This is a genomic window from Pseudomonas sp. GM17 (assembly GCF_000282175.2).
In the GTDB taxonomy this organism is placed as follows: domain Bacteria; phylum Pseudomonadota; class Gammaproteobacteria; order Pseudomonadales; family Pseudomonadaceae; genus Aquipseudomonas; species Aquipseudomonas chlororaphis.
This window is the reverse complement of the sequence record NZ_CP124732.1, coordinates 396,346-450,720: the sequence shown is the minus strand read 5'-3', so window position 1 is coordinate 450,720 and position 54,375 is coordinate 396,346. Positions and strand designations below refer to the sequence as shown.

General features: G+C 63.9%; 53 protein-coding genes and 2 pseudogenes (1 of these 55 only partly in view). 29 read left to right on the top strand and 26 right to left on the bottom strand.

The features are described 5' to 3' along the window. Window positions 1–1,893 carry the 5' portion of a DNA helicase Rep gene (gene rep / locus PMI20_RS02065; RefSeq protein WP_007932416.1) on the bottom strand. The gene continues 117 nt to the left of window position 1, outside the view, so the window shows 1,893 of its 2,010 coding nt (coding positions 1–1,893); it begins with the start codon at window positions 1,891–1,893; its stop codon lies beyond the left edge, outside the window. A gap of 266 nt (window positions 1,894–2,159) precedes the next feature. Here rep and PMI20_RS02060 point away from each other — a divergent pair, with 266 nt between their 5' ends. Further along, a complete protein-coding gene (locus PMI20_RS02060; RefSeq protein ID WP_007932415.1) occupies window positions 2,160–3,833 on the top strand; it encodes a putative bifunctional diguanylate cyclase/phosphodiesterase in 1,674 nt (557 codons plus the stop codon). A gap of 34 nt (window positions 3,834–3,867) precedes the next feature. On the opposite strand, the gene PMI20_RS02055 is transcribed toward PMI20_RS02060, so the two are convergent. Then, window positions 3,868–5,277: a NorM family multidrug efflux MATE transporter gene (locus tag PMI20_RS02055; RefSeq protein ID WP_007926626.1), complete on the bottom strand. Its 1,410-nt coding sequence runs from the start codon at window positions 5,275–5,277 to the stop codon at window positions 3,868–3,870. Between the two features lie 156 nt (window positions 5,278–5,433). Between PMI20_RS02055 and PMI20_RS02050 the strand changes: the two genes are divergently transcribed. The 3 genes from PMI20_RS02050 to PMI20_RS02040 all read left to right on the top strand — a co-directional run bounded on the left by PMI20_RS02050 (window position 5,434) and on the right by PMI20_RS02040 (window position 9,605). Continuing rightward, window positions 5,434–6,354, top strand: coding sequence for a LysR substrate-binding domain-containing protein (locus PMI20_RS02050; RefSeq protein ID WP_007926627.1), 921 nt, complete (start codon window positions 5,434–5,436; stop codon window positions 6,352–6,354). A 189-nt stretch (window positions 6,355–6,543) separates the two neighbouring features. Beyond that, window positions 6,544–8,520, top strand: coding sequence for a methyl-accepting chemotaxis protein (locus PMI20_RS02045; protein WP_007926629.1), 1,977 nt, complete (start codon window positions 6,544–6,546; stop codon window positions 8,518–8,520). 113 nt (window positions 8,521–8,633) lie between these two features. After that, a complete protein-coding gene (locus PMI20_RS02040; RefSeq protein ID WP_007926632.1) occupies window positions 8,634–9,605 on the top strand; it encodes a Ca2+-dependent phosphoinositide-specific phospholipase C in 972 nt (323 codons plus the stop codon). Between the two features lie 4 nt (window positions 9,606–9,609). Here the strand turns inward: PMI20_RS02040 and PMI20_RS02035 are convergent, their stop codons facing one another. Beyond that, window positions 9,610–10,536: an ABC transporter six-transmembrane domain-containing protein gene (locus tag PMI20_RS02035; RefSeq protein ID WP_007926634.1), complete on the bottom strand. Its 927-nt coding sequence runs from the start codon at window positions 10,534–10,536 to the stop codon at window positions 9,610–9,612. Window positions 10,537–10,650: 114 nt separating this feature from the next. On the opposite strand from PMI20_RS02035, the gene PMI20_RS02030 reads away from it, so the two are divergent. After that, window positions 10,651–11,226, top strand: a complete 576-nt coding sequence (locus PMI20_RS02030) for a TetR/AcrR family transcriptional regulator (RefSeq protein WP_007926636.1) — start codon at window positions 10,651–10,653, stop codon at window positions 11,224–11,226. 102 nt (window positions 11,227–11,328) lie between these two features. Then, window positions 11,329–12,543, top strand: coding sequence for an aldose 1-epimerase family protein (locus tag PMI20_RS02025; protein WP_007926638.1), 1,215 nt, complete (start codon window positions 11,329–11,331; stop codon window positions 12,541–12,543). Between the two features lie 6 nt (window positions 12,544–12,549). On the opposite strand, the gene PMI20_RS02020 is transcribed toward PMI20_RS02025, so the two are convergent. From PMI20_RS02020 to PMI20_RS01980, 9 genes are all read right to left on the bottom strand, one after another. Further along, window positions 12,550–14,043 (bottom strand): YifB family Mg chelatase-like AAA ATPase, encoded by a 1,494-nt coding sequence (locus PMI20_RS02020; protein ID WP_007926640.1) that lies wholly within the window; start codon window positions 14,041–14,043, stop codon window positions 12,550–12,552. A gap of 108 nt (window positions 14,044–14,151) precedes the next feature. Further along, entirely contained in the window at window positions 14,152–14,901 is a 750-nt protein-coding gene (locus PMI20_RS02015; RefSeq protein WP_007926641.1) for a phosphocholine cytidylyltransferase family protein, read from the bottom strand. A 6-nt stretch (window positions 14,902–14,907) separates the two neighbouring features. Continuing rightward, entirely contained in the window at window positions 14,908–15,540 is a 633-nt protein-coding gene (locus PMI20_RS02010) for a gamma-glutamyl-gamma-aminobutyrate hydrolase family protein (protein ID WP_007926642.1), read from the bottom strand. Then, window positions 15,537–17,936 (bottom strand): PEP/pyruvate-binding domain-containing protein, encoded by a 2,400-nt coding sequence (locus PMI20_RS02005; protein WP_007926643.1) that lies wholly within the window; start codon window positions 17,934–17,936, stop codon window positions 15,537–15,539. Before PMI20_RS02005 ends, PMI20_RS02010 begins: the two co-directional genes overlap by 4 nt. Beyond that, window positions 17,933–18,661 (bottom strand): formyltransferase family protein, encoded by a 729-nt coding sequence (locus PMI20_RS02000; RefSeq protein WP_007926644.1) that lies wholly within the window; start codon window positions 18,659–18,661, stop codon window positions 17,933–17,935. The genes PMI20_RS02005 and PMI20_RS02000 overlap by 4 nt, the downstream gene beginning before the upstream one ends. Beyond that, window positions 18,658–19,230, bottom strand: a complete 573-nt coding sequence (locus tag PMI20_RS01995; RefSeq protein WP_007926645.1) for a hypothetical protein — start codon at window positions 19,228–19,230, stop codon at window positions 18,658–18,660. The genes PMI20_RS02000 and PMI20_RS01995 overlap by 4 nt, the downstream gene beginning before the upstream one ends. Beyond that, window positions 19,224–19,751: an adenylyl-sulfate kinase gene (locus tag PMI20_RS01990; protein ID WP_007926646.1), complete on the bottom strand. Its 528-nt coding sequence runs from the start codon at window positions 19,749–19,751 to the stop codon at window positions 19,224–19,226. Before PMI20_RS01990 ends, PMI20_RS01995 begins: the two co-directional genes overlap by 7 nt. Window positions 19,752–19,755: 4 nt before the next feature. Further along, window positions 19,756–20,817, bottom strand: coding sequence for a CDP-glycerol glycerophosphotransferase family protein (locus PMI20_RS01985; RefSeq protein ID WP_007926647.1), 1,062 nt, complete (start codon window positions 20,815–20,817; stop codon window positions 19,756–19,758). A gap of 235 nt (window positions 20,818–21,052) precedes the next feature. Continuing rightward, window positions 21,053–21,313 (bottom strand): accessory factor UbiK family protein, encoded by a 261-nt coding sequence (locus PMI20_RS01980; protein WP_007926648.1) that lies wholly within the window; start codon window positions 21,311–21,313, stop codon window positions 21,053–21,055. Window positions 21,314–21,729: 416 nt separating this feature from the next. Here PMI20_RS01980 and glnK point away from each other — a divergent pair, with 416 nt between their 5' ends. From glnK to sutA, 4 genes are all read left to right on the top strand, one after another. Next, window positions 21,730–22,068: a P-II family nitrogen regulator gene (gene glnK / locus PMI20_RS01975; RefSeq protein WP_002555808.1), complete on the top strand. Its 339-nt coding sequence runs from the start codon at window positions 21,730–21,732 to the stop codon at window positions 22,066–22,068. Between the two features lie 35 nt (window positions 22,069–22,103). After that, entirely contained in the window at window positions 22,104–23,441 is a 1,338-nt protein-coding gene (locus PMI20_RS01970; RefSeq protein ID WP_007926649.1) for an ammonium transporter, read from the top strand. A 210-nt stretch (window positions 23,442–23,651) separates the two neighbouring features. Continuing rightward, window positions 23,652–24,077, top strand: coding sequence for a secondary thiamine-phosphate synthase enzyme YjbQ (locus PMI20_RS01965; RefSeq protein ID WP_007926650.1), 426 nt, complete (start codon window positions 23,652–23,654; stop codon window positions 24,075–24,077). 102 nt (window positions 24,078–24,179) lie between these two features. Further along, a complete protein-coding gene (gene sutA, locus PMI20_RS01960; protein WP_007926654.1) occupies window positions 24,180–24,503 on the top strand; it encodes a dormancy-specific transcriptional regulator SutA in 324 nt (107 codons plus the stop codon). A 104-nt stretch (window positions 24,504–24,607) separates the two neighbouring features. On the opposite strand, the gene PMI20_RS01955 is transcribed toward sutA, so the two are convergent. Genes PMI20_RS01955 through lptM form a run of 6 tightly spaced genes read right to left on the bottom strand, consistent with a single transcriptional unit; the run spans window position 24,608 to window position 29,194 of the window. Then, window positions 24,608–25,312, bottom strand: coding sequence for an HAD family hydrolase (locus PMI20_RS01955; RefSeq protein ID WP_007926656.1), 705 nt, complete (start codon window positions 25,310–25,312; stop codon window positions 24,608–24,610). After that, entirely contained in the window at window positions 25,312–26,208 is an 897-nt protein-coding gene (gene xerC / locus PMI20_RS01950) for a tyrosine recombinase XerC (RefSeq protein WP_007926657.1), read from the bottom strand. The genes PMI20_RS01955 and xerC overlap by 1 nt, the downstream gene beginning before the upstream one ends. A 2-nt stretch (window positions 26,209–26,210) precedes the next feature. Then, a complete protein-coding gene (locus tag PMI20_RS01945) occupies window positions 26,211–26,936 on the bottom strand; it encodes a DUF484 family protein (protein WP_007926658.1) in 726 nt (241 codons plus the stop codon). A 13-nt stretch (window positions 26,937–26,949) separates the two neighbouring features. Next, window positions 26,950–27,780, bottom strand: a complete 831-nt coding sequence (gene dapF, locus PMI20_RS01940) for a diaminopimelate epimerase (protein WP_007926659.1) — start codon at window positions 27,778–27,780, stop codon at window positions 26,950–26,952. A gap of 4 nt (window positions 27,781–27,784) precedes the next feature. Continuing rightward, window positions 27,785–29,032 carry a diaminopimelate decarboxylase gene (gene lysA / locus PMI20_RS01935; RefSeq protein ID WP_007926666.1) on the bottom strand — a complete coding sequence of 416 codons (1,248 nt, stop codon included), beginning with the start codon at window positions 29,030–29,032 and terminating at the stop codon, window positions 27,785–27,787. Between the two features lie 9 nt (window positions 29,033–29,041). Continuing rightward, entirely contained in the window at window positions 29,042–29,194 is a 153-nt protein-coding gene (gene lptM, locus PMI20_RS01930; RefSeq protein ID WP_007926668.1) for an LPS translocon maturation chaperone LptM, read from the bottom strand. 239 nt (window positions 29,195–29,433) lie between these two features. On the opposite strand from lptM, the gene cyaY reads away from it, so the two are divergent. The 3 genes from cyaY (at window position 29,434) to rnk (ending at window position 30,565) form a co-directional block, all read left to right on the top strand. Then, window positions 29,434–29,766 carry an iron donor protein CyaY gene (gene cyaY, locus PMI20_RS01925; RefSeq protein ID WP_007926670.1) on the top strand — a complete coding sequence of 111 codons (333 nt, stop codon included), beginning with the start codon at window positions 29,434–29,436 and terminating at the stop codon, window positions 29,764–29,766. Between the two features lie 4 nt (window positions 29,767–29,770). Continuing rightward, window positions 29,771–30,004 (top strand): DUF1289 domain-containing protein, encoded by a 234-nt coding sequence (locus tag PMI20_RS01920; protein ID WP_037034857.1) that lies wholly within the window; start codon window positions 29,771–29,773, stop codon window positions 30,002–30,004. Between the two features lie 147 nt (window positions 30,005–30,151). Beyond that, complete coding sequence (rnk, locus tag PMI20_RS01915) at window positions 30,152–30,565, top strand: nucleoside diphosphate kinase regulator (protein WP_007926672.1); 414 nt, start codon at window positions 30,152–30,154, stop codon at window positions 30,563–30,565. A gap of 17 nt (window positions 30,566–30,582) precedes the next feature. Here rnk and PMI20_RS01910 read toward each other — a convergent pair whose 3' ends face one another. The 3 genes from PMI20_RS01910 to PMI20_RS01900 form a co-directional block, all read right to left on the bottom strand. Further along, a complete protein-coding gene (locus PMI20_RS01910; protein WP_007926674.1) occupies window positions 30,583–33,432 on the bottom strand; it encodes a class I adenylate cyclase in 2,850 nt (949 codons plus the stop codon). Between the two features lie 176 nt (window positions 33,433–33,608). Continuing rightward, the gene (locus tag PMI20_RS01905) at window positions 33,609–33,854 is read right to left on the bottom strand and encodes a TIGR02647 family protein (RefSeq protein ID WP_007926676.1); all 246 of its coding nucleotides are present in this window, start codon (window positions 33,852–33,854) and stop codon (window positions 33,609–33,611) included. Window positions 33,855–34,040: 186 nt separating this feature from the next. Beyond that, window positions 34,041–34,337 carry a hypothetical protein gene (locus PMI20_RS01900; RefSeq protein WP_007926685.1) on the bottom strand — a complete coding sequence of 99 codons (297 nt, stop codon included), beginning with the start codon at window positions 34,335–34,337 and terminating at the stop codon, window positions 34,041–34,043. Between the two features lie 125 nt (window positions 34,338–34,462). Between PMI20_RS01900 and PMI20_RS01895 the strand changes: the two genes are divergently transcribed. Next, a complete protein-coding gene (locus PMI20_RS01895) occupies window positions 34,463–35,119 on the top strand; it encodes a glutathione S-transferase family protein (protein ID WP_037034860.1) in 657 nt (218 codons plus the stop codon). A gap of 70 nt (window positions 35,120–35,189) precedes the next feature. Here PMI20_RS01895 and argH read toward each other — a convergent pair whose 3' ends face one another. Further along, window positions 35,190–36,584 carry an argininosuccinate lyase gene (gene argH, locus PMI20_RS01890; protein WP_007926689.1) on the bottom strand — a complete coding sequence of 465 codons (1,395 nt, stop codon included), beginning with the start codon at window positions 36,582–36,584 and terminating at the stop codon, window positions 35,190–35,192. 191 nt (window positions 36,585–36,775) lie between these two features. Here argH and PMI20_RS30860 point away from each other — a divergent pair. The 8 genes and pseudogenes from PMI20_RS30860 to PMI20_RS01855 form a co-directional block, all read left to right on the top strand. Further along, window positions 36,776–37,180, top strand: a pseudogene (locus tag PMI20_RS30860) (sensor histidine kinase); the annotation flags it as partial. Beyond that, complete coding sequence (locus tag PMI20_RS01885; RefSeq protein WP_007926691.1) at window positions 37,177–37,923, top strand: LytR/AlgR family response regulator transcription factor; 747 nt, start codon at window positions 37,177–37,179, stop codon at window positions 37,921–37,923. The pseudogene PMI20_RS30860 and the gene PMI20_RS01885, both read left to right, overlap by 4 nt. Before the next feature lie 140 nt (window positions 37,924–38,063). After that, window positions 38,064–39,005, top strand: coding sequence for a hydroxymethylbilane synthase (gene hemC / locus PMI20_RS01880; protein WP_007926692.1), 942 nt, complete (start codon window positions 38,064–38,066; stop codon window positions 39,003–39,005). Further along, window positions 39,002–39,769 (top strand): uroporphyrinogen-III synthase, encoded by a 768-nt coding sequence (locus tag PMI20_RS01875; protein WP_007926693.1) that lies wholly within the window; start codon window positions 39,002–39,004, stop codon window positions 39,767–39,769. The genes hemC and PMI20_RS01875 overlap by 4 nt, the downstream gene beginning before the upstream one ends. Window positions 39,770–39,786: 17 nt before the next feature. Then, the gene (locus PMI20_RS01870; protein ID WP_007926694.1) at window positions 39,787–40,926 is read left to right on the top strand and encodes a uroporphyrinogen-III C-methyltransferase; all 1,140 of its coding nucleotides are present in this window, start codon (window positions 39,787–39,789) and stop codon (window positions 40,924–40,926) included. Next, window positions 40,923–42,161 carry a heme biosynthesis protein HemY gene (locus PMI20_RS01865; RefSeq protein ID WP_007926695.1) on the top strand — a complete coding sequence of 413 codons (1,239 nt, stop codon included), beginning with the start codon at window positions 40,923–40,925 and terminating at the stop codon, window positions 42,159–42,161. The genes PMI20_RS01870 and PMI20_RS01865 overlap by 4 nt, the downstream gene beginning before the upstream one ends. A gap of 164 nt (window positions 42,162–42,325) precedes the next feature. Further along, window positions 42,326–42,847 carry a disulfide bond formation protein B gene (locus PMI20_RS01860; protein WP_007926696.1) on the top strand — a complete coding sequence of 174 codons (522 nt, stop codon included), beginning with the start codon at window positions 42,326–42,328 and terminating at the stop codon, window positions 42,845–42,847. Between the two features lie 208 nt (window positions 42,848–43,055). Next, on the top strand, window positions 43,056–43,514 hold the full coding sequence (locus tag PMI20_RS01855) for an Rsd/AlgQ family anti-sigma factor (protein WP_007926697.1): 459 nt from the start codon (window positions 43,056–43,058) through the stop codon (window positions 43,512–43,514). A 62-nt stretch (window positions 43,515–43,576) separates the two neighbouring features. Here the strand turns inward: PMI20_RS01855 and PMI20_RS01850 are convergent, their stop codons facing one another. After that, window positions 43,577–44,242 (bottom strand): FKBP-type peptidyl-prolyl cis-trans isomerase, encoded by a 666-nt coding sequence (locus PMI20_RS01850; RefSeq protein WP_007926698.1) that lies wholly within the window; start codon window positions 44,240–44,242, stop codon window positions 43,577–43,579. Between the two features lie 193 nt (window positions 44,243–44,435). Here PMI20_RS01850 and PMI20_RS01845 point away from each other — a divergent pair, with 193 nt between their 5' ends. Continuing rightward, on the top strand, window positions 44,436–45,617 hold the full coding sequence (locus PMI20_RS01845) for an AlgP family protein (protein ID WP_007926699.1): 1,182 nt from the start codon (window positions 44,436–44,438) through the stop codon (window positions 45,615–45,617). Here the strand turns inward: PMI20_RS01845 and PMI20_RS01840 are convergent. Then, complete coding sequence (locus tag PMI20_RS01840) at window positions 45,614–46,078, bottom strand: TIGR02444 family protein (RefSeq protein WP_007926701.1); 465 nt, start codon at window positions 46,076–46,078, stop codon at window positions 45,614–45,616. The two genes, PMI20_RS01845 and PMI20_RS01840, sit on opposite strands and share 4 nt — an antisense overlap. 50 nt (window positions 46,079–46,128) lie before the next feature. Between PMI20_RS01840 and PMI20_RS01835 the strand changes: the two genes are divergently transcribed. The 5 genes from PMI20_RS01835 (at window position 46,129) to PMI20_RS01815 (ending at window position 52,207) form a co-directional block, all read left to right on the top strand. Further along, entirely contained in the window at window positions 46,129–48,039 is a 1,911-nt protein-coding gene (locus PMI20_RS01835) for an ATP-binding cassette domain-containing protein (RefSeq protein ID WP_007926703.1), read from the top strand. After that, window positions 48,039–48,620, top strand: a complete 582-nt coding sequence (locus PMI20_RS01830) for a mechanosensitive ion channel family protein (protein ID WP_007926705.1) — start codon at window positions 48,039–48,041, stop codon at window positions 48,618–48,620. The genes PMI20_RS01835 and PMI20_RS01830 overlap by 1 nt, the downstream gene beginning before the upstream one ends. Before the next feature lie 238 nt (window positions 48,621–48,858). After that, on the top strand, window positions 48,859–49,491 hold the full coding sequence (locus PMI20_RS01825) for a LysE family transporter (RefSeq protein ID WP_007926706.1): 633 nt from the start codon (window positions 48,859–48,861) through the stop codon (window positions 49,489–49,491). Window positions 49,492–49,750: 259 nt separating this feature from the next. Then, entirely contained in the window at window positions 49,751–51,649 is a 1,899-nt protein-coding gene (locus PMI20_RS01820) for an FTR1 family protein (protein ID WP_007926707.1), read from the top strand. Between the two features lie 102 nt (window positions 51,650–51,751). Further along, complete coding sequence (locus tag PMI20_RS01815) at window positions 51,752–52,207, top strand: YaiI/YqxD family protein (protein WP_007926708.1); 456 nt, start codon at window positions 51,752–51,754, stop codon at window positions 52,205–52,207. Between the two features lie 47 nt (window positions 52,208–52,254). Here the strand turns inward: PMI20_RS01815 and elbB are convergent, their stop codons facing one another. Then, window positions 52,255–52,923 (bottom strand): isoprenoid biosynthesis glyoxalase ElbB, encoded by a 669-nt coding sequence (elbB, locus tag PMI20_RS01810; protein WP_007926709.1) that lies wholly within the window; start codon window positions 52,921–52,923, stop codon window positions 52,255–52,257. A 198-nt stretch (window positions 52,924–53,121) separates the two neighbouring features. On the opposite strand from elbB, the pseudogene PMI20_RS01805 reads away from it, so the two are divergent. Further along, window positions 53,122–53,581, top strand: a pseudogene (locus PMI20_RS01805) (sterol desaturase family protein); the annotation flags it as partial. On the opposite strand, the gene PMI20_RS01800 reads toward PMI20_RS01805, so the two are convergent. Beyond that, window positions 53,562–54,194, bottom strand: a complete 633-nt coding sequence (locus PMI20_RS01800; protein ID WP_007926712.1) for a DedA family protein — start codon at window positions 54,192–54,194, stop codon at window positions 53,562–53,564. The pseudogene PMI20_RS01805 and the gene PMI20_RS01800 overlap by 20 nt on opposite strands. Window positions 54,195–54,375 lie beyond the last annotated feature (181 nt).

The following is a 54,375-nucleotide window of genomic DNA, read 5'->3' as shown; positions in this document are numbered from 1 at the left end:
GAGGAAGCGGCTGGGCGCGCAGTCGATGACTTCACCGTACTGCTTGCGCTTGGCGGCGAAGGTGAAGGCCAGGGTCTGGCGCGCGCGGGTGATGCCCACGTAGGCCAGGCGGCGTTCTTCCTCGATGGTGTCGGCTTCGATACTGGAGCGGTGGGGGAGGATTTCCTCCTCCATGCCCATGATGAACACATAGGGGAATTCCAGGCCCTTGGAGGCATGCAGGGTCATCATCTGCACGCCTTCGGCGCCGTCTTCCTCTTCCTGCTGACGCTCCAGCATGTCGCGCAACACCAGCTTGCCGATGGCGTCTTCGACGGTCATTTCGCCGTCTTCGTCTTTTTCCAGGGTGTTCTTCAGCGCCTCGATCAGGAACCACACGTTACCCATGCGGTAGTCGGCGGCCTTGTCGCTGGAGCTGTTGGTGCGCAGCCAGTTCTCGTAGTCGATGTCCATGACCATGCTGCGCAGGGCGGAAATCGGGTCTTCGCCGGCGCACTGCTCGCGCACCTTGTCCATGAAGCGCTTGAAGCGCGCCAGGCGGTCGGTGAAGCGGCTGTCCAGGTGCTCGCCCAGGCCGATTTCGTCGGTGGCGGCGTACATCGAGATCTTGCGTTCGGTGGCGTAGTTGCCGAGTTTTTCCAGGGTGGTGGAGCCGATTTCCCGGCGCGGCACGTTGATCACCCGCAGGAAGGCGTTGTCGTCGTCCGGGTTCACGATCAGGCGGAAGTAGGCCATCAGATCCTTCACTTCCTGGCGCCCGAAAAAGCTGTTGCCGCCCGACAGGCGATAGGGGATCTGGTGATGCTGCAGCTTCAGCTCGATCAGCTTGGCCTGGTAGTTGCCGCGATAGAGGATCGCGAAATCGCTGTAGGGCCGGTCGGTGCGCAGGTGCAGGCTGAGGATTTCCATGGCCACCCGCTCGGCCTCGGCGTCCTCGTTGCGGCAGCGGATCACGCGGATCTCGTCGCCATGGCCCATCTCGCTCCACAGCTGTTTCTCGAACTCGTGGGGGTTGTTGGAGATCAGCACGTTGGCGCAGCGCAGGATGCGGCTGGTGGAGCGGTAGTTCTGCTCGAGCATCACCACCTTCAAGGACGGGTAGTCTTCCTTGAGCAGCATCAGGTTTTCCGGGCGGGCGCCGCGCCAGGCGTAGATCGACTGGTCGTCGTCGCCCACCACGGTGAACTGGTTGCGCTTGCCGATGAGCATTTTCACCAGCAGGTACTGGCTGGCGTTGGTGTCCTGGTATTCGTCCACCAGCAGGTAGCGCACCTTGTTCTGCCACTTCTCCAGGATGTCGGCGTGTTCCTCGAACAGCTTCACCGGCAGCAGGATCAGGTCGTCGAAGTCTACCGCGTTGAACGCCTTGAGCGTGCGCTGGTAGTGGGTGTAGACGATGGCCGCGGTCTGTTCCTTGGGGTTGCGCGCGTTTTCCAGGGCCTGGGCCGGCAGGATCAGGTCGTTCTTCCAGGCGCCAATCATGTTCTTGATCTCGTCGACGCCGTCGTCGCCCGAGTATTCCTTTTGCATGATGTCGGTCATCAGGGCCTTGACGTCGGTCTCGTCGAAGATCGAGAAGCCCGGCTTGTAGCCCAGCCGCACATGCTCCTTGCGGATGATGTTCAGCCCCAGGTTGTGGAAGGTCGACACGGTCAGGCCGCGGCCCTCGCCACTGCGCAGCAGGGTGCCGACCCGTTCCTTCATCTCCCGCGCGGCCTTGTTGGTGAAGGTCATGGCGACGATGTACTGCGCGCGAATGCCGCAGTTCTGGATCAGGTGGGCGATCTTGCGCGTGATTACACTGGTCTTGCCGGAGCCAGCACCGGCGAGCACCAAAAGAGGGCCGCCGACGTAGTTCACGGCTTCTTGCTGCCGGGGATTGAGTCGGGACATGACGAAAAAAGGGGTCTGTAGCGAAATGGGCGGGCATTTTAACAGGATGGACGGATTCTGCTGCTCTCTCCGACTTGTGACGCAGCACGCTATCTAAATTTGCCGGTTTTGATACTTTCCCTCAGGATGCGCGCTGAATATGCGTCTAATGTTCGAGTTAGAGCGGTACAAGAAATTGCGTTTGATAATCAATATCATTTGTCATTGTTTATCTACGCGTCATAATGCCCGCCGCCAACTTCTATTACAGAGTCTAGGGAGCTAGCTTGTCCAAGCCTGTCGAACCCTTGCGCTTGCTGCTGCTGGCCGAAGAGCCGGCGTGGGCAGCGTTGTTGCGCGAGTGTCTCGCTCCGTTGGGAGACTCGGTGGTGCTGATCAGTGCGCCGACCTGGGAATCTGTCAGCCGTCTGTTCGATGAAGACCGCTCTGCGATTCTGTTAACCGTTCCCCAACTGCAACCGGCTCCCGGTCGTTGCAGCCTGCCCACGGTATTGCTGCTGGAGCAGGAGCCGTTGAACACGCCCGCCGGCGCCAGCGACTGGCTGGTGAATAAAAACCTCACTGCCGATACGGTGCGCCGTTGCCTGCGCCATGTGCGCGAGCGCGGGGTGCTGGAAAACACCCTGTTGCGCCTGGCCGAGCAGGACCCGCTGACCGGCATCGCCAACCGCCAAGGCTTCCAGACCCTGCTGGCGGCGCGCCTGGCGGAAAACGAAGGACGCGGGCTGGCGCTGGGGCACCTGGACCTGGACAACTTCCGCCATGCCAACGATGCGCTGGGCCACCAGGCCGGCGACCGGTTGATCCTGCAAGTGGTCTCGCGGCTCAAGAGCCAGCTTGAGGCCGGCGACCAGCTGGCGCGCCTGGGCAGCGACGAATTCGCTCTGCTGATCGATACCCGCCGGGCGCCGCAACGCGCCGAGTGGATGGCCGAACGCATCGCCGAAGTCATGGCCGAGCCGTACTGGATCGATGGCGAAAGCCTGCTGATCGGCTGCAGCCTGGGCATTGCCCACGCGAGGGCGAATGCCGGTGCCGACCCGCTGATGTGGCACGCGCACATCGCCATGCAGCAGGCCAAAAGTACCCAGGGCTGTACCTTTCACATCTTCAATGAACGCATCAATCGCAATGCCCGCAGCCTCGCCGACCTGGAAAGCGAACTGCGCCGGGCCTTGCGCCGTGACGAGCTGGAGTTGCACTACCAGCCGCGCCTGAACCTGCATGACGGGCAGATCGTCGGCCTGGAGGCCCTGGTGCGCTGGCGTCACGGCGAGCGCGGGCTGTTGCCGCCGAGCGAGTTCGTGCCCCTGGCCGAGCAGAGCGGCCTGATCGTACCGCTGGGCTACTGGGTGATTTCCCGGGCGCTGCGCGACATGCAGGCTCTGCGCGAACGCGGCCTGGCGCCGCTGCACATGGCGGTCAACCTGTCGTTCCGCCAGTTCCAGGACAGCCAGTTGCTGTCGACCCTCAGCCGGCTGATTGCCGAGCGTGGTGTTGAGGCGCAATGGCTGGAGTTCGAGCTGACCGAAACCGCGGTGATGCGCCGCAGCGACCTGGTCAAGCAGACCATGGACGCGCTGGGGCGGCTGGGGGTGCGGTTTTCCCTGGACGATTTCGGCACCGGGTTCTCGTCCTTCGTGCACCTCAACAGCCTGCCGATTGCCTTGTTGAAGATCGACAAGAGCTTCGTCGGCGGCATGGAGCAGCGCGAAGAGAACCGCAAGCTGGTGCACGCCATGATCAACCTGGCCCACAACCTCCATCTCGAGGTGGTGGCCGAAGGCGTGGAAACCCCCGAGCAACTGGCCTTGCTGCGCAGCTTCGGCTGCGACCAGGCGCAGGGCTACCTGATCAGCAAGCCGCTGCCGCTGACGGAACTGGTGGAGTACCTGACCTTCGGCAGGAGTCAGCAGGTCCTGGTCGGCGAGGTCATCTGACGGCACTCTGCCGTAGTGGCAGGAGAACCTGCCGCTACAGGGAATCCCGGGCGGTTTGGAAGTTATCCCGCGCGGCAGGCTCCGCGCTTTCCCGGCGAATCATCCGGCGCATCTTCCATTCGAAAGCCAGGGTCAGGCTGATGGCGGCACACGCCAGCCCCGATGCCAGGCCCCACCACACACCAGTCGCGCCCCAGCCCAGGGTGAATGCCATCAGCCAGGCCGCCGGCGCACCGATCAGCCAATAGCAGCCCAGGCCCACGAGGAAGGTGGTCTTGGCGTCCTTGAGCCCGCGAATCGCGCCCATGGCGATGGTCTGCGTGCCATCGAACAGCTCGAACCAGGCCGCGACCGCCAGCAGGCTGACCGCGAGGTTGATCACGTCGCGAAAGGCTGGGTCGTTATGGTCGAGGAACAGTCCGATCAACTGGTTCGGCAGCAGCCAGAAGACCATGGCGAAACCCAGCATGGCCGCGCCGCCAAAGGCGATCCCGACCCGGCCGGCCATACGCGCGTGCAACAGCTGCCCGGCACCGTAGTGCTGGCCGATGCGCATGGTGATCGCGTAGGAGATCCCGGCCGGCACCATGAAGGCCACGGAAACGATCTGCAGGGCGATCTGGTGCGCCGCCAGCTGGGTGCTGCCCATGGTGCCCATGCACAGCGCGGCGAAGGCGAACAGCCCGACTTCCACCGCGTAGGTGCCGCCGATGGGCAGGCCCAGGCGCCAGAGTTCCCGCAGGTAGTGGCGATTGGGCCGCGCCAGGCCCTGGCGCAGCGGGTAGGCGGCATAGGCCGGGTGGCGCTTGATGTGCCAGGCCAGCGCCAGGGCCATGCAGTTGGCGACGATCGCGGTGACCAGGCCGATCCCGACCAGGCCCAGCTTCGGCAGGCCGAACATGCCGGTGATCAAGGCGTAGTTGAGCAGGAAGTTGGCCACGGTGCCGGCCAGGCTGATGACCATCACCGGCGTGGCGCGGCCGATGGCGCTGGTGAAGCCGCGCAGGGCCATGAAGCTCAGGTAGCCCGGCAGGGCGAACGGCAGGATCAGCAGGAACTGGCCGGCGGACTGCACGTTGGTTTCGGTCTGGCCGAACAGCAGCAACACCGGCTTGAGGTTCCACAGCAGCAGGCCGGCGACCAGCGCCATCAGCCACGCCAGCCAGAGGCCGGCCTGGGTCAGGCGCGCGGCGCCTTCGATGTCGCCGGCGCCCTGGCGAATCGCGACCAGGGTGCCGACCGCCGCGATCACGCCGATGCAGAAGATCGACACGAACGAATAGGTGGCCGCGCCCAGGCCACCGCCGGCCAGGGCTTCCGGGCTAAGGCGGGCCATCATCAGGGTGTCGGTCAGCACCATCAGCATATGCGCCAACTGTGAGGCGATCAGCGGCCCGGCCAGCCGCAGGATGGCCCAGAGTTCGGTGCGTGCTGGATGCTGCATGGTCATCGGTCTCGATAGGGGGGAGGGAGTCAAGAGGGTTGATTCTCGGCGCTCTGGGTGACTTTCACAAAGGGATAAAAACGATTGGTGGCATGATTAAAACTCATGCTTGCGGATTCTGGTAAGTTGGCGCCATTGCGCCTGTGGAGTGCTGCCATGCCCCGTCGTCTTCCGCCCCTGTATGCCTTGCGCGCCTTTGAAGCCGCGGCGCGATACAGCTCGTTCACCCGCGCGGCCGAAGAGCTGTCGATCACCCAGAGTGCGGTCAGCCGGCATATCCGCACCCTGGAAGACCACTTCGCCTGCCGGCTGTTCCAGCGCAGCGGGCGCAACCTGCAACTGACCGAAGCCGCGCGCTTGCTGCTGCCAGGTATTCGCGAGGGCTTCACCGCCCTCGAGCGCGCCTGCGATACCTTGCGCGCCGAAGACGGCATTCTGCGCATGAAGGCGCCCTCGACCCTGACCATGCGCTGGCTGCTGGCGCGCCTGAGCCGGTTCCGCCATCTGCAACCGGGCAACGAAGTGCAACTGACCAGCGCCTGGATGGACGTCGATTCGGTGGACTTCAACCAGGAGCCCTTCGACTGCGCGGTGCTGCTGAGCAACGGCCACTTTCCGCCGGACTGGGAGGCCAGCTACCTGTTTCCGGAACTGCTGATCCCGGTGGGCGCGCCGAACCTGCTCAACGACCAGCCGTGGGATGTAGCGCGGCTGGCGGCCACCGAGCTGCTGCACCCGACCCCGGATCGCCGCGACTGGCGCAACTGGCTGGAGCGCATGGGCCTGTCCGAGCAGGTTTCGCTCAAGGGCGGACAGGTGTTCGACACCCTGGAACTGGGCATGATCGCCGCGGCCCGCGGCTACGGGGTTTCCATGGGCGACCTGCTGATGGTGGCCGAGGATGTGGCCCAGGGACGCCTGAGCCTGCCCTGGCCGACGGCGGTGGCCAGTGGCGAGAATTACTACCTGGTCTGGCCCAAGACCCGGCCTGGAGGTGAACGTTTGCGCCGCCTCAGCGACTTTCTCCAGAACGAGGTCCGCGCCATGCAATTGCCCGACGTAGAGCGTCTCGGCTGAAACGATGAAGGCCCCGTGACAAGGGGCCTGCGCGATACCCGTCCAGCGCGCTCAAGTATTGATCGGCGCCGCCGAATCCTTGGAAGTGGAGCCTTCGCTCTGAAAGGTTCCGACACCTCATTCTTATTAGAACCATTGCCGAGCGTGTGACGCGATCAGGACGATCCGGTCTCTCGGCCAGGAGCTGTCATGCCTCAACCTCGTGCCCGGATCGCCTCGCAGCTTGGTCTCGCACTCGCCGTGGTACTGGCGATCGTGATCAGCGGCAGTACTGTCTTCGCCCTGCGCTCGCTGGACGCCGCCAACCTCGCCACCCGGGAAGAACACCTGGCCAGTGAGGCACGGCTGCTGGCCGACCAGCTCAATACTTTCCACGGCACCCTGCGCGAAAGTACCCAGCGCCTGAGCGGGCTGTTCGAAAAGCGTTTCAGCGGCGGCCTGAGCCTGCACCCGGACCAGCCGGTGACCGTGGCCGGTACCCAGACCCCGGGCCTGCACCTGGGTGATGTTGTGCTGAACAACAACTTCGAGGAAGTCGACGAGTTCAAGCAGATGACCGCCGGCGTGGCGACGGTGTTCGTGCGCAGCGGCGACGACTTCATCCGCGTCAGCACCTCGCTGAGCAAGCAGGACGGCAGCCGCGCCATCGGCACCCTGCTGGACCATGGGCACCCGGCTTACCAGAAACTCATGGCGGGGCAGAGCTATGTCGGCCGCGCGCTGCTTTTCGAGCGCCTGTACATGACCCAATACACGCCGGTGCGGGACAGCGCCGGCCAGGTGATTGCGGTGCTGTTCGTCGGCTTCGACTACACCGACGCGCAGAACGCCCAGTTCGACAACCTCAAGCGCTTCCGCATCGGCCAGACCGGTTCCCTGGCGTTGCTCGACGAACAGCAAAAGTGGCTGGTGCCGCCGGCCGGCGTGCAGGCCCTGGAACCGGCGGGGGCGACCATCGCTGAACTGGCCAGGCAGCCGGGCAAGGGCCACTTCTGGAGCGACAAGAACGAGGACTTCTACAGTGTCGCCGTCCCTTTCGAAGGCGGGCCCTGGTCGGTGGTGGCGAGCATGCCGAAGGCCGAAATCCGTGCGGTGACCTGGAGCGTCGGTCTGCGGCTGGTCATCGGCAGCCTGTTGGCAATGCTGCTGGCGGTGGGCGCCACGGTCTGGCTGCTGCGCAGCAAGCTTGCGCCCCTGGGTGACCTGGTGCGCCAGGCCGATGCCTTGGGTAAAGGCGACCTGAGTGCGCGCCTGAATATCTCCAGTCAGGATGAGATCGGCCAGTTGGCAGGCAGCTTCAACCAGATGGGCCAGGCCCTGTCGACCATGGTCGAGCACATCCGCAAGGCCGCCGCGGAGGTCAATGGCCGGGCCCAGGCGTTGTCCGGGTTGTCGGGCGGGGCGTACGAGGGCATGGAACAGCAGTCGGGCGAGATCAGCAGCATGGCCGGGGCGGTGGAGGAGTTCAGCGCCACCTCGCTGAATATCGCCGACAACATGGGCAACACCGAGCGCCTGGCCCAGGAAAATGCCCAGCAGACCCGGATCGGCCGCACCTCGATGGAGGAAGCCTCGGCGTCGCTGGAGCAGATCGCCGGCGCCTTGAACAGCACGGCCACGGTGATCAATACCCTGGGCCAGCGCTCCGAGGAAATCGGCGGCATCGTTGGGGTGATCACCGCGATTGCCGACCAGACCAACCTGCTGGCGCTGAACGCCGCCATTGAGGCCGCGCGCGCCGGCGAGCAAGGCCGCGGCTTTGCCGTGGTCGCCGACGAGGTACGCAACCTGGCCTCGCGTACCCGCGAAGCCACCGACGAAATCTCGGGGATGATCAACAGCATCCAGCAGGAAACCGGCAACGCCATCGCCACCATGGAGCAGGGCAATGTGCTGATGCAGGAAGGCCTGTCACGCAACGCCAATGTCGCCTCAGCCCTGGCGCGCATCGACGAACAGAGCCGCTCGGCCGGCCAGCAGTTCGCCGCGATCACCACCGCGACCCAGGAGCAGAGCAGCACGGCGACCCTGCTCAGCAGCAACCTGCAGAGCATTGCCCTGGCCAACAGCGAACAGCGCGAAGTGGTGTCGAACCTGGCGATCACCGCCAAGGAGCTGGAGAAGCTGGCGGCGGACTTGCGCCAGGAGGTCGACCGCTTCCGTTGATAGCGGTTGCGTGGCCGTTGGCCACGGCTGGGGAGGCAGATTGCAAATGCGCGGGGCTGGGCTAAACCATAGGGGCGATTTCCCTACAGGATGCCTTCCCGGCAGGAGCTGACATGTCCCGTCTCACTGGTTTTGCCCTCCGTACCGCCGTGCTGCCCCTGGCACTGGCCAGCCAGATGGCGTCCAGCCAGGAGGCCGTGGGATTCATTTCCCCGGCGTCCTGGTACACCGCCTTCAACGCTATCGCCCAGGTGGCATGCCATAACTGCTACGAAAAACAGTACGCCGGCACCTTCACCAGCGTGCTCGATAGCGTGCGCACCCTGGAGCTGGACTTCTGGGACCAACGCGATGCGGTCACCGGAGGTTCGCCCCGCCACTGGTTCGTGCGGCACAACCCCGGCAGCCTGTTCCAGTCCGGCAATGACAACAATTGCACCGGCGACGGCAACGGCACCAACGATCTCGAAGCCTGCCTCAACGACATCAAGCTCTGGAGCGACAGCCATCCCGGGCACTTCCCGATTACCCTGATCCTCGACAAGAAGCAGGGCTGGTCGAAGGAAAGCTCCGGGCGTACGCCGAAAGACTTCGATGACCTGGTCAGCCGGATTTTCCAGGGCAAGCTCTACACCCCGGGCGACCTGGCCCAGCATCTGGGTGTCAGCAGCAGTGCCTTGCAGGGCTCGCTCAAGGGCAAGTCCTGGCCGACCGCCAGCCAACTGCAGGGCAAGGTGCTGCTGGTGCTCAACCACTCGGAGAACCAGAAGCTCTCGCAATACGCCGAGGCCCGCACCACCAGCGCCAAGGTGTTCATTTCCCCGGTCACCAACGGCCAGAACGATGTCAGTGGCGAGGTCAGCGGCATGTCGAGGACGTCGTCCGGCTACGTGGCCATGAACAACATGGGCAAGGGCGACAAGCAGTGGGCCGCGCAAGCCTTTGTCTACAGCCACATCGGTCGGGTGTGGGGTGATGACGGCGTGTCATTCACCCAGCACATCGCCGAGAAGGTCAATCTGTCGGCGTATTACAAATTCGCCGAGGCCAAGGATGGCAACGGCTATCGCATCCGACCGTTCTGAGGTTTCAGCGGGGCTCGGCCGGTTCGGCGAGCCCCGGGTCCACCCGCTTGCCGATATCCCGCAGGCGCGCCAGTTGGTCGACCATGGTCGGCGCTTCATCCAGGCTGCTGACAAAGGTCCACAGGTAGGTCATCACCGCGTACACATGCCCGGCCTTGACCCCCTCGGTCAGGGCCAGCTGGCTGATGGCGATCACGAACAGCAGCGCGGCCGCCGAGCCAAGCAGCAGATAGGCCGCCGCCTCGCGGTCCGACAGCCAGATCCGCAGCCGCGACAGTACCCGGTAGTGCCGTTGCAGGGACGTGGCGCCGACCTTGGCCACCAGGCCGATTTCCTTTTCCAGCCGGTCGTTCAGGCGCTCATGCAGCTCCTGATTGCGCCGGGCGAAGCGCGGCAGCAGGGTGACGCACAGCAGCAAGGCCACCAGGCAGGCCAGGCCGACCCAGGGTTCGATCACCAGCAGCATCACCGCCGCGCCGACAATGGAGACCAGCGCGGTGGCGATGGTCGGAACGTGTTTCTCGAAGAAGTCGACGAACTCCCGGGCCAGCACCACCCGCGCCGCGGCGGTGGAGGTGCTCTGGTTCTGCAGGCGCTGGTTGAGGATCACCGGCACCGCGAGGTCGGCGTAGATCCGCGTGAAGGTGCGGGTATCCACCGCCCGCCGCGCGGCCCCGACCACCCAGAACGCCAGCACCACCAGGGCATAGACCAACGCGCTGCCGGCGTCGCCGCGAATGATCGAGTCCACGGCGAACCCGGCAAACAATGGGTAGGCCAGCAGCAACGCGTTCTCCAGCGCCACCAGCGACAAGGTGCAGAACAGCTTGCCGGGGTAGGCGCGGGCGATGGCTTTCAGGGTCTGGCTGGCGGATTGCTGGCCGATTTTCTTGCTTTCATCGATCAGGATTTGTGGGGTAACGGCTGGCATGAGTGCACCGGAGGGAAGATAAGCGCTATTATTGAGCGACTGCTCAATAGTATTTGAGCGATCGCTCAAAACGCAAGCGCCGTCCATCTACCGGCGCCCAGAGGTAATGCCCGCATGTCCCGTACCGACCGCAAAGACCAGATCATCGCTGCTGCCCTGGAGCTGTTCCACAGCAAGGGTTTCGCCGATGTTTCCACCCGCGACCTGGCGGACCACGCCGGCTTGTCCCGCAGCCACATCTATCACTACTTCAGCGACTGGAAGGAGCTGCGCCGCGAAGCCTTCCTGAGCTTTGCCAACGAGCAGCTTGACGAAGTGCGCGGCTCCCTGGGTGATGCGCCGCCGCTACAGGCCCTGCAGGAGTTCCTGCGTTATTGCCTGCCGGACTCTGCCGACGACGGCTGGGCGCTATGGCTGGATGCCTGGGATGAAGCCATGCATGACAGTGCCATGGCCGAGACCTACCTGGCGGTGAACATGCAGTGGCAGGCCTTGCTCGGCGGCATCATCGAGGCCGGGGTGCAGGCGCAGGTGTTCCATTGCGCGTCGTCCGCTCGCGCGGCCCGGCAGATCTTCGCCCAGACCATGGGGTATGGCGACGACCTGCTGCTGCAACCTTCGGCCGAGGCCGCCGCAGCGGCACTGGATGAGGTGCTGGAAGTGGCGGGGCTATTGCTGAAGATTCGCTGAGTCCCTGAGTGGCGTTGTCCCGGCGTTGGTACGGAAATTAAGTTGCTGAAACGATTCATCAGCGCTATAAAAATCCCACAACTCCAATAAAGGCACACGCCCATGACTCCGCTCCGACTGCTGCTCGCTCTTTCCGCGTTCACCGCTGCTTCCCACGCCATGGCCTGGGACTATGTCCTGCTCGATACCGACAAGGCCGCCCAGGATTTCCATATCACCAGCGCGCAGCTGGGAGTAAAAACCGCCAAGCCTTTTTCCGTGACCCTGCGCACCCTGCATGGCGGGCGGCAGGAGGGGGTGAGCATCGTCGATATCGACAACGGTGCGATGAAGCTCTCGGTAGTGCCGACCCGCGGAATGAATGTGCTGCAGGCCTCCGTCGGCAAGGTGCGCATGGGCTGGGACTCGCCGGTCAAGGAAGTGGTCAACCCGGCGTTCATCGAGCTCAACGGTCGCGGCGGCCTGGGCTGGCTGGAAGGTTTCAACGAACTGGTGACCCGCTGCGGCTATGAGTGGGTCGGGCATCCGGGGATGGATAACGGCGAGCTGCTGACCCTCCACGGTCGCGCGGCGAACATCCCGGCGAACAAGGTCACCCTGCATATCGACGAGAAGCCGCCGTACGCCATCAGCCTGCGCGGCGAGCTCAAGGAACAGGCGTTCAAGAAGGTCGATTTCTCGGTGGCCACCGAGCTGGTGACCGAGCCGGGCAGCGTCAGTTTCGCCCTCAACGACACCCTGACCAACAACGGCGACTATCCGAAGGAATACCAGGCGCTGTATCACAGCAACTTCAGCACGCCGTTCCTCGAAGAGGGGGCGAAGTTCGCCGCTGCGGTGAAGCAGGTGTCGCCGTTCAATGACAAGGCCAAGGCCGACCTTGCCGATTGGCAGACCTACCGCGGCCCGACCCGGGATTACGACGAGACCGTCTACAACGTGGTGCCGTACGCCGATGCCCAGGGCGACACCCTGACGGTGCTGCACAACAAGGCCGGCAGCCTCGGTGTGGCGGTGGGCTTCAATACCCGGCAGTTGCCGGTGTTCTCCCTGTGGAAAAACACCGATACCCAGGGCCAGGGCTACGTGACCGGCCTGGAGCCGGGCACCAGTTTCTCCTACAACCGTCGCTACCAGCGCCCGCTGGGCCTGGTGCCGACCATCGAGGCCGGGCAGAGCAAGCAATTCCAGATCCGCTACAGCCTGCTGGCCGACAAGGCGGCTGTGGATAAGTCCCTGGCCGAGATCAGCCAGATCCAGAACGGTCGGCAGACCGAAGTACGGCCGACGCCACTGGTGGACCTGAGCAAGGAGTGATTCTTCTCAACTCGCGGCCGGCCGGTATTGCAGCGCTTCGGCCAGGTGCTCGCGGCTGATCTGTTCGGCCTGCTCGAGGTCGGCCAGGGTACGGGCGACCTTGAGCAGGCGGTGGGCGGCGCGCAGGGACAGGGTCAGGCGTTCGCAGGCGGTTTCCAGCCAGCGCTCGTCGGTTGTGGATAACTGGCAATGCCGGCGCAGGCCCGGCAGGTCGAGAAAAGCATTGGCGCAACCCTGGCGCCGTTGTTGCCGCTCCCTGGCGCGGGCCACTAGGGCCGCGGCTTGCGCGGTGTTATCCCCAGCCTGGGGCTTGGGGTTGAGGGCGGTGCTTTCCCGGGCCACGGTTAGGTGCAGGTCGATGCGGTCGAGCAGCGGCCCGGAGAGTTTGTTGCGATAACGCTGGATCTGTTCCGGGGTGCAGCGGCAGCGGCCACTGGGCTCGCCAAGATATCCACAGGGACAAGGGTTCATCGCCGCCACCAGCTGGAAACGCGCCGGAAAATGCACCCGGTCGCGAGCTCGGGCGATGACGATCTGCCCAGACTCCAGCGGCTCGCGCAGCACCTCCAATACCTTGCGATCGAATTCCGGCAACTCATCGAGAAACAGCACACCGTGGTGGGCCAGGGTAATTTCCCCGGGTTGTGGTTTCGAGCCTCCTCCCACCAGGGCTGGCCCTGACGCAGAGTGGTGCGGCTGGCGAAACGGCCGCTGCGGCCAATGGCTCAGCGGAGTGTGGCTGGTGACCGACTGGATGGCGGCCACTTCCAGGGCTTCCTGCTCCTCCAGCGGCGGCAACAGGCCGGGCAGGCGGCTGGCCAGCAAGGTCTTGCCGGTGCCCGGCGGACCACTGAACAGCAGGTTGTGCGCGCCGGCGGCGGCTACCAGCAGCGCGCGTTTGGCGGCCAGCTGGCCCTGTACTTCATTCAGGTCGGGGTAGGGCCGGTTCTGGTAGAGCAGGCCATCCGAAACATAGGGTTCGATCGGTGTATGGCCGTTGAAATGCGCAACGGCTTCCAGCAAGTGCTCGACCGCGATCACCTTCAGTCCCGACGCCAGGCAGGCTTCCTCGGCATTCGCGCGCGGCACCATCAGCGTACGTCCAGCCTGGCGCGCGGCCAGGGCTGCCGGCAGCACGCCGCGCACCGGTCGAACCGCGCCGGAAAGCGCCAGCTCGCCCAGGCATTCGACTTCCTCCAGGGCCAGGGTCGGCACCTGCACGCTGGCGGCGAGAATGCCCAGGGCAATGGCCAAATCGAAGCGCCCGCCGTCCTTGGGCAGGTCGGCCGGGGCGAGGTTGAGGGTGATGCGCCGGGCCGGAAAATCGAAGCCGGCATTGAGAATGGCGCTGCGCACCCGGTCCTTGCTTTCCTTGACCGCCGCTTCGGGCAGGCCCACCAGGGTCAGGGCCGGCAGGCCGTTGGCCAGATGGACTTCGACCGACACAGCCGGCGCTTGCACGCCGGTCTGGGCACGACTGTGGACAATGGCCAGAGACATGACTCGTTCCTTGAGGCTGGGAAACCGCGTCCTGCGGTTGTGCAAGCCTAGCCCCGGCCGGAGCATCATCGCGCCGGAAAATCGGCTCAGGATGTTGCGGCGGGTGGCTCAGCCGCGCCAGTCGTGGGACCAGCCTGGTTGGGCGATGCGCTGTTCGTACAGGGCGATGTCCGACTGATTGTCGACTTCCACCCAGCCGCCGCGAATGGCCACGGTGGCGATGGCGGTGCCGGCCTGGAGCAGGGCGCGCAGCAGGCTGGTCATGTCCAGTTTGTCGATCTGCTGTTCGCTCATGCCGGCCAGCAGCGCCTGGACCTGGCTCCAGCCTGCGGGGGTGAATTTCAGCAGGCCCATGTACTGGCCTTCGATTTCCTCGTGGCTAGTGACCCTTTCACCGATATCCAGCAGTTGGCCGGCCTGTTGGCGGAAGCTTTCGGCATCGCTGAGGGGGTCGTCGAAGCGCGTCGACCACAAGTCCCACCAGTCGAGGTCGTAGGTGATGCTCAGGGGCGCCTGGGAGGCCATCAGGTCACGGACGATGTCCGGGCGATAGACGATGTCGCCGTAGCACACCAGGGTCGGTTCGCTGGATAGCAGGGCGTCGGCGCGTATCAGGCTGCGCACCATGTTGCTGCTGGCCCAATGCGGGTTGTACAGCTGGCTCTGGCCGTAGCCTTCAAGGGCTTCGCTGCAATAGCCGCTGACCAGATGCACCTCGTCGATCCCGGCGTTTTCCAGGGCTTGCAGCTGCCATTCGAGCAGCGGCTTGCCAGCCAGGCGGGCCAGGGGCTTGGGTTGCGCGGCGGTCAGGTGTTTCAGGCGGGAGCCGCGGCCGGCGGCGAGAATTACGGCTTTCATGTCAGGTCACTCAAAGAGCCATTGGCACAGTTGTCGATCAGCGTCGTCCAGCGCTGCTTCGCGCTCGGGATGCCACATGATGCCGGCCACCTTGAGGTGGGTATGCACCAGGGCCTCGCAAGTCCCGGCAGCGTCCACGGCCCAGGGGCGCAGGGCGGCGGGCAATGGGTCGAGCAACTGTTTGCCGTGGAAGGAATTGACCGAGCGCGAAGCGGCCTGGCCCTGTAGCCAGGGCAGCTCGGCGGCGGCCAGCACGTTGATGAGGTGGCGTTGCGCGACGTGCACGTCGTGATCGGCATCGGCCAGCCGGCCGCCGAAAAAGCTGTGGATCAGTTGCAACCCGCGGCAGACCCCCAGCACCGGCAGTCGCTCGGCCACGCAGTGGGCCAGCAGCGCCTGTTCGCTCTGATCGCGCAACGGGTCGCTGCCGAGATCGTCGCCGCCGCTGAAGATCACGCCTTGCACGCCCTGGGCCCGGGCATAGGCCACGGTGTCTTCGCCCAGGTTGGGCAGCAGCAGCCATTGGTGGCCGCAGCCGAGCTCGGCGAAAAAGCGGTACCAGTCCCTGGCCAGGCCATCGCGCGGTTCGTGGTAGGCCTGCGGGTTGCAGGTTCTCAGGGTGATGCCGAGACGTTTCATGGCTGCACCGGGTTCAGGGTCTTGTCGCGACAATTGAGGGCGATGCGCGGGCTGCGCAGGATCCGCTTGAACAGCTGTTCGCCGCAGCCGATGGCCGCCGGAATACCGAACTCGGCGCAGCGGATGGCCATGTGCGAGTTGGCCCCGCCGTACTGGGTGACCAGCCCGGCGATACCACGGGTGAAGACCCAGTCGTAGCCGGGGTCGGCATTTTCGATGCAGACGATCTTGCCCTTGAGCGGCGCCGAGGCCGGGGTGTCCTGGCGCAGTTCCATGCCGATGGCTTCGACGTTCTGCCGGGTGATGAAGTTGGGCAGGCTGCGATGCAGCGGCGCGACGAACACATCGTCGACCGCGCTGATCAGGTGCCCGAGCTTCAGCGAGATGCCCTGTTCATAGCTGCGCCGCGCCTGGCTGGCCGACTCCAGCAGGACCCGGTCGGTGTCGTCCATCAGTGGCGCAGTGAGACTGTCGAGCAGCGGGTGGATATCGAGAAAGGACAGGTCTTCCCTAGCCAGGCCGACGTCGGCGCCCCAGCTCACCAGCAATTGCAGGGCATCGGACAGGTCCCGGGTGAACACCAGCTTGGCGTATTCCCGGGCCTGGATGGCCTGGCTGGCGTAGTCCAGCAGGTGTTCGGTCGACAGCGGCCAGCCCTGCTCGTCGATCAGCCGTTGCAGGGCCTGGCGTTCTTCGGGTTGCAGCTGGAATGCCGTCTGCGGGCTCTCGCCGTGACCCAGTTCGACGGTCGCGGCAGCGAACAGGTCGTGGCGCTCGTCGTAGCGCAGTGAGGTGATGTCGTAGGTGCCGGGGCGCAGATGGCCGAACTTGGCGACGAACGCCGGCAGGGTACGGGCGTCGGCGCAGACCTGGGCGTATTCGCGCGTCAATTCGGTGGTGACGGTGTGGATCGACTGCTTCCAGGCCAGCAGGCGCTCGTTGCTCAGGGCGCCCCGGCGGCAGGCCGAACGCAGCAGGGCCTCGGCGATGAACGCATGCCGGGCGAGCATGGCGAACGGCAGCGTGCCTTGCTCGCGACAGTCCAGCAGCAGGCGGTGGATGCTGTCGAGGTCGGCCGGCAGGACGTCGAGGCGCCGGCTTTGCTGCTGGCGCTCGTGGGCGCGTACCCGATCGAGCAAGGGCGGCAGCGCGCCGGCTCCCTCACCGCTCAGTGCCCGCAGCGTCAGTTGGTCGAGGGCCGTGCGATAGGCCCGTTGTTCGACGGCGCTGAGGCTGTCGCCATAACGCTCGGCGAAGTCGGCGTCGAAGGTGAAGTCCAGGCAAGTCTGGACGACTTCGAACTCGACCTTGTCGTGCCATTGCGGGTGGGACTGCAGGCGCTGCAGCCAGGCGTTGACCAGGCGAGTGCACAACCCCGGTTCCAGGCCCGCCGGCAGGAATGAGTTGAAGCTGCAGCGCACCTCGATATACGGGTGATGGCCGAGCATCACCATCAGGGCCTGGTGTCGCGGGTGGTGGTAACCCATCAGGGCGCGGGCTTCGCGCCAGGTCGAATCCGTCACCAGGCGCCGATACAGTGAGGCCGCCAGCGGGCGCGGGGTGGTGCCGATGATTTCCGCGGGGTTCCAGTCGGGCATCACCCCCAGCAGGGTGCTGTCGCCATACAGACCGGCCTGGGGCGCCAGGCGTTTGCCCAGGAAGCGCTGGATGTGCTCCAGCTGGCGCGCCACCCGTCGCTCAGTGACCGGGTGCCAAGTGTTACACAGGGTGATGCGCCGCACCTGCAACACATACACCTGCTGGTGGCGGTCGACGGCGAACTCGATGTCCAGCGGCACGTTACCGCAGAGCGTTTCCAGCTCCCGGCAGGCATCGATCACCGCCTGCAGGCGTGGGGAGCGCAGCTGGGCGCTCTCGGTGTCGCGGTAGACCAGCACGGTTTTCTGGATACCCTGGCCGCCGGTGATGGTATCGGTCAGGCCGCTCTCGTCGTCGTAGTTCACCACGTAATAAGGGGCGCCATGCTCCAGGTCGTGGGTCATCACCACGCCGCTCATCTGGATCGAGGTCAGCATCGGCTGGATCAGGATCTGGTTGTCCTCGCAACGGTGTTCGGCAAAGGACGCGATCACCTGTTCGATGGCCGCGTTTAGGGCCCGTGGATCCGTGGCGCTGACGTTCAGGCAACTGGTGAACAGGCCGGCCATCGAGCTGTTGACGCTGTCTTCGTTCTGCGCGCTGCTGCGCACGATCACGCAACCGCCATGCTCCATCCTGGCGATGTTCAGCAGCACGTCCGCGGGGGCATCAAGCCACTGCCGCGCGGTGAAGAAATACAGCGGTAGGATCCGCGAGCGGGTGACCCGCGGCTGCAGGCGCTCCAGGGTTTCGGACTTGGTCCCGAAACGAACGACGTTTTCGGCGGCCCGGTTCATGGCGCGTCCTCGTGTTTGTCCGCCGCCAGCAGGGCCAGGTGTTTGAGCAACGGGTGAATGATGAAGTAAGGCGGCTTTTCGGCTTCGGCCGGCAGGGGCCGCAGGGCTCGCTCGCCTTCGCGTCGCCAGTGGCCGAGGACTTCCACCAGCAGGTCGGCGCGGATCGCATTGTCATACAGGTAGTCGACATCCATGCCTGGCGGGGGTAGGGGATAGGCCTTGCGCGCCAGCACCGGGCCGGTGTCGATCTGCTCGTCGAGCAGCAGGGCGCTGGCGGCGCATTCACGCTGCTCGATGATCTGGTAGTACAGGGTGGTACTGCCGCGATAGTCCGGCAGCCAGCCGGAGTGGATATGCAGCACCGGGTAGCGACTCAGCAGGGCCGCCGGCACCAGTTGCCCGCCGTAGCCGGAGTAGACGACCAGGTCCGGCGCCTGGCGGGTGATGAGCGTGAGCAGTTGCGGATCGTCGAGAGCCTGGGCCGGGGACACCTCGTGGGGCCAGTTCAGGGCCGCCAGGCAGGTGTCGAGGTCCTGGCTCAGGTCCGGGCAGAACAGCCCCGCCAGTGACTGCACCTGTAACTCGCGGGTGGTTTGCAACGGGCCGCCGCCCTGGCCGTAGACAATTACCGCTTCAGGTTCGATCCCGGCCGCCGCCAAGCCTTGCAAGTAGGCGACCGAGCGCGCGGTGCGGGCGCAGAGGATCAGCAGGCGGGCGCGACTCATAGGCCGGCCTCCCGGGCGACTGTGGCCAGCAGCTGTTGTTCCTGGGTCAGCAGCCAGGCCAGGTAGGCGCCCTGGTCCGGGGCGAGGCGGCCCTGCTGCGACACCAGGGTATCCGTCAGCTTGAGCAGGCCGCTGAGGTAGTAGGCCGCGCCGCTCGCCTGCCAGCCGTGCAGCATGCACTCGGCCAGCAACAGGTAAGGCTGTGTGGACCCATAGCTGCCATGGAGCAGCGGACGGTGCGGAGCCACGGCTTCATAGCCGGCATACAGGCGTTTGCTCACTTCGAATTTCTTCAACAGGCGCGGCAGCCAGTAGCTCGCCAGCGGGCCGGAGACGCCAGCGCCCGCGCGCATTTCCAGGCACAGGTGGCTCAGCAGCGCCGTGCTGTCCCCGGCGTGCGCCAGGCCTTGCGGATGCAGCGCAGGCAACGCCGGTGCCGGCAGGTGGGCGCATGCGCTCAGGCGCGAGGTGCGCCAGGCGTCGACGAAGGCTTCACCCTGGAAGCTGCTGTAGCGGTAGGTCTGCGGGGTTTCCAGCAGGTCCCCGTCGCTGTAGGCGTAGTTCAGCATGATGGTGGATACCCACAAAGCTGGCGAATGCGTTCCACATAGCCCGGGATGTCGTCGGGCTCGTGACGGTTATGCAGCACCAGGTCCGGGCGTTGCGGTGGCGGATACTCGATATCCACGCCCACCACGTTGCTCTGTTCGCCCCTCAGGGCGGACTGGTAAAGCCCCTTGTTGTCACGGCTGATCAGGGTGCTCAGCGGCACATCGACGAACACTTCACGGTAGCTGGAGAAACGCTGGCGGTTGTCGTCGCTGATGTCCTGGAACATCGACAGGATGCAGCAGACCACATCGATGCCCTGGCTATCGAGCCAGCTGCACAGGGCCTGGATCCGCTCGGCGTTGACCCGGCGTCCGGCGATGCTATAGGCGTCTGCCCGCTGGTCATGGCGGAACAGCGCGCGAATCTCGTCGCCGTCGACGAACACGGTCTGTGGCCGTTGCGCTTTCAGGCTGGCATACAGGGCCCGGCCAATCGTGGTTTTGCCCGCGCCCGACATGCCGACCAGCCAGATCACCATGCTTTCACCCCTGCTTGAGTATGTTTTCGATGTTGCGCAGCGCCAGTACCGCCAGCTCCGCCGAGAAACCATAGCTGGGGGCGAAGTAATGGCGACGCAGGCGCTGACGGACCGCTGCCTGCCGTTGCCAGAGGTTCTCGTCCCCCAGCAGGTCGGGCAGTTGCCAGCGCGCCTCGGGGTCGAGGTTGACGATGTCGTTGCGCAGCAGCACATCGGGCGATTCCTCGCCGGTCAGTGCGTCCTGCTCGGCGTCCGGGACGTTCAACAGCAGCAGGTTCTTATCCAGGTACAGGGCGCCGAACGCGGTTCCGCCGTAGTCCGAAACCACATAGTCGGCGCAACGGAACAGGCTGAGGTTGTCGTAGACGCGGGTAATCACCGCGGTGAACGGGTATTGCTCGAGCAGTTTCAGCGCTTCGGGATCGGCCTCGACCGACAGCGGGTGGGTCTTCACGATGACGTTGTAGCGATCGCACAACCCGGCCATGGCGTCGGCGAAGCGGCTGATCGACGACAGCTCCATCCAGGTCGGCAGCCACAGCACGGTCTTTTTCGTTGGGTCCAGGCCCAGGTCCGCCGGATGCTGGCCTTGCAGCGAGGTTTCGCGGAAGTAGGCGTCGTAGCGCGGGTAGCCCATCTGGAAGGTCACGGCGTCGCAGCATTCGCGCAGGCGCTCGGCCTGCCAGGGGCCGAAGCACAGGATCAGGTCGTAATGCCGGTTCCAGCTGGAGAAGTTGTGTTTGTACTTGCCCAGGGCGTACATGAAGCGCACCTGCCGATGGCCCAGCGCCTTGATCATCGGCTGCGAGCCGTGGTCGTACATGCTGTGGTTGGAGACCACCACGTCATAGCGGTGATTGGCTTTGATCACATCCAGGCTGCCGTGACAGCTGTAGCCCAGGCCGCCAATCAGTTCGCGGCTTTGCGCGCGCTCTTCATGGGTGCCGTGCAGGACCACATCGAAAGCATCGGCCCCCAACAGGCTCCAGACCGCCTGATAGTGATTGAGCATCTCGGCGGTATGAACGAAGAAGGCCAAGCGGCTGAAGGGTTTTGGCGCGGTCATAGGGCTACCTGGTGCACAACAAAAATAAGTCGAGGCAAGCGTTGGCGTTGCTTGGCGGTGTCGTGGGGCATGGCTCGCCCCGAGGGTGGCCAGGATCGCAAACGCTGGACATGTTATCGGCGAAGCAGGCGGGAAATGAACGGGCAGGGCGGAAAATCTTTGCTGGCGGGGTCCGGCTCGACCGGCGGCAGGCACTGCATGGTCGAGCCTATGCGCAGGGGCGCGGTCGAGGTGGTTATTGCTCGCTCGGGTTGAGCTTGGCTTCCAGCTCGGCGACCTTCGCCTCCAGGCTTTCCAGGCGGGCCCGGGTGCGGGCCAGGACGACCATCTGGCTGTCGAATTCTTCCCGGCTGACCAGGTCCAGTTTGCTGAAGCCGCTTTGCAGCAGGGCCTTGAACTGGCTTTCGATTTCGGCGCGGGGCAGTGGGGTATCGCCGCTGAACAGGCGGGCGGCATGGCCGCTCAGGGCATCGAGGAGGTCTTTGGGCGCGAGCATGGGAAGTGTCCTGAAAACAATGGCGGGCAGTGTATCACGCACTGTCTATAGTCAATCGGCAGGCGGGGATGCACGCTTTTCGCGCATCGCGCCGGGCAGTGGCGCACTGTTGTTGTGCGTATCCGTGGCGATGATGGCGAAGTGGTTTCTGTCGTGGCGGCCAAGGGACTGAAATCAGTGGGTTTTCGCGAGATGGCAAGGTTTCTGCTTAGTCCCCGATGACCCATGCACTGATGCAGTCGCTGTGACGAATGCAGTGCGGCAGGCGGAGCGGGGAAGTGTTTCGTCAGGAGCGGTTAGCTGGCGTCGGTCTGGTCGAGGAAGGCCGACGATGCGTTACAAAGCCAGGCACTGCGCTTAGACTTGAGTCGGGTTTGTTTTCCTGGGGCAAGTCCACCAATTCGGGAGAAAGTTTCATGAAGCTAGTCACTGCCATCATCAAGCCGTTCAAGTTGGACGACGTGCGCGAGTCGCTGTCCGAGATCGGCGTGCAGGGCATTACCGTTACTGAGGTCAAAGGCTTCGGCCGGCAGAAGGGGCACACCGAGCTGTATCGCGGCGCGGAGTACGTAGTCGACTTCCTGCCCAAGGTGAAGATCGACGTCGCCATCGATGACAAGGATCTTGATCGGGTCATCGAGGCGATAACCAAGGCCGCCAACACCGGCAAGATCGGTGACGGCAAGATCTTCGTGGTCAATCTGGAACAGGCTATTCGCATCCGTACCGGCGAAACCGATACCGACGCCATCTAAGCCGCCCCAAACCCAACGCCCCAGGAGAAAACAATATGACTCTGCGTAAAATCGCAGGGCTAGGAGCCCTGTTGTCCCTCGTAATGCCTGGCCTGGCCATGGCGGCGGACGAAGTGGCAGCCCCAGTCCTCAACTCCGGCGACACCGCCTGGATGCTGACCTCGACGGCCCTGGTGCTGTTCATGACCATTCCCGGCCTGGCGCTGTTCTACGGCGGCATGGTGCGTTCGAAAAACATTCTTTCCGTGATGATGCAGTGCTTCGCCATTACCGGTCTGATCAGCATCCTGTGGGTCATTTATGGCTACAGCATTGCGTTCGACACCACCGGCATGGAGCAGGGCGTCGTCAACTTCAACTCCTTCGTCGGCGGCCTGGGCAAGGCCTTCCTGGCCGGCGTCACCCCGGCGAGCCTGACCGGCCCGGCGGCGCTGTTCCCCGAGGCGGTGTTCATCACCTTCCAGATGACCTTCGCCATCATCACCCCGGCGCTGATCGTCGGTGCTTTCGCCGAGCGGATGAAGTTCTCCGCCATGCTGATCTTCATGGCCATCTGGTTCACCCTGGTCTACGCGCCGATCGCACACATGGTCTGGTCCGGCAACGGCGGCCTGATGTGGGACTGGGGCGTGCTGGACTTCGCCGGCGGCACCGTGGTGCATATCAACGCCGGTATCGCCGGCCTGGTGGCCTGCCTGGTGCTGGGCAAGCGTAAAGGCTTCCCGACCACCCCGATGGCGCCGCACAACCTGGGTTACACCCTGATGGGCGCGGCCATGCTGTGGATCGGCTGGTTCGGCTTCAACGCCGGTTCCGCCGCCGCCGCCAACGGCACCGCCGGCATGGCGATGCTGGTAACCCAGATTGCCACCGCCGCTGCGGCGCTGGGCTGGATGTTCGCCGAATGGCTGACCCACGGTAAGCCAAGCGCCCTGGGCATCGCCTCGGGTGTGGTTGCCGGCCTGGTGGCGATCACGCCTGCCGCTGGCACCGTAGGCCCGATGGGCGCCCTGGTGATCGGCCTGGCAGCGGGCGTGGTGTGCTTCTTCTGCGCCACCACCCTGAAACGCAAGCTGGGCTACGACGACTCCCTGGACGCCTTCGGCGTGCACGGTATCGGCGGTATCCTCGGCGCGATCCTCACCGGCGTGTTCGCCGCGCCATCGCTGGGCGGCTTCGGCACCGTGACCGACATCGCCGCGCAAGTGTGGATCCAGTGCAAAGGCGTGGGCTTCACGGTGATCTACACCGCGATCGTGACCTTCATCATCCTCAAGGTGCTGGATGTGGTCATCGGGCTGCGTGTCACCGAGGAAGAAGAGTCGGTCGGCCTCGACCTGGCGCAACACAACGAGCGCGGTTACAACCTGTAATCCCGCCAGAAAAAATGCCCGGCTTGCCGGGCATTTTTTTGTCTGCGTTTTGTCATTGAGAGATGGCTGAAAGGTTTTTTCCAGAGCTTGTCAGCCAGTTTGATGACTGCTTTTTTTTCGGGTCAATGACTTACAGCATTGGAGGAATATTCGGCACTTTGTTTTTTCCCAGAGCGCGCTAGAATGCGCGCCGAATGTGCGGAGAACTGTATGTGGCAACAGACTCTGATTACCCTGCGGGCAAGGCCCCGGGGCTTTCATCTGGTAACGGACGAGTTGCTCGCCGGCCTGCCTGAACTGAAGGCATGTCGGGTCGGTCTGTTGCATTTGTGGCTGCAGCATACCTCGGCCTCGTTGACCATCAACGAGAATGCCGACCCTGCGGTTCGTCGTGACTTCGAGCGTTTCTTCAACTCCCTGGTGCCTCAAGGCATGGCCGGGTATGAACATGACGACGAAGGGCCCGATGATCTGCCGGCGCACTTCAAGGCCAGTTTGCTAGGCTGTCAATTGAGCTTGCCGGTATCGGCGGGTCGCTTGGCGTTAGGCAGCTGGCAAGGCGTTTATCTGGGCGAGCATCGCGATCATGGCGGTGCCCGCAAAGTCCTTGCCACCTTGCACGGTGATAAGGCATAAGCCGCTGGTTATCAGTGGATGTTGATTTTTTTCCAGCGGCCTTCGACAGTCGGCTCAGCTGGGCTATAACTAATCTGCTTTTCGCAAGTCATGAGGTAGAACATGAGCGACGATGATCTGGAAAACGACGACCTCGAAGTAGGCGACGAAGACGAAACCGAAGAAGGTCTTGAAGCGGCCGCCGACGATGTGGCGGAAGACGATGGCAGTGATGTTCCTGCCCCGACCGCCAAAGGCAAGGCCAAGGCTGCCGTCTCGGTAGACGAGCTGCCGAGTGTCGAAGCCAAGAACAAAGAGCGTGATGCACTGGCGCGCGCCATGGAGGAGTTCCTGGCCCGTGGCGGTAAAGTGCAGGAAGTCGAGGCCAATGTGGTTGCCGATCCGCCCAAGAAGCCTGATAACAAGTACGGTAGCCGGCCTATCTGAGCGCCTGCCACTTGCTTGCTGAAAAAGCCCGCCGTCGCTGCGGGCTTTTTCATGGGCGCTTGTTGGCGAGAGTGCGGTGTTGCAGTGATTGCGACAGCGTCCGATCAGGCGCCGTTGTGCCAGCGCGCCAGCAGTTTCGGCAGCTCGGTCAGGCTGCGGATTTCCGCATCCGGCAACCGGTCCGCCTCCCAGGCCTTGCCGGCCGGGTTGAACCAGATGGCCCGCAAGCCGGCCTGCTGCGCCCCGGCGATGTCGTCGCCCGGGTGGTCGCCGATGTGCACGGCGGTGTCCGGTGTCGCCTCGCCCCGTTGCAGGGCTTCGTGAAACAACCGTGAATCGGGCTTGGCGATGCCGATGTCTTCGGCGCACAGGGCGAACTTGAAGTAATCTGCCAGCCCCAGGCGGCGCACGTCGGCGTTGCCATTGGTGACCACGCCCAGCGCGAAGTGGTTGGCCAGCGCTTCCAGGGTCGGCTGCACCTCGGGAAAGATATCCAGCTGGTGCCGCGCATGCAGGAACACTTCAAAACTCTGGTCGGCCAGGGCATTGGCCTGGCCCTGGTCGTAGCCGGCTTCCTCCAGTGCATGAAACAGCACCCGTCGGCGCAGCGCGCTGATGCGGTACTTGAGCCCGGGCTCGTGGTTCAGCACCCGCTCACGGATGGTCCAGAGATGCTCCACCGGTACGCCGCCCAGTTGCGGAGCGTGGTCGGTCAGCCACTGGCGCAGCACGGCTTCGGCGCTGACGATCACGGGCGCGGTATCCCACAGCGTGTCGTCGAGGTCGAAGGTGATCAGCTTGATCGTCATTACTCACCGCCTTTGTTGCGTTTGGCCCGTGGGTGGGCGCTGTCGTAGACCGCTGCCAGGTGCTGGAAGTCCAGATGGGTATAGATCTGAGTGGTCTTGATATCCGAGTGCCCCAGCAGTTCTTGTACCGCGCGCAGGTCCTGGGAGGATTCCAGCATGTGGCTGGCGAAGGAGTGTCGCAGCATATGCGGATGCAGGTTCTGTCCCAGCTCGCGCTCGCCGGCGGCCTTGACCCGCAGCTGGATCGCCCGGGGGCCCAGGCGCCGGCCCTGCTGGCTGACGAACACCGCGTCGTCCGGCGGATTGCTCAGCGCCCGCAGCGGTAGCCACAGCTGCAGTGCCTCGCGGGCCTTCTTGCCAATCGGCAGGACCCGGGTCTTGCTGCCTTTGCCGTGGACCTGCACCAGGCCATCGGCCAGGTCCAATTGTTCGAGGTCGAGGCTGGTCAGCTCCGACAGGCGCAGGCCGGAGGAATAGAACAGCTCGAGAATTGCCTGGTCGCGGTGCGCGAGGAAATCATCCTCCACCGCGCCATCGAGCAATTGCAGCGCGCGATCGGTGTCCAGGGTCTTGGGCAGGCGGCGCTCGCCCTTGGGTGGCGCCAGGCCGTTGGCCGGGTCGTGATTGCACAGGCCTTCGCGGTTCAGGTAGTGGTACAGGCCGCGTACGGCGGAGAGCAGGCGCGCCAGGCTGCGAGAGGATTGGCCCTGCTGGTGCAGGCGCGCAATCATGCTGCGCAGGCCCTGGATGTCCAGGTCGGACCAGCTGCAAACCTGCTGCTTGGCGCAGAAGGCCAGCACTTTTTCCAGATCGCGGCGGTAGGCTTGCAGCGTATGGGGCGACACTTGGCGCTCACTGCGCAGGTGCTCGCAGTAGGCGTCCAGTTGTCGTTCCATGGTCAGCGAACCGAGCGTAGCGAGTGAGTGAAGCGCGGCAGCACGCGGCCCATGACTTCGGCGATATAGCTGAGGAACAGCGTCCCCACCGAGCTTTTGTAGTGCTGCGGGTCGCGGCTGGCGATGGCCAGCACGCCGTGAATGCCCTGATGGGCGATGGCGACCACGGCGCTCGAGCCGATCTGCTGGCGCTGTTCTTCGCCGAACAGGAAGTCCAGCTCATGCTCGCGCAGGCTGCCGCTGATGCTCTTGCCTTCGGTCAGCAAGCCACCGATGGCGGTCTGGGCCTCGGCCGCGGTGACCCAGCGGCCCACCGGCATGGCACTGTCGCTGAACAGGATCAAGCCCACGAAAGGCACCTGGAAGTCCTGGCGCAAGCTGTCTTCGACGCTCATCACCACGTCTTCCAGGCTGTTGGCATCCATCAGCGCGAGAATCAGGCGTCGGGTCTTCTCGAAGAGCCGGTCGTTGTCCCGGGCCACGTCCATCAACTGCGAAAGCCGGTGGCGCATCTCGATGTTGCGCTCGCGCAGGATCTTCATCTGCCGCTCCACCAGCGAGATGGTGTCACCGCGCTGATGGGGAATGCGCAACGCCGGGAGCAGTTCTTCATGCTCGACGAAGAAGTCCGGATGCGCCTCCAGGTACGCGGCGATCGCCGCCGCCTCGAGGTTTTCGGCAGGAGATTCGTCGGGCTGTTCGGCTGGAACCTGAGGCTGATCAGTCATGGTTTTCGCTCATTCAAAGACGCACCTGTCCTTCGTATACGCGCACTGCCGGGCCGGTCATCTTCACCGGTTGGCCAGGGCCTGCCCATTCGATGGACAGGCGCCCGCCCGGCAGGTCGATCAATAGCGGCGAATCCATCCACCCCTGGCTGATCGCGGCCACTGCGGCGGCGCAGGCGCCGGTACCGCAGGCCTGGGTTTCCCCGGCGCCACGTTCCCAGACCCGCAGCTGCGCGCGCTGACGGTCGATGACCTGGATGAAGCCGACATTGACCCGGGCCGGGAAGCGCGGGTGATGTTCGATCTTCGGCCCCAGCTCATGCACCGGCGCGCTGTTGATGTCGTTGACCCGCAGCACCGCATGGGGGTTGCCCATGGACACCGCGGCCAATTCGACGGTCTGGCCATCGACTTCGACCTGGTAACTCAGGGCCTGGGCCGGTGCCACGAACGGAATCTGCTCGGGCACCAGGCGCGGCGCGCCCATGTCGACGCTGATCTGACCGTCGTTGCGCACATCCAGTTCGATGATGCCGCTTTTGGTCTCGACACGGATCTGGCGCTTGGTGGTCAGGCGCTTGTCCAGCACGAAACGGGCGAAACAGCGCGCACCGTTGCCGCATTGCTCCACTTCGGAGCCGTCGGAATTGAAGATCCGGTAGCGGAAATCCACATCCGGATTACTCGGCGCCTCGACGATCAGCAACTGGTCGAAACCGACTCCGGTGTTGCGATCGCCCCATTGCTTGGCATGTTTGGGCAGGATGTGCGCGTGCTGGCTGACCAGGTCGAGGACCATGAAGTCATTGCCCAGGCCGTGCATCTTGGTAAAACGCAGCAGCATGGTTTTACTCCGGCAGCAGGCTTTCGCCAGCAAACAACTCGGCTACCGTCTCGCGGCGACGCACTTCAACAGCCTGTTCACCATCGACCAGCACTTCAGCAGCGCGACCGCGGGTGTTGTAGTTGGAGCTCATGACGAAACCGTAGGCACCGGCCGAATGCACGGCGAGCAGGTCGCCCTCTTCCAGCGCCAGCTGACGTTCCTTGGCCAGGAAGTCGCCGGTTTCGCAGATCGGGCCGACGATGTCGTAGGTACGTGCCTGGCCATCGCGCGGGCGTACGGCGCTGACGTCCATCCAGGCCTGGTACAGGGCCGGGCGGATCAGGTCGTTCATGGCCGCGTCGACGATGGCGAAGTCCTTGTGTTCGGTGTGCTTGAGGTACTCGACCCGGGTCAGCAGTACCCCGGCGTTGGCGACGATGAAACGGCCGGGTTCGAAGACCAGTTCCAGGTCGCGGCCGTCGAGGCGTTCGCGCACGGCCTTGACGTAGTCGGCGGCCAGCGGTGGCTCTTCATCGCGATAACGCACGCCCAGGCCGCCACCGAGGTCGATGTGGCGCAGGTAGATGCCGCACTCGCCCAGGCGGTCGACCAGGTCCAGCAGACGGTCGAGGGCATCGATGAAGGGGGCCAGGGTGGTCAGTTGCGAGCCGATATGGCAATCGACGCCGACCACTTCCAGGTTCGGCAGCTGTGCCGCGCGGATGTACACGTCTTCGGCATCGGCGATGGCGATACCGAACTTGTTTTCCTTCAGGCCGGTGGAAATGTACGGGTGGGTGCCAGCATCGACATCCGGGTTGACCCGCAGCGAAACCGGTGCGCGAACCTTGAGTTCGGCGGCGACCTGTTGCAGGCGTTCCAGCTCGTCGCTGGACTCGACGTTGAAGCAGTGCACGCCGACTTCCAGGGCGCGACGCATGTCGTCACGGGTCTTGCCGACACCGGAGAAGACAATCTTGTCGGCCGCGCCGCCAGCGGCCAGGACGCGTTCCAGCTCGCCTCGGGAGACGATGTCGAAACCGGCGCCCAGACGTGCCAGGACATTCAGTACACCCAGGTTGGAGTTGGCCTTTACCGCGAAGCAGACCAGGTGCGGCATGCCGGCGAGGGCATCGGCGTACGCGCGGTACTGCGCTTCGATATGCGCTCGGGAATAGACGTAGGTCGGCGTGCCAAAGCGCTCGGCAATGGCGGACAACGCTACACCTTCCGCGAACAGCTGCCCGTCGCGGTAGTTAAAAGCGTCCATGGGGTTCCCTTAGTTGGTGTCGTGCTTGTGCGACTGCGAGTGACCTTGGTCTTCAGGGGATTTGCTGTCATCGGGAAGATACAGCGGGCCTTTTTGACCGCAGGCAGTGACAAGGCAGGCAACCGCGACGAGCGCAGCAAGGGAAGAGATCAGGCGCTTCATGGCGAAATCCTTGAGAATGCGTTAATTGCGCCCGAGTATACCGGCCACCCGACGGCTTGCCTATGCGCTGGAACACCCGTCCGGCGGGCCTTTGCCCCGGGCACGGGCGCTGGGCGCGGCGGTTGCGGGGATATTTTCTCTGCCGCCCGCGCCCTTGATCGGTATCCTTTGCATTCGCCCGGATGCGCCCGTATCTTGCGGCGCTTGAGCGTGAGTAGACACTTTTCGAGGTTCCCGCAATGAGTTTGACTGAAGCCCGTTTCCACGACCTGGTCGATGCCACCCAGCAGACGCTGGAGGACATTTTCGAGGAGAGTGACCTGGATATCGATCTGGAGAGCTCCGCCGGTGTGCTCACCGTCAAGTTCGAAAACGGCAGCCAGGTGATCTTCAGCCGCCAGGAGCCGCTGCGTCAGCTGTGGCTGGCCGCGCGCTCCGGTGGTTTCCACTTCGACTACGACGAAGAAAGCGAGCGCTGGATGTGCGACAAGAGCGAAGAGCAGCTGGGCGAAATGCTCGAGCGCATCGTCCTCGAGCAGGCCGATATCAAGCTTGAGTTCGAAGGGCTCTGAGACCGTGACGCCAGTCGCCCCGGCGCGCCCGCCCAAGCCGCTGTACAGCAATGTCAGCCCGGCCGTGGCCTCGCCCTGCATCAGCCTGTGCCGGCTGGATGAGGAAAAAGTCTGCAAGGGCTGTTTCCGGCATGTGGAAGACATTCGCGAATGGCGCTCGGCGGACGATGAGCGACGGCGAGTCATCTGTCGCCAGGCGCTGGAGCGCAAGCGGGCTGCGGCGCCCGGTATGGGCTAGCCCGGGCACAAAAGCCCGGCGGCTTGTTTATTTGTGCTGCTGTGGTAGTGTCCGGTTACGCCTCGCCACATCGAGGCCAGTGAAAACCCCGTCTTATCTGGACGGGGTTTTGCTTTTTTGTGCCGAAAAAAGGAGTCTGCCTGGATCATGAGCACCGCACCTTCCATCATTCTCACCCGCCTCGACGTGCAGCGTCTGGAGCGCCTGATCGACAGCCTGGACGACACGCTGCCTGGCGTCATTGCGTTGCAGACCGAGCTGGATCGCGCCGAAACCCTGGTGGGCCACGATGAAGTCCCGCCTGGTGTCGTGACCATGAATTCGCGTGTGCATTGCCGCGAAGAGGGCAGCGGCAAGGACTATCACCTGACCCTGGTGTATCCGCAGGACGCCAACGCCGACGAGGGCCGGATCTCTATCCTGGCGCCAGTGGGCAGCGCCTTGCTCGGTTTGCAGGTCGGGCAGTACATCGACTGGCCGGCGCCCGGCGGCAAGACCCTGAAGCTGACCCTGCTGGAAGTGGAATACCAACCCGAAGCGGCTGGCGACTTTCACCTCTGAAGGGCACCGCTGACCGGCTAGACCTGCTCGAGCGCGTCGTTCAAGGCGCGCTCCAGGTCGGCTTTGTAGCGTAGGTAGAGATTGCTTGAGCCGTGGTGGTCACCGAGCAGGCCGGACAGGTCCAGGTCGGTGATATAGCAGCGATAGCGCTCGGTTTCGCGACGCTGGCCGACAATCTCCTGGGCGACCGCGGCGAACAGCTGGTCGCCATGCTCCAGCTCGGAAAACTCCCGTTGATTGCAATACAGAGTGACCTGCACCTGCCCCGGTGCAGCTTTGCCGATGATGCCCTGCACGTCATAAAAGGCTTTGTTCGCTGGTGTCTGGGGTGCCGGGCGTGGCTCGATTCGACGGGCTCTTGTGCTGCCTGAGGGCAATATCTGGTAATACAAAATATCCAGCGGCACCAGAGCCTGGGAGGCTTCCATCGGCAGTTGGGCATCGCGCCGGTAGAGGATCGACTGCAGGAAGCGTTGCAGGGGGGCCAGCAGACTCTGTTCGTCGTGGTAGGGCAGGCGTTGCTGCCAGAGCGCATCGAATTCATCCAGCACGTACAGCTCGGCCTGAGCCTCGACGACACGGTAGAACACCTGGATGCTGTCGGGCTGGCCCATCGGCAGGATCAGCGCCAGGTCGTGTTCTTCCAGGGCCATCGGGTCCAGGTGCAGCGGGCTGTAGCTCGACTGTTCTTCGCCGAGGTAGTCGATCAGCGCCGGCAGGCTTGCCAGCGCCACATGATTGACCTGGCCCGGCACTAACTCCAGCACGTGGTAATGCTGCTGGACCTGGATCAGGTAGCGGTGGTTGAGCTGGCTGAGCAACAGGTTCTGCGCCGTGTCGAACAGCTCTTCGACCCGTTGGGCGATGAACTGCGCGCGGTTGTGGCAGAAGCAGCGCACTCGCAGCTTTGGTTGCTCAGGGCCGCGCGGCAGGTTGTTGAGGTAGTCGCGCAGGCAGTCGAGCAGGGCATGGGCGCCGTCGTAACGGCCGACTAATACCTCGTTCCAGCTGTTGAGCGTCACCTGATCGAGGGTCAGCACCAGGTTCTCCCGCACCCCGGCGTAGCTCAAAGAGTCGGTGCGCTCGGTGGTCATCAGGATGTTCAGGTCGCGGTGATGTTTGAGCGGGTCGCGGCCGACATTTACCAGGATTAGCACTTCGCTGGGCACGCTGCTGTGCAGCAGGCGTTCTTCGCTGACGGTGCCCAGGGGCAGGGCGATGGTCTGTTGCAGGCTGCCCAGCAGATTGAACAGCTCGAACTCGCTCAAGTCGCTGCTGCCCGGGTGCAGCGCCAGGCGCGTGCTGCTGTCGATCACGCCGTTGCGATGGCACCAGGTCAGTAGCTCCAGCAGTTCGCGGCTGCGCTTGATCGGCGCGAAGTGTTCCCACTCCAGGGCATTCAGGCTGCCGTTGTACAGGCCCCAGTGGGTTTGCCCCGGTTCTTTCTTGTTGGGCGACTGCACCAGGGTCAGGGTGTCTTCGGCCAGGTCCGGGGCGATGCCGGGGTTGATGAATTCGATCTTGCCGGCCTTGCGTTCAAAGGCCGCGTACAGGCGGCGGCCGAGGATATTCAGGTCGCGCTTGTTGACCAGGCCGAGGGTCTGCTCGGTACGGGCGAACTGGGTCAGGAAGCGGTAGCTGTAGTTCAACTCATTGACCAGGGCCCGGCGTTCGGCGCTGACCTGGCGGACTTTCCACTGGCTGCGGCTGTCGAGCATTGCCAGCTGGCGTTGATCCCAGCCCCATTCGTGGGCCAGCCGTTCGAGCAGCGAGCGCTGCCAGCTTGGGTTGCGCGCGCCGTTGTTGCCGGTGAGCTTGCGGTTGACCTTCAGGTACAGGCTGCGCCGTACCAGCTCCAGGCGCTCCGGTTCGCCGCGGGCCTTGAGGTATTCCTCGATGCGCCGGTAGACCACGATGTACGGATCCAGCTCGTCGAGGTCCAGGCGATTGGCGAACACCGCCTGCTTGAAGCGCAGGCTCAGGCATTCCACCCGCGGGTGTTCGCTGGCGTAGACCTCGGTCAGCAGCAGCTTGAGCACCGACTTGTACGGCGACTCGATGCCCTTGAACAACTGCCAGAGCCCGGCGCCGATGAATTCGCCCGGCGGAATATGGGCCAGATGGCCAAGGTCGAGGTTTTCGTCGGCAGGGATGAAACGCTTGGACAGCAGCGTATGGGTGTACTGCTGGTAGCGGGCTTCTTCGTACACCGGCACCAGCCACCATAGCGGCGTACGCCCGGCCAGCCAGATGGCCGTGCGATAGAACTCGTCCAGCAGCAGATAGTGCTGAGTGGTGCCGCAATCGTCCGAGCTCAGCTGGGTGTTGCGATCGCCACGGACAAAGCGGCTCGGGTCGATCAGGAAGAAGTGCGCCTCGGCACCCTGGCCGGCGGCCCAGGTTTCCAGTAGCAGGCATTTCTTGCGCAGTTCGGCGAGTTCGTTCTCGCCGAGAGCGGGCGCATGGCAGACCCACACATCCATATCGCTCTGGTCAGCCTGGGCCAGGGTGCCCAGGCTGCCCATCAGGAACAGGCCATGGATAGGTCGCGGTGCATTGCCGGGCCGGACCTTGTAGGAAAACGAGCGGGTCAGGCGCTGTGCTTCGTTGAGCGTTGAGGTGTCGGGTTCGTAGTTCGACAGCCCGGCGGGTGTGCTGCCCGACACATAACCCGGCAATAACGGGTGGTTGACGTGAAAGAACAGCGGCAACAGGTTGAGCACCAGTTGCTGGCGCGGCGATAACCCCTCCATGGCCCGATCCAGACGCCCTTCGTTGAGCTTCAGAAAGCGCGCACGCAGCTGGCTGAGAACCTTGCGATCGATTCCCTCGTCCAGATCTGGGCGGATTTCATGGGTGCGGGTCATTCAAACAGGCTCGCGAAGCTTGAACGTGGGAGGTCTTATAGGTGGAGGAGTTTACAGCCAGTCGAGGGCGAGCTTTAAGCTGAATTTTATTTTTGACGTCAGATTTCCAGCGGACAACTGGAGCTTGCCCGCGGAATCCGACAGGCGGGGATTCCGAGGGCCGTAGGGGAAAGCGTTCAGGCGGCTTCTTTGACCGTCAGAATGGTCAGCAGGCCTTGGGCATGCTCGGCGGCATCGCGGCCCAGGCTGGTCAGGTAACCACCATCGGGCTGGGTAATGAGCTCTTTTTCGAACAGGCGTCGTGCGGCGGCGATAGCTTGGGGGGCAGCGGTCTGATGGATTTTCAGGCCTTCCTGGGAACTGTCCAGGTTGAAGAGTGCAAGGATTTCCAGTTCGGCAACCAACTCAGGGGTATACGACATAAGGACTCCAGACTTTCTAGGAATTAGACGACAGCGTCCTTAAGGTGACCGCAGTTGGGCAGCCTGTCCAGTGTCCGCTGCGGACTTTTACACCCCTGGGCGGCGGTATTTGGCCGCAGGGCGCGTACCAGTGTAGTCAAGGCTCGTCATCGCGCCGGCCTGGGGCGGACGCGAGGCGTGGCGGGCTTATTTCTTCTCGGGCGGCAGCTCGGGCAGGGCGCGCAGCGCGGCTTCGTACCATTGGGTGTCGAACGCGCGGTCTTCTTCGAGGATCGCGTCGATTTCCACTGCCAGGACGTGAGCCATGAGGTTGAGGATTTCGTCACGCTCATAGCCAACCAGGGTCAGCTTGTTGAAGGTGGCCTTGGCCGCGGGCGGGTTGTCGCTTTCGATCTGGTTTTCGATCGCTTCGATCAGGGTGTTTTCGGCGAACGCTTCTTCGTCGCTGTCGTCGTTGCTGGTACCGGGGGTTGGCTCGCTCATGGCAGGCTCCTGAAGGAAAGGTCGCCAGTTTACCCGTATTCAGGAGCCTGATGCTGCTGGCCAGTTGGCTGTCGAGGATCTATAAGAGTGGCTGCCAACCCCGCACCCGGCCTGGAGGCTATGTGATGCTCAAGCTTTATGGATTCGCCGTCAGCAATTACTACAACATGGTGAAACTGGCATTGCTGGAAAAAGATCTGCCTTTCGAAGAAGTGCCGTTCTACGCCGGGCAAAGCCCTGAGGCGTTGGCCATCAGCCCGCGCGGCAAGGTGCCGGTGCTGGGGGTGGAGCAGGGCTTTATCAATGAAACCAGCGTGATCCTCGAATACCTTGAAAGCCAGCCTGGGCCGGCGCTGCTGCCCAGTGACCCGTTCGCGCGTGCCCAGGTGCTGGCGCTGGCCAAGGAGATCGAGCTTTACATCGAGTTGCCGGCGCGGGCCTGTTATGGCGAGGCGTTCTTCGGGATGGCGGTCCCCGAGGCTATCAAGGAGAAGTCCCGCAACGAGCTGGTGCAGGGGTTCGCCTCGCTGGCCAGGCACGGCAAGTTCGCCCCTTATGTGGCGGGCAGCAGCCTGAGCGTGGCGGACCTGTATTTCCTGTACAGCGTGAGCCTGGCCTGCGTGGTAGGGCAGAAGCTGTTCGGTGTGGATTATCTGGCCGAGATACCGGCAGCCAAGGCCTTGATGGCACGCCTGGAGCAGATGCCCAATGTGCAGCGGGTCGCGGCGGACAAGGACGCGGCGATGCCGCAGTTCCTGGCGATGATCGCCAGCAAGAAGTAGGAAGGTTTCAGGTCGCTGACTGCGGGCAAGCCACGCTCTTAGCAGGAGCGTGGCTTGCCCGCGCTAGCTTTTAGCGGCTTCTCAGCAACGCCTGGCCGCGAACCACCGCCGCCTTGACTTGAGCCGGGGCCGTGCCGCCGATGTGGTCACGGGCGTTGACCGAGCCTTCCAGGGTCAGCACGGCAAATACGTCCTGGTCGATCTGGTCGCTGAACTTGCGCAGTTCCTCCAGGCTCATTTCCGCCAGGTCCTTGCCGGTCTCCACGCCATACTTCACGGCGTGGCCGACGATCTCGTGGCAATCGCGGAATGGCAGGCCACGGCGCACCAGGTAGTCCGCCAGGTCGGTGGCGGTGGAGAAACCGCGCAGTGCCGCTTCGCGCATCATCGCGTGCTTGGGCTTGATTGCCGGGATCATGTCGGCGAAGGCCCGCAGCGAGTCGCGCAGGGTGTCGGCGGTGTCGAACAGCGGTTCCTTGTCTTCCTGGTTGTCCTTGTTGTAGGCCAGGGGCTGGCCCTTCATCAGGGTCAACAGGCCCATCAGGGCGCCGAACACGCGGCCGCTCTTGCCACGAACCAGCTCCGGAACGTCCGGGTTTTTCTTTTGCGGCATGATCGAGCTGCCGGTGCAGAAACGGTCGGGCAGATCGATGAACTGGAACTGCGCGCTGGTCCACAGCACCAGCTCTTCGGAGAAGCGCGACAGGTGCATCATGGCCACGCTGGCGGCGGCGCAGAACTCAATGGCGAAATCGCGATCAGACACATTGTCCAGCGAGTTGCCGCCGACGGCGTCGAATCCCAGCAACTGGCAGGTCATCTCGCGGTCGATCGGGTAGGTGGTGCCAGCCAGCGCGGCGCTGCCCAGCGGCATGCGGTTGGTGCGCTTGCGGCAATCGACCAGGCGCTCGTAGTCGCGGCTGAGCATCTCGAACCAGGCCAGCATGTGATGACCGAAGGTCACAGGCTGCGCGGTTTGCAGGTGAGTGAAGCCCGGCATGATGGTGCCGGCTTCGCGCTCGGCCTGTTCCAGCAGGCCTTTTTGCAAGCGGGTGATTTCCGCCAGGATCAGATCGATTTCGTCGCGCAGCCACAGACGGATATCGGTGGCCACCTGGTCGTTGCGGCTGCGGCCGGTGTGCAGCTTCTTGCCGGTGACGCCGATGCGGTCGGTCAGGCGTGCTTCGATGTTCATGTGCACGTCTTCCAGATCGACGCGCCAGTCGAAGGTGCCGGCCTCGATTTCGCCCTGGATGGTTTTCAGGCCGTCGATGATGCTGTCGCGTTCGGCATCGGTCAGTACGCCGACCTTGGCCAGCATGGTGGCGTGGGCGATCGAGCCCATGATGTCGTGACGATAGAGGCGCTGGTCGAAAGTGACGGAGGCGGTGAAGCGGGCGACGAAGGCGTCGACGGGCTCACTGAAGCGGCCGCCCCAGGACTGATTGGTCTTGTCAGTGCTCATGAATTCGCTCGTGATCGGCTGGAAGGGAAATGAGGTGAAAAGTTGCCGCGGATAATAACAGGGTTGCCAATCCTGTAGCTGGCACCGGTCGGCAGGTTTTTATTTCTGCCATGGGGGCCGCGGGCGCTTGTCGCCGACCTCGGGCGCGCAGAGACTAGGCGAGCGACGGCGGGGTGCGAGGAGTGATGTAACGATATTTATCGATAGAGCAATATCGTCTTGGCAACCGTCTACAGTTGGACTGAAGGAACAGCGCAATCCCGGATGTTTCATCGTGTCTGGTCGCTGATCACGCAACCGTTGTCGCATGCGCTCCGGTCCCGCCGCCACCTCGCGATTCGCGAGGGAGGCGGTCGGGGTGGAAGCCGACTATAAGAGAGGGGGTGTTTGTGTCCTGTATCAGCAGTCCCCATGACCATGTCGTGCAGTGGCGGGCCTTGAACGGTATCGAGCAGGCCCGGGTAAATAATGGTGCCCGTCGTGGGGCACTTTTTGGCCCTCGCACTAGTCTTAGCGTGGATCGCCGTGACGGACGTCACTTCACCTGTCTACGCTATCCTTGTGCGAGACTCACGCAGGAATCCAGCGCAATATGAATGTCCTGATCGTTGATGACGAACCCCTAGCCCGCGAGCGACTGAACCGCATGGTCAGTGAGCTTGAGGGATACAGTGTCCTGGAGCCCAGCGCCACCAATGGCGAAGAGGCATTGGCCCTGATCGACAGCCTGAAGCCGGATATCGTGCTTCTCGACATCCGCATGCCGGGTCTCGATGGCCTGCAGGTTGCCGCCCGTTTGTGTGAGCGCGAAGCGCCGCCAGCCGTGGTGTTTTGTGCCGCCCCTGATGAATTCGCCCTCGAGGCTTTTGATGTCAGCGAGGTAGGTCACCTGCTCAAACCGGTGCGTTCCGAGCATCTGCTCGAGGCGCTGAAAAAGGCCGACCGCCCCAACCGGGTCCAGCTGGCGGCCCTGACCCGGCCTGCCGCGGAAAGCGGCAGCGGCCCTCGCAGCCATATCAGTGCGCGGACCCGCAAAGGCATCGAGCTGATCCCGCTGGATCAGGTCGTCTATTTCATTGCCGACCACAAATATGTGACCTTGCGCCATGAAAGCGGCGAAGTCCTGCTGGACGAACCCCTGAAGGCGCTGGAAGACGAGTTTGGCGAGCGCTTCGTGCGCATCCATCGCAACGCCCTGGTGGCCCGTGAACGCATCGAACGTCTGCAGCGTACGCCGCTGGGGCATTTCCAGCTGTTCCTCAAAGGTCTCAATGGTGATGCGTTGATCGTCAGCCGACGGCATGTGGCCGGCGTGCGCAAGATGATGCAGCAGCTCTAGATCCGGGCGGCCGGGCGGGTCATGCGCCCCGCCCGCAATGTTCCTGCAGCCAGGGAGGGGCTGTAGTTCCTGATACAAGTCAAAGCTGATTTGGCTGAGCTGTTATCATCTGCCGTATTTTCATCAGTACGGATTGATCCATGTCCTCTCGCGAAATCCGCATCGCTACCCGCAAAAGTGCCTTGGCCTTGTGGCAAGCCGAATACGTCAAAGCTCGTCTGGAAGCCGCTCACCCGGGGTTGATCGTGACGCTGGTGCCCATGGTCAGTCGCGGCGACAAGCTGCTCGACTCGCCGTTGTCGAAAATCGGCGGCAAGGGACTGTTCGTCAAGGAGCTGGAAACCGCGCTGCTGGAAAACGAAGCGGATATCGCCGTGCATTCGATGAAAGACGTGCCCATGGACTTCCCTGAAGGCCTGGGCCTGTTCTGCATCTGCGAGCGTGAAGACCCGCGCGATGCCTTTGTCTCCAATACCTATTCCAGTCTCGACGACCTGCCCGTGGGCAGCGTGGTGGGCACCTCCAGCCTGCGTCGCCAGGCGCAGTTGCTGGCTCGTCGTCCGGACCTGCAGATCCGCTTCCTGCGTGGCAACGTCAATACTCGCCTGGCCAAGCTCGACGCCGGTGAGTACGACGCCATCATCCTGGCCGCTGCGGGCTTGATCCGTCTTGGCTTCGAAGATCGCATCAGCTCTTCGATCAGCGTCGACGACAGCCTTCCGGCTGGCGGCCAGGGTGCGGTGGGCATCGAATGCCGCACAGCCGACAGCGAGATCCATAAGCTGCTGGCGCCACTGCATCATGTCGATACCGCGGATCGAGTCACCGCCGAGCGGGCCCTCAACAAGCATCTGAATGGCGGCTGCCAGGTACCGATCGCCTGCTATGCGGTGCTCGAAGGCGATCAGCTGTGGCTGCGTGGCCTGGTCGGCGAGCCGAGCGGCGGTGTGCTGCTCAGCGCCGAGGCCCGTGCTCCACGTAGCGCGGCGGCGGCGCTCGGCGTGCAGGTCGCGGAGGATCTGCTGGCCCAGGGCGCCGACGATATTCTGCGCGCGGTCTATGGCGAGGCTGGCGAAGAGTGAGCGACTGGCGTGTGCTGCTGACCCGGCCCACGGACGAGTCGGCGCTGCTGGCTGAGGTTCTGGGCGAAGCGGGGGTGTTCAGCAGCAGCCTGCCATTGCTGGAAATCCAAGCCCTGCCTGTTGGCGATACCCAGCGCGCCAAAGTGCTTGATCTGCACTTGTACTGTGCGGTGATCGTGGTCAGCAAGCCGGCCGCGCGAATGGCCGTGCAACTGCTCGAGCAGTTCTGGCCGCAGCCGCCGAGCCAGCGCTGGTTCAGTGTGGGCGCCGGCACGGCGCAGGTTCTGGCCGATCACGGCCTGGATGTTTTTTTCCCCGAGCAAGGCGATGACAGCGAAGCCTTGCTTGAGCTTCCCCAGTTGCGCGAGGCTATTGCCCGGCCCGGCCCGCGGGTGCTGATCGTGCGCGGGGAGGGTGGCCGCGAGCTGCTGGCTGAGCGTTTGCGCGGCCAAGGTGCTAGTGTCGATTATCTAGAGTTGTACCGCCGCGACCTGCCGCGCTATGCCGACGGGGTCCTGATGCAACGCATCCGAGCTGAACGCTTGAATGGGCTGGTGGTCAGCAGTGGGCAGGGTTTCGAGCACTTGCAGCAGTTGGCCGGCGAGGCCTGGCCACAGGTGGCGCGGCTGCCGTTGTTTGTACCGAGCCCCCGGGTCGCCGAGATGGCGCGTGCCGCCGGGGCCAAGAAAGTTGTGGATTGTCGTGGCGCCAGCGCCGCGGCCTTGCTAACGGCGTTACGGGAGCAACCCGTGCCCGTTCTCTAAACGCAAAGGATGGATACGTGAGCGAAACAGCCTTGCCTAAAGATGATGTCCAGCCGGTAATCGATGCACCGGCTGAACCCGCAACCCCTGCTCCGCAGCGCCGTGGCAACGGGTTGGCGATCCTCGCCCTGCTGCTGGGGGCGGCCGGCGTCGCTGCCGGCGGCTGGGGTGTCTGGCAGGTGCGCAGCCTGCAGGCCAACAATCAACAGCAGTTGGGGCAGTTGCAGGCCCTGGGTGATGAGGCGCAGAGCCTGAAGCTCAACGAGCAGCGCCTGACGGCTCGCCTGGAGCAGTTGCCGGCGGCCGATGAGCTGGAAGAGCGCCGCCGTCTGGTCGCGCAGTTGCAGGGTGACCAGCAGCGACTCAATCAGAAGCTCGAGAGCGTGCTGGGAGCCAGCCGCAAGGACTGGCGTCTGGCCGAGGCGGAACATCTGTTGCGTCTGGCCAGCCTGCGTCTTTCGGCCTTGCAGGACATCAGCAGCGCCCAGGCCCTGGTGCAGGGGGCCGACGAGATCCTGCGCGAGCAGAACGATCCCGGTTCTTTCGCCGCGCGCGAACAGCTGGCCAAGAGTCTTGCGGCCCTGCGCAGTACCGAACAACCGGATCGCACCGGGCTGTTCCTGCAACTGGGCGCACTGCGCGACCAGGTGACCGAACTCACCGAGCTGGCCCCCGAGTACCGCGACCGTGGCGATTCGTTGCTGGGCCTGACCGCCGACGGTGACGGCGCCAGCCGCTGGGCGCAATGGTGGGATCAGATCTCGCGTTACATTCGTATCGACTTCAACGCGGACAAGAATGTGCGGCCGCTGCTCGCCGGGCAAAGCCTGACGCAGGTGCGCCTGGCCTTGAGCCTGGCCCTGGAGCAGGCGCAATGGGCGGCCCTGAACGGCCAGGCGCCGGTGTACACCCAGGCCCTGGCGGAAGCTCGCGACGTGTTGAAGGGCAACTTCAATCAGGACAACCCGCAGAGCAAACTCATGCTCGAGCGCGTGTCCGAACTGAGCAAACAGCCGGTCACCGTGCAGACGCCGGACCTGGCCAAGACCCTGAGCGCCGTTCAGGCCTACCTGGAGCGACGCAACCTGAGCGCTGAAGAGTCGGTGAAACCACTGGCCAAACCTGCTGCGAATGCCCCGCAGGAGACCAGCCCATGAAGCGCCTGTACGTGATTCTGTTCCTGGTGATCGCCGCCTCGGGATTGCTGGGGTTGGCGATTGCCGAGCATTCCGGGTACATCCTGATTGCCTACGACAGCTTCCGTTATGAGTCGAGCCTGTGGGCGACCCTGGCGCTGGTCGCGGTGATCTGGCTGGTGATCTGGGGTATCAAGGCACTGATCGAACTGGTGATGGCCTCCAGCGGCGTGGTCAATCCCTGGTCGCGGCGCAACCGCAGCCGTCGCGTGCAGATTGCCATCGAACAAGGCCAGATGGATCTTGCCGAGGGCCGCTGGGCCAGCGCCCAGAAGCACTTGCATCGTGCCGCAGAAGCCGAGCGCCAGCCTCTTTTGTACTACCTCGGCGCGGCGCGGGCGGCGAACGAGCTGGGAAACTACGAGCAGTGCGACAGCCTGCTGGAGCGTGCCCTCGAGCGCCAGCCCCAGGCTGAGTTGGCGGTGGCCTTGAGTCATGCCCAACTGCAGACCGATCGCGGTGATACCGAAGGCGCCCTGAGTACCCTGCAAGCCATGCACGAGCGTCATCCGCACAGTGTCCAGGTGCTGCGGCAGTTGCAGCGTCTGCACCAGCAGCGGGGCGACTGGTCGGCGGTGATTCGCCTGTTGCCCGAGCTGCGCAAGGACAAGGTCCTGCCCGCCAACGAACTGGCCGAGCTGGAACGTCGGGCCTGGGGCGAGAACCTGACCCTTGCGGCACATCGCGAAGAGGACGGTACGGTCGGCCTGCAATCGCTCAACCGCGCTTGGCAGCAACTGACCGCGGCTCAGCGTCAGGAACCGCAGCTGGTGCTGGCCTACGCCGAGCAACTGCGGCAATTGGGCGCCGGGGCCGAGGCCGAAGAAGTGCTGCGCGTCGCTCTCAAACGCAAGTACGACAGCCATCTGGCGCGGCTTTACGGCTTGCTGCGGGGTAGTGACCCGGCGCGGCAACTGCAGTTCGCCGAGCAGTGCCTCAAAGACCACCCGAACGACCCGAGCCTGCTGCTGACCCTGGGCCGCCTGTGCCTGCAAACCAGTCTCTGGGGCAAGGCGCGGGACTACCTGGAAAGCAGCCTGCGCCTGCAGCGCAACCCTGAAGCCTGTGCCGAGCTGGCCCGGTTGCTGGCGCAGCTGGGCGATACCGAGCGCAGCAACCAGCTGTTCCAGGAAGGTCTGGGGCTGTTGGACGAGCGCCTCCTGGCATCGCCGCTGCCGGTGCCCGCCAGGGTATAAACCCGCAAGGCTGGGCCGTCCCCGGAGGGGCGGCCCGTCCCGCGACTCCCCCCCGATCTGGCCTCTGTGCCGGTTTGCCGCGCTCGATCTTGTCATGGCGCGCCTTGAAAGGGCCGAGCGCTTTCTCTACCGTGGCAGCCTGTTTCTTCCGTTGTGGATACACCATGTCGCTGGCCGGCTCACGCTTGCTGTTCTCCCTTGTGTTTTTTACCGGTGCCTTGGCCCTGTGGGCTTCGTTTCACCTGGAGTTCGGGGTTGGGCTCGAGCCTTGCCTGTTGTGGGTGGCGCAACGTTTCTTCGCGTTGCTGTTGACCTCGATCAGCCTGGTCGCGGCCCTGCAGGGGCCACAATACCCGGCGAGTGCCCTGTATTGGCTGCTGGAACTGCTCTGCAGCCTGGCGGGTGTCGTTACGGCAGGGCGCCATGTGTTATTGCAGAACATTCCTTCGGATCAGTTGCTGGCGTGCTTGCCGGACATGCCGTTCATGCTCGGCAACCTGTCCTGGGGGCGTGCCTTGCAGCTGGTTTTCACCGGGACCGCGCAGTGCGCGGAGGTCACCTGGACGTTGCTGGACATGAGTGCCGCGGAGTGGAGCCTGCTGTTTTTCATCGCTGTGATGATTTTGAGCGCCTATCGTCTGGCGCGGCTTCTACCATGGGGCCGGCGCAGGGCGGCCGCGACCTGAGTCGTCGATTTGCGATGGGGCGCAAGATTAAACACTTGTATGAACTTTATCTCCTGCGTACCTTGAAGCGGCTGTCGAGCGGGCATAATCTGGCCCGCACGTGTCACCGCAATTACGTTGCTCGATGCTGTTCTGCCTGGCCGGATGCTGATGTTCAGTCCAGTGGCGGATTCAGAGCGGCATGACCCATAAGGGAAGAGAGATCGCCATGCTCGAAAGTTGTCAGAATGCTCAGGAACGCTGGGGTGGAGTGCATCTGCTGATCGATCGCTGGTTGCAGGAGCGTCACGAACTGGTTCGGGCCTATGATGCTCTCGGCGCGGAGCCTGAGACGCTGGCTGAAAATCGACAGCCGCTGCAGGAGTTCTGCGCAATCCTGGTGGACTACGTCTCCGCCGGCCACTTTGAAATCTACGAGCAGTTGACTGGCGAGGCCAAGGCCTTCAATGATCAGCGCGGGCTCGAACTGGCCGAAACCATTTATCCACGGATCGATGTCATCACTGAAAAGCTGCTGGCGTTCAACGATCTGTGCGACGAAGGAAAATGCGTGGCGGAGAAATTCAAGGAGCTGGGTGGTCTGCTGCATGAACGCTTCGAGCTGGAAGATTGCCTGATCGAAGTGCTGCACAACGCTCACAAGGAAGAGGCCGCCGTTCAGGCCTGACTTGCAGCGAAAGCTTTACCGAAACGGTGCGCATTGCGCACCGTTTTTCGTTTCTGCTCCCCCTAACCGGTAGCCCCCAGCAGCTCGATTTCAAACACCAGTGGCGTGTAAGGCGCGATCAGGTCGCCCGCGCCATCGGCGCCGTAAGCCTGGGCCGAAGGAATGACCAGGCGCCACTTCGCCCCCGTCGGCATCTGTTGCAAGGCGCTGCGCCATCCGGCAATTACACTGTCCAGGCGAAACCACTGCGGCTGCTGATTCTGATCGAACACCGTGCCATCAGGCAGGCGTCCGGTGTAGCGAACCTGTACCGAACCATTGGCTCCCGGCCGTACTCCGTCGCCGGGTGCCAGCTCGGTCAGCAGGATGCCGTTCTCCAGTTCGCGTACGCCCGGCTTGGCCTTTTCGGCCAAGAGAAAACGCTGTTCGTTTTCCAGCGCCACTTCGATTCGCGGCTTGTCCGCTTGCTCGCCGACCTGTGCTTCATGCTGGGCGAGGATCTGTTCGATACGCTCGTCCTTGAGTGCCAGGGGCTTGCCTTGGTAGGCCTGTTTCAAGCCCTCCACCAATGCCTGGATCTGCAGGTCCGGCACCTCCTGGCGCAGGCGTTCACCGAGGCTGGCGCCCAGGCTGTAGGCGAGATCGTGAGCATCGTTTTTCTGCGAATCTTCGGCGGCCTGAGCCAGTGGCAACAACACACACAAGGATAAAAAAAGGTAACGCGACATGGGCGTTCTCCGGCCTGAGACGAGGGGGATTATGCCAGCGTGGATGTGGCGGCTGGTGAGTAACTTTCTTGTGCGCGAAGAACATTTTCGATCCTCTGCAACGCATGGCATTCGATACTGTCAACATGCCCTAGCGGCGGTAGCAGCAGAGGTCTAGTATGAGCCGCAACTCACGTCAGCCAGGAGGTAAACCATGTCGGCCAATAAGAAGCCTGTAAATACTCCGTTGCATTTGCTCCAACAGCTTTCGAGCAGCCTGCTCGAACATTTGGAAAACGCTTGTTCCCAAGCCTTGGCTGATGCTGAAAAACTGCTCGCCAAACTGGAAAAGCAACGCGGTAAGGCACAGGAAAAACTGCACAAATCGCGCACCAAATTGCAGGACGCCGCGGCGGCCGGCAAGGCCAAGGCACAAGCCAAAGCCAAGGACGCAGTGAAAGAACTTGAAGACCTGCTCGATGCACTCAAGGCACGTCAATCCGAAACCCGCGCCTACATTCTGCAACTCAAGCGCGACGCTCAGGAAAGCCTGAAACTGGCCCAGGGCGTCGGTCGTGTGAAAGAAGCCGCAGCCAAGGTGCTGAGCACTCGCTCCGCCAAACCGGTCGCCGCTCCAGCACAGAAAGCCGCAGCCAAGCCGGCGGCAAAAGCCCCGGCCAAACCTGCCGCTAAAGCACCGGCAAAAGCTGCCAGCAAACCGGCTGCCAAACCTGCCGCCAAGCCAGTGGCAAAAACCGCCGCAGCCAAACCTGCAGCTGCCAAGCCAGCGGCTAAACCGGCTGCTGCAAAAGCACCTGCAAAACCTGCTGCCAAACCCGTTGCGAAAACGGCGGCTGCCAAACCGGCTGCAGCGAAACCCGCTGCCAAGCCAGCAGCAAAACAAGCGGCCAAGCCCGCCGCCAAGCCAGCGGCTAAAACCGCAGCGGCCAAGCCTGCTGCTGCCAAGCCAGCGGCTAAACCGGTAGCGGCAAAAACTGCTGCGAAGCCGGCCGCCAAACCGGCTGCGGCCAAAGCTCCGGTGAAGGCAGCAGCGAAACCCGCGGCCAAACCGGCAGCTAAACCTGCAGCAGCCAAACCAGCGGCTTCCACTGCCGCCAAGCCAGCAGCCGCTAAACCGGCTGCAGCAAAACCAGCCGCCAAGCCTGCGGTGAAACCTGCTGCCAAGCCGGCTGCAAAACCTGCCGCGAAGAAGCCAGTCGCCGCCAAGCCTGCTGCTGCCAAACCGGCCACCGCTCCAGCGGCCGCCAAACCAGCCACCCCGGCAACTCCGGCAACTAAGCCGGCGGCACCGGTCTCTTCGCCAGCTCCAGCGGCGACTGCTGCGCCAGCTCCGACTGCCGCTCCCGCCAGCACTACGCCAACCAGCGCTTCCTAAGCGCCGGTCACCGCGACGCGCAGCGCCTGCAGCGCGTCGCGGTTGAGGTTGGCGGCTTCGGCCGCCAGTCCTTCCAGCCAGTCCGTCAGATCCTGCGTTTCACCCTTCGACCATTCTCCCGCCAGCGCCTCCAGGCGCAGCAGCAGTTGCCGCTCGGCCTCCAGTTCCAATGCCTTGACCTGTTCGCGCAAGACCGTCAGTTCCGGATCCGCGCTCGCGGCCGGGCGCCATTGCGTGCGCAGTTGGCGTAGCGGCCTGACGACTTCGTCGTGCCAGGGCTGGCCCAGGGTTCGCAGCTGTTGCAGGCGCTGCGAAGTGCAGGTCACTCCGCGCGCGCCGAGCCAGGCCGCGCAGAGTAGAAGGCAGACATTGGCCCCGGCCGCCTGAAGGTTCAGGCAGGCTTCTTCGACGCCCGGGCGGGCGTAGGTCTTGAGGGTGAAGCTCCACAGGTCAGAGGACATAGTGCTACTCGCGCCAGTTGCGAACGAAGCTGGTAGACTCCGCCGCCATTATGATTCGACTTCAGAACCTGACTTTACAGCGTGGTCCGCAACGTCTGCTAGAAGACGCCGAGCTGACCCTGCACGCCGGCCAGAAAGCCGGCCTGATCGGTGCCAACGGCGCCGGCAAATCCAGCCTGTTCGCCTTGCTGCGTGGCGAGTTGCACCCGGATTCGGGCGACTGCTTCCTGCCCGCCGACTGGCGCATCGCCCATATGCGCCAGGAGGTCGATACCCTCGAGCGGCTGGCGGTCGACTACGTGCTCGATGGCGACCTGCGCCTGCGTCAGGTGCAGCGTGAGCTGGCCGCCGCCGAAGCGGCCCATGACGGTGCGGCCCTGGCGCGCCTGCATGCCGAGCTGGACAGCGCCGACGGTTATACCGCCGACGCCCGGGCGCGCAAGTTGCTGGCCGGCCTGGGTTTCAGCAACGAGCAGATGGACCGCCAGGTCGGCGACTTTTCCGGTGGCTGGCGGATGCGCCTGAACCTGGCGCAGGCGCTGATGTGCCCGTCGGATCTGCTGTTGCTCGACGAACCGACCAACCACTTGGACCTCGATGCGATCCTCTGGCTGGAGGACTGGCTCAAGGGCTACCCCGGCACTTTGCTGCTGATTTCCCACGACCGCGATTTCCTCGATGCCGTGGTCGACCATGTGGCTCACGTCGATCAGCGCAAGATCACCCTTTATCGCGGTGGCTACAGCGCCTTCGAGCGCGCCCGTGCCGAACGCCTGGCGCAACAGCAGCAAGCCTACGAGAAGCAGCAGGCGCAGCGTGCGCATATGGAAAAGTACATTGCGCGCTTCAAGGCCCAGGCCACCAAGGCCCGCCAGGCCCAGAGCCGGATCAAGGCCCTGGAGCGAATGGAAGAGCTGTCCGCCGCCCACGTCGACTCGCCGTTCGACTTCGTTTTCCGCGAGTCGGAAAAGATCTCCAGCCCGCTGCTCGACCTGTCCGATGCCCGTCTGGGTTACGGCGAGAAGACCGTGCTGGAGAAGGTCAAGCTGCAATTGACCCCGGGTGCGCGCATCGGTCTGCTCGGCCCCAACGGTGCGGGCAAGTCGACCCTGATCAAGAACCTCTCCGGCGAGCTGTCGCCGCTGGGCGGTCGCCTGACCCGCGGCGAGAACACCGTGGTCGGTTATTTCGCCCAGCACCAACTGGACTCGCTCGATGCCAAGGCCAGCCCGTTGCTGCATTTGCAGCGCCTGGCGCCGACCGAGCGCGAGCAGACCCTGCGCGACTTCCTCGGTGGTTTCGACTTCCGCGGCGCGCGTATCGACGAGCCGGTGCTGAATTTCTCCGGTGGCGAAAAGGCACGCCTGGCCCTGGCCCTGATTGCCTGGGACCGCCCGAACCTGCTGCTGCTCGACGAACCGACCAACCACCTGGACCTGGAGATGCGCCTGGCCCTGACCATGGCCCTGCAAGAGTTCAGCGGCGCGGTGCTGGTGGTCTCCCACGACCGTCACCTGCTGAAAAGCACCACCGACAACTTCTACCTGGTGGCCGACGGCAAGGTCGAAGAGTTTGACGGCGACCTGGACGACTACGCGCGCTGGCTGGTGGACTACCGCCAGCGCAACGCGCCGGTCAGCACGACCACGGTCAACCCGGACAAAACCGACAAGAAGGCCCAGCGCCAGGCTGCCGCGGCCCTGCGCCAGCAGCTGGCCCCGCACAAGCGCGAAGCCGACAAGCTGGAAACCGAGCTGGGCAAGGTCCACGAGCGGCTGGCGAAAATCGAAGCCAGCCTCGGCGACAGTGGTATCTACGAAGCCGCGCGCAAGGATGAGTTGCGTGATCTGCTGGCCGAGCAGGCCAAGCTGAAGGTGCGCGAAGGCGAACTGGAAGAGGCCTGGATGGAAGCCCTGGAACTGCTGGAAAGCATGCAGGCGGAACTGGAAGCCTTGTCCTGATGGAAGCGTTCAAGCTGCCTGTGCCTATCACGTGGGTCGAGCCGCTGTGGGTCACCGTGCAAATCCTGCTGATCCTGCTGGCTGGCTACGTCACCCAGCGGTTTGTCGCGCGCTGCCTGACCCGCCTGGGTGAACGTTACCCGTTCCCGCCGCAGTTGCTGATGCCGCTGCGCGGCGGCTTGCGCTGGCTGATCATGGGCAGCGCGCTGATCTTCGTCCTGGAGCGGCTCGGGGTGTCGGCGACGGTGCTCTGGACTGCCCTGTCCGGTTTTGTCGCCGTGGCTGCGGTGGCCTTCTTCGCCATGTGGAGTGTGCTGTCCAACCTGCTCTGCGCCATCCTGATCTTCACCGTGGGCCCGTTCCGCATCGGCGATGTGGTCGAACTGGTGGATACCCTCGACAAACCTGGCATCAAGGGCCGGGTGGTGGCAATCAACCTGCTGTACACCTCGTTGATCGAGGCCGAGGAAGCCGGCACCGGCGGCGTCATGGTGCAAGTGCCCAACAGTCTGTTCTTCCAGCGTTCGGTGCGCCGCTGGCGCGGTAGCGATGCGCTGTCGATAGGCTCCGGCGAGAAATAGTCCTGCTGCGCAGTCTCTGTAGCCGCTGCCGAGCATCGCAAGGCTGCGATCGGCTGCGATGCAGACGTGCTCTTGAGATCGCAGGAAGCTCCTGCGTGTCGAGCGCGACCCCGGCCTATCGCAGCCTTCGGCAGTGGCTACAGTTGGCCGGCGATGCCTGTCCGACAAAAATCTATGGTCATCCGCCCGCCGGCGCATTAGCTTAGGCGTCTACGACGAATTCGAGCCGAGGTGTGCGATGGTTCTTGAGACATGGCTGGCGTTTTTTGCCGCCTGCTGGGTGATCAGCCTTTCCCCGGGGGCCGGCGCGATTGCGTCGATGTCCTGCGGTCTGCAATACGGTTTCTGGCGCGGTTACTGGAACGCCCTGGGCCTGCAACTGGGCCTGGCCATGCAGATTGCGATTGTCGCCGCCGGCGTGGGGGCGATTCTCGCGGCATCCTCGACCGCCTTTTACGCGATCAAATGGTTCGGCGTGGCTTACCTGGTTTACCTCGCGGTCAAACAGTGGCGCGCGCTGCCCAGCGACCTGAGCGACGACGCCGCGATCCGGCCGATCGGCAAACCCCTGGCGCTGGTGTTCCGCGGGTTCCTGGTCAACATCAGCAACCCCAAGGCTCTGGTGTTCATGCTGGCGGTCCTGCCGCAGTTCATCGATCCCCACGCACCGCTGGTGAAGCAGTACCTGATCCTCGGCGCGACCATGATTGCCGTCGACCTGATCGTCATGGCCGGCTACACCGGCCTGGCCTCCAAGGTCCTGCGCCTGCTGCGCACGCCGACCCAGCAACGGCGCATGAACCGCACCTTCGCCGGCCTGTTCCTCGGCGCCGCCGGGTTGCTGGCGACCATTCGCAAAGCGCCGGTCTAAGAGGCTGGTCACATAAAAAGGCGCCCATCGAGGGCGCCTTTTTTGTGCGTGCGCCTCAGGGAAACCGCGAGCATGAACCCGTCCCGGCCGCGCCCGGATTTATTTCATCTTTGTTCAGGAAGCCCCGGACCCCAGGTGATTCAAGGCTTTGGCCCGGCATCAGGAACCACGGCGCCTGGGTGTCTGTATGACAGAGCTTGAGTGAAACTCATTGGAAGTGAACAATGTGTTACTTCGTATTTCCATTTGAGATTCGTTCATGACTGCCCCCTCCCGTTTCCTGGCGTGGCTCGTGCTGCCGGTATTGGCCCTGTGCAGCGCCAACCTGCTGGCGGACACTGTAGAAGGCGCGCCCAAGGCGCTGCACCTGCTCGACTACATTGGCGCGGACTACCCTCCGACGGTCGAGGCGGGCAAGGTCATTGACGACTCCGAGTACCGTGAACAGGTCGAGTTTCTCGGCGTGTTGCAGGGGCTGGTCGCCGATTTGCCGGCCAAGCCGGAGAAGGCCGAGCTGGAGCAGGGCATCGCCAGCCTGAACGACGCGGTCAAGGCCAAGGCGGACGGCGCCCTCGTCGCCCGTCAGGCACGGCAGCTGGGCGCCAAGCTGGCGGTGGCCTATGAGGTCAGCCAGGCGCCGATCATCACCCCGGATCCGAGCCGTGGCGCGCCTTTGTATGCCCAGCATTGCTCGGTGTGTCACGGCGACACCGGTGCCGGCGATGGCCCGGCTGGGGTCGGCCTGACGCCGCCACCGGCCAACCTGCGGGATGCGGCGCGCACGGATCACTTGAGCCTCTACGCGATCTACAACACCCTCGGCCTGGGCGTCGAAGGCACCGACATGCCGTCTTTCGCCGATCAGCTGGATGACCGCCAGCGCTGGGACTTGGCGACCTATATCGCCGGCTTCACTGCCGACCCGGCCGCGGCGAAGGGTGACAAGAGCTACAACCTCGCCGACCTGGCCCGCCAGACCCCAAGCGAAGTGCAGGCCGCCGAAGGGCCGCAGGCCGCGGCCACCTTCCGTGCCCAGCGCGCCCAGCCGCCACAGGTCAAGCGCGGCCCGGCGCAACTGCTCGACTACACCGCCTCGACCCTGGACAAGAGCCTGGCCGCCTACCGCGCCGGTGACCGCGAACAGGCCTACGACCTGTCGGTGGCGGCGTACCTGGAAGGCTTCGAGCTGGTGGAAAGCTCCCTCGACAACGTCGATGCCAATGTGCGCAAGGACACCGAGAAAGCCCTGATGGCCTACCGTCAGGCGCTGCAGGACGGCTTGCCGGCAGAGCAGGCCGGGCAGCGCCTGGATGCCGCCAAGGCCAAGCTGAAAGAGTCGGCGGGCCTGCTGGGCAGCGATGGCCTGAGCTGGTCCCTGAGCTACATTTCCGGCCTGCTGATCCTGCTGCGCGAAGGCCTGGAAGCGATCCTGGTGCTGGCGGCGATCCTGGCCTTCCTGCGCAATACCGGCCAGCAATCGGCGGTGCGCAGCGTCAACGTCGGTTGGGGGCTGGCGTTGCTGGCCGGCCTGGCGACCTGGGCGCTGGCGGCGTATGTGATCGATGTCAGCGGCTCCCAGCGCGAGTTGCTGGAAGGCGCCACGGCCTTGTTCGCCAGTGTCATGGTGCTGTGGCTCGGCGTGTGGATGCACGACCGCCGGCACGCAGCGGCCTGGCAGGACTACATCAAGAGCAGCCTGGTGGGCGGTGGCGGCCGTTTTGGTTTTGCGGTGCTGGCGTTCTTCTCGGTCTATCGCGAGCTGTTCGAAGTGATCCTGTTCTACGAAACCCTGTGGCTGCAGGCCGGCCCGGCGGGCCATAACGCAGTGCTGGCCGGCGGCGCCACGGCGCTGGTGCTGCTGGTCGGCCTGGCCTGGGTGATCCTGCGCGGTTCGGCCAAGCTGCCGCTGGCCCTGTTCTTCGGCATCAACGCGGCGTTGCTGTGCGCCTTGTCGGTGGTGTTTGCCGGGCATGGCGTCAAGGCGCTGCAGGAGGCTGGAATCTTCGGTACGCGGCCGGTGGCGTTCTTCGACTTCGACTGGCTGGGCATTCACGCCGATGCCTACTCGCTGACGGCGCAGGCGGTGGCGATCGTGGCGATCATCGTGCTCTACAGTCGTAGCCGCATCGCCGAGAAACGGCGGACCCAGGTTTCCTGAGGCATCCGTTTCGCTCATTATCGCGGGCAAACCGCGCGCCCACAGTTCATCGAGATCTGTAGGCGCGCGGCTTGCCCGCGATGCTTTCAGAGGAATAACCCAATGCGTGTCTGGATCGATGCCGACGCCTGCCCCAAGGCGGCGAAGGATCAGGTGGTGAGGTTTGCCCTCAAGCGCCAGTTCGAGCTGGTGCTGGTGGCAGGGCAGCCGCAGATCAAGCCGGCCTTTGCCTGCGTCAAGCTGATCGTGGTGCCCAGCGGCCCGGATGCGGCTGACGATTATCTGGTGGAACACGCAGTGCCGGGCGAACTGGTGATCTGCAGCGATGTGCCCCTGGCCGACCGGCTGGTGAAGAAGGGCGTCGCCGCCCTCGACCCGCGGGGCAAGGAGTTCGATGCGCAGAACATGGGCGAACGGCTGGCGGTGCGTAACCTGTTTACCGATCTGCGCGAGCAGGGGCAGGTCGGTGGCGGGCAAGGCCCTTATGGGGATCGCGAGAAGCAGGCCTTCGCCAATGGCCTGGACCGGATTCTGACGCGGCTGGCGCGTCAGGCCTGACAATTGCCGCGAGGCGAGGGCGCTTGCCGCTCGCCACGGCTTTTGGGTTATTCGTCGTTTTCGTGGGTCAGTTCCAGCACCCGATCCACCAGCTTATTGATGCCGGCCGCGGCTTCGCTGATGGACTGCGCGAGCATGTAGGCCGGGGTGCTGACCAGCTTGCGCGCCTTGTCCTCGATGATATCGCCAACGGTGCACTCGGCATGGGTCGCGCCCATCTTGCTGACGGCGGCCGCGGTGTCGGCGTCGTTGCCGATGGTGCAGGTGACGCCCGGGCCGTAGATCTTCGCCGCCAATGCCGGCGAGATGCAGATCAGGCCCACCGGCTTGCCGGCTTCGGCGAAGGCTTCGGTCAGTGCCAGGACATCCGGCTGGACCGTGCAGCCGGCCCCTTCCACGGCGAAGTTGGAAAGGTTTTTCGCCGCGCCAAAGCCGCCAGGCACGATCAGCGCGTCGAAGTCTTCGGCGTTGGCCTCGCGGATGTCTTTGACCTGGCCGCGGGCGATGCGCGCCGATTCCACCAGAACATTGCGCGATTCGGGCATCTCTTCGCCGGTCAGGTGGTTGATCACATGCAGCTGGGCGATGTTCGGGGCGAAGCACTGCACCTGGGCGCCACGCTGGTCCAGGCGCAGCAGGGTGATGACGCTTTCATGGATCTCGGCACCGTCATAGACGCCACAGCCGGAAAGGATCACTGCAACTTTTTTGCTCATGGTTTTTTCTCCAGATTCATGGCGTTAAATGTCCACTAATTTGTTGCCCGTTGCCATAGGGTTATCCCGCCGCCCGACCTAATCTTCGATCAGGATTGCGATCAGGTCGTGTGATGAATTTCATTCTGTATGCGGTGCCGTTCTTCTTCGTGCTGATAGTCCTCGAGCTGCTGGCCGACCGCTGGCGGGGGGAACAACTATCGGGTCGCGGACGCTCTCTACATGGATCGCAACTACGACGGCGTGTTCATTATTTGGGACCGGCTGTTCGGCACCTTTCAGGAGGAGGACGACAACGAGCCGGTGGTCTTCGGCGTCACCACGCCCCCTGGCCAGCTGGGACCCGGTGTGGGCCAATCTGCAGTTCTATGCCCGGTTGCTGATGTATGCGGCTCTTGGCAGCTACCTGATGAACCTGGGCGACAGCCTGCCTGTCGCGGCCCTGATGCTGGGCTGGAGCGCCATGGCCTTTGGTCTGTTCGTATTGGGGGTGGCGCTGGAGAATCGCCCGTGGGCGCTGAAGAGGGAGCTGCTGCGGCTGGCGTCGAACCTGCCGCTGGTGTGGCTGGCGCCTCTGGTCGGCCTGATCAGTTACAGCCTGCTCAGTGGCATTGCGCTTTACTGCTGCCGGGGTCGTCTTACTCGACTGGCGTCTTAGACTTGCAGCAATCGCTCTGCTCGTTCTGCTTGACCTGTTCGGCTTCGTAGATCGCCTTGGCCAGTCGCGCATTCTTGAAGCGGCGGCGCAGCCACAGGGCAAAACCCAGGACCAGCAAGGCGCCGAGCACCCACAGTTCGTACTTCTTGATGCTGCCCAGCATGCCTTCGAGCACGGCGCCGAAGTGATAGGCCGCGGCGGCCAGGGCAGCGGCCCAGATCGCCGCGCCAATGCCGTTGAGCAACAGATAACGTCCCGGCGGATATCCCGACAGGCCGATGGCCACCGGCATCACGGTGCGCAGGCCGTAGACGAAGCGGAAACTCAGCACCCAGATGTCCGGATGCTTGCGGATATGCTCCAGCGCCCGATCGCCCATCAATTGCCAGCGCGGTTTGCGCGCCAGCAGCTTGCGCCCGTGCTTGCGTCCCAGGAAGTACCACAGCTGGTCGCCGGCATAGCTGCCGAAGAACGCCACGACCACCACCAGGTTGATGTCCATGTATCCGCGAAACGCGAGGAAGCCGGCCAGGACCAGGATGGTCTCGCCTTCGAAGAATGTGCCGAGAAAGAGGGCGAAGTAGCCGAATTCCTGAAGAAATTGTTGGAGCATTGTCTGGATGCTGGCGAAATGAACGCGCAGCCTAACCCTTCGGGCCCATGGAGGAAAGTATCCAAATGTGTCTCGACGTGAACAAATGCTGGCTGGACAATAGCTGCGACTACCGGTCACAGGGTTAAGCACAACTGTCATCCGTTCGTCATAATGGGCGCTTATAACTGTCACGCTCGCC

What these genes read in the sequence shown, in the direction of transcription:
- PMI20_RS01995 (WP_007926645.1), bottom strand. Translation starts at nt 19,230, where the DNA reads ATGCTGAACTACGCCTACAGCGACGGGGACCTGCTGGAAACCCCGCAG.
- PMI20_RS01860 (WP_007926696.1), top strand. Translation starts at nt 42,326, where the DNA reads ATGTCGCTGGCCGGCTCACGCTTGCTGTTCTCCCTTGTGTTTTTTACC.
- rnk (WP_007926672.1), top strand. Translation starts at nt 30,152, where the DNA reads ATGAGCACCGCACCTTCCATCATTCTCACCCGCCTCGACGTGCAGCGT.
- PMI20_RS02035 (WP_007926634.1), bottom strand. Translation starts at nt 10,536, where the DNA reads ATGCCAGCCGTTACCCCACAAATCCTGATCGATGAAAGCAAGAAAATC.
- PMI20_RS01955 (WP_007926656.1), bottom strand. Translation starts at nt 25,312, where the DNA reads ATGACGATCAAGCTGATCACCTTCGACCTCGACGACACGCTGTGGGAT.
- PMI20_RS02015 (WP_007926641.1), bottom strand. Translation starts at nt 14,901, where the DNA reads ATGAAAGCCGTAATTCTCGCCGCCGGCCGCGGCTCCCGCCTGAAACAC.
- cyaY (WP_007926670.1), top strand. Translation starts at nt 29,434, where the DNA reads ATGAGTTTGACTGAAGCCCGTTTCCACGACCTGGTCGATGCCACCCAG.
- PMI20_RS01815 (WP_007926708.1), top strand. Translation starts at nt 51,752, where the DNA reads ATGCGTGTCTGGATCGATGCCGACGCCTGCCCCAAGGCGGCGAAGGAT.
- PMI20_RS01985 (WP_007926647.1), bottom strand. Translation starts at nt 20,817, where the DNA reads ATGACCGCGCCAAAACCCTTCAGCCGCTTGGCCTTCTTCGTTCATACC.
- PMI20_RS01990 (WP_007926646.1), bottom strand. Translation starts at nt 19,751, where the DNA reads ATGGTGATCTGGCTGGTCGGCATGTCGGGCGCGGGCAAAACCACGATT.
- PMI20_RS01800 (WP_007926712.1), bottom strand. Translation starts at nt 54,194, where the DNA reads ATGCTCCAACAATTTCTTCAGGAATTCGGCTACTTCGCCCTCTTTCTC.
- PMI20_RS02005 (WP_007926643.1), bottom strand. Translation starts at nt 17,936, where the DNA reads ATGAACCGGGCCGCCGAAAACGTCGTTCGTTTCGGGACCAAGTCCGAA.
- PMI20_RS01945 (WP_007926658.1), bottom strand. Translation starts at nt 26,936, where the DNA reads ATGACTGATCAGCCTCAGGTTCCAGCCGAACAGCCCGACGAATCTCCT.
- lysA (WP_007926666.1), bottom strand. Translation starts at nt 29,032, where the DNA reads ATGGACGCTTTTAACTACCGCGACGGGCAGCTGTTCGCGGAAGGTGTA.
- hemC (WP_007926692.1), top strand. Translation starts at nt 38,064, where the DNA reads ATGTCCTCTCGCGAAATCCGCATCGCTACCCGCAAAAGTGCCTTGGCC.
- PMI20_RS01970 (WP_007926649.1), top strand. Translation starts at nt 22,104, where the DNA reads ATGACTCTGCGTAAAATCGCAGGGCTAGGAGCCCTGTTGTCCCTCGTA.
- PMI20_RS01835 (WP_007926703.1), top strand. Translation starts at nt 46,129, where the DNA reads ATGATTCGACTTCAGAACCTGACTTTACAGCGTGGTCCGCAACGTCTG.
- dapF (WP_007926659.1), bottom strand. Translation starts at nt 27,780, where the DNA reads ATGCTGCTGCGTTTTACCAAGATGCACGGCCTGGGCAATGACTTCATG.
- PMI20_RS01845 (WP_007926699.1), top strand. Translation starts at nt 44,436, where the DNA reads ATGTCGGCCAATAAGAAGCCTGTAAATACTCCGTTGCATTTGCTCCAA.
- PMI20_RS02020 (WP_007926640.1), bottom strand. Translation starts at nt 14,043, where the DNA reads ATGTCTCTGGCCATTGTCCACAGTCGTGCCCAGACCGGCGTGCAAGCG.
- PMI20_RS02010 (WP_007926642.1), bottom strand. Translation starts at nt 15,540, where the DNA reads ATGAAACGTCTCGGCATCACCCTGAGAACCTGCAACCCGCAGGCCTAC.
- sutA (WP_007926654.1), top strand. Translation starts at nt 24,180, where the DNA reads ATGAGCGACGATGATCTGGAAAACGACGACCTCGAAGTAGGCGACGAA.
- PMI20_RS01850 (WP_007926698.1), bottom strand. Translation starts at nt 44,242, where the DNA reads ATGTCGCGTTACCTTTTTTTATCCTTGTGTGTGTTGTTGCCACTGGCT.
- PMI20_RS02045 (WP_007926629.1), top strand. Translation starts at nt 6,544, where the DNA reads ATGCCTCAACCTCGTGCCCGGATCGCCTCGCAGCTTGGTCTCGCACTC.
- PMI20_RS01820 (WP_007926707.1), top strand. Translation starts at nt 49,751, where the DNA reads ATGACTGCCCCCTCCCGTTTCCTGGCGTGGCTCGTGCTGCCGGTATTG.
- xerC (WP_007926657.1), bottom strand. Translation starts at nt 26,208, where the DNA reads ATGGAACGACAACTGGACGCCTACTGCGAGCACCTGCGCAGTGAGCGC.
- argH (WP_007926689.1), bottom strand. Translation starts at nt 36,584, where the DNA reads ATGAGCACTGACAAGACCAATCAGTCCTGGGGCGGCCGCTTCAGTGAG.
- PMI20_RS02050 (WP_007926627.1), top strand. Translation starts at nt 5,434, where the DNA reads ATGCCCCGTCGTCTTCCGCCCCTGTATGCCTTGCGCGCCTTTGAAGCC.
- PMI20_RS01840 (WP_007926701.1), bottom strand. Translation starts at nt 46,078, where the DNA reads ATGTCCTCTGACCTGTGGAGCTTCACCCTCAAGACCTACGCCCGCCCG.
- lptM (WP_007926668.1), bottom strand. Translation starts at nt 29,194, where the DNA reads ATGAAGCGCCTGATCTCTTCCCTTGCTGCGCTCGTCGCGGTTGCCTGC.
- PMI20_RS01905 (WP_007926676.1), bottom strand. Translation starts at nt 33,854, where the DNA reads ATGTCGTATACCCCTGAGTTGGTTGCCGAACTGGAAATCCTTGCACTC.
- glnK (WP_002555808.1), top strand. Translation starts at nt 21,730, where the DNA reads ATGAAGCTAGTCACTGCCATCATCAAGCCGTTCAAGTTGGACGACGTG.
- PMI20_RS02030 (WP_007926636.1), top strand. Translation starts at nt 10,651, where the DNA reads ATGTCCCGTACCGACCGCAAAGACCAGATCATCGCTGCTGCCCTGGAG.
- PMI20_RS01865 (WP_007926695.1), top strand. Translation starts at nt 40,923, where the DNA reads ATGAAGCGCCTGTACGTGATTCTGTTCCTGGTGATCGCCGCCTCGGGA.
- PMI20_RS01980 (WP_007926648.1), bottom strand. Translation starts at nt 21,313, where the DNA reads ATGCTCGCGCCCAAAGACCTCCTCGATGCCCTGAGCGGCCATGCCGCC.
- PMI20_RS02055 (WP_007926626.1), bottom strand. Translation starts at nt 5,277, where the DNA reads ATGCAGCATCCAGCACGCACCGAACTCTGGGCCATCCTGCGGCTGGCC.
- PMI20_RS01910 (WP_007926674.1), bottom strand. Translation starts at nt 33,432, where the DNA reads ATGACCCGCACCCATGAAATCCGCCCAGATCTGGACGAGGGAATCGAT.
- PMI20_RS01830 (WP_007926705.1), top strand. Translation starts at nt 48,039, where the DNA reads ATGGAAGCGTTCAAGCTGCCTGTGCCTATCACGTGGGTCGAGCCGCTG.
- PMI20_RS02025 (WP_007926638.1), top strand. Translation starts at nt 11,329, where the DNA reads ATGACTCCGCTCCGACTGCTGCTCGCTCTTTCCGCGTTCACCGCTGCT.
- elbB (WP_007926709.1), bottom strand. Translation starts at nt 52,923, where the DNA reads ATGAGCAAAAAAGTTGCAGTGATCCTTTCCGGCTGTGGCGTCTATGAC.
- PMI20_RS01895 (WP_037034860.1), top strand. Translation starts at nt 34,463, where the DNA reads ATGCTCAAGCTTTATGGATTCGCCGTCAGCAATTACTACAACATGGTG.
- PMI20_RS01825 (WP_007926706.1), top strand. Translation starts at nt 48,859, where the DNA reads ATGGTTCTTGAGACATGGCTGGCGTTTTTTGCCGCCTGCTGGGTGATC.
- PMI20_RS01885 (WP_007926691.1), top strand. Translation starts at nt 37,177, where the DNA reads ATGAATGTCCTGATCGTTGATGACGAACCCCTAGCCCGCGAGCGACTG.
- PMI20_RS02040 (WP_007926632.1), top strand. Translation starts at nt 8,634, where the DNA reads ATGTCCCGTCTCACTGGTTTTGCCCTCCGTACCGCCGTGCTGCCCCTG.
- PMI20_RS01965 (WP_007926650.1), top strand. Translation starts at nt 23,652, where the DNA reads ATGTGGCAACAGACTCTGATTACCCTGCGGGCAAGGCCCCGGGGCTTT.
- PMI20_RS02000 (WP_007926644.1), bottom strand. Translation starts at nt 18,661, where the DNA reads ATGAGTCGCGCCCGCCTGCTGATCCTCTGCGCCCGCACCGCGCGCTCG.
- PMI20_RS01900 (WP_007926685.1), bottom strand. Translation starts at nt 34,337, where the DNA reads ATGAGCGAGCCAACCCCCGGTACCAGCAACGACGACAGCGACGAAGAA.
- PMI20_RS01855 (WP_007926697.1), top strand. Translation starts at nt 43,056, where the DNA reads ATGCTCGAAAGTTGTCAGAATGCTCAGGAACGCTGGGGTGGAGTGCAT.